Origin of the sequence: Deinococcus aerius (assembly GCF_002897375.1) — a bacterium.
GTDB lineage: Bacteria > Deinococcota > Deinococci > Deinococcales > Deinococcaceae > Deinococcus > Deinococcus aerius.
On record NZ_BFAG01000008.1, the window covers coordinates 1 to 57,671 of the forward strand.

Sequence of the window (57,671 nt, forward strand, 5' to 3'; positions counted from 1 at the left end):
CCCCGGCCAACCCCCGGCCTCCTCCGGCCAGGGCTTCCTCTCCAACCTCCCCTGGCTGAACCCGGCGAACGCCTGGGGGCCGATTGAAAAGGACCGCAGCGTGGGCGGCAAGGTGCTGGGGGACGGCCGGGTCCTGACCATCGGCGGCCAGACCTTCGCCAAGGGGCTGGGCATGCACGCGGGCGCCAGCGTGGGTTACAGCCTGGCGGGGCGCTGCTCGACCTTCTCGGCGAGCGTCGGCGTGGACGACGAGGTGGGAAGCGGGGGCAGCGTGGTCTTCCAGGTGTTCGGGGACGGCAGGCTGCTGGCCGAAAGCCCGGTACGGCGCGGCACAGACGGGCCGATGCCGCTGACGGCAAGTCTGTCGGGGGTGAACGAGCTGAGGCTGGTGGCGACGGACGCGGGGGACGGAATCGAGTCCGACCACGCGGACTGGGGCGGCCTTTCGCTCACCTGCACCGCCGGACCCACCCCGCCCGCTGTGCCCGCGGGCTTCACGGCGAGCGGCCAGGGCACAGGCGTCACGCTGAACTGGGACGACATGTTGGGCGCAGGGCTGGGCGGCTACCGCCTGGAGCGCGCCCCCACGCCCGACGGTCCCTTCCTGCCCGTGACCCCGGACGTGATCGGGGCCTCGGACTTCGAGGACACCTTTGCCCCGGCGGGCGAGACCTCGTACTACCGGGTGTTCACCCTCGATCCGGGCGGCGACGTCTCGGGGTTCGCTTCAGCCAGCGCCACCCGCCCCGCCGCGCCCACCGCGAGCAGCCTGGTGTACTCCCCCATGGCCGACCAGCCGTATGGCGTGTCCGAGGCGCAGGGCCGGGCCGTGAACGGCAAACTCTATTCCTTCGGCGGGTTCGACAGCCTCAAGGGCTGCTGCACCCCGACGGACCGCGCCTACGTCTACGAACCCGCCGTCAACCTTTGGAGGCGCCTGCCCAACATGCCGGGCCGGGGCGTGACCCACGCGGGGATGACCACCGACGGGAAGAGCATCTACTACGCGGGTGGATATATCGCCAACTCCAGTTGGACAGCGCAGGTCTACGGCACGAAAGCCGTCTGGCGCTTCGACCTCGCCAGCGAGCAGTACACCCGCCTGCCCGACCTGCCAGTCGAGCGCGCCGCCGGGCAGCTCGAGTACCTGAACGGCAGGCTGCATTATTTCGGCGGCACCAACCTCGCGCGCACCCAGAACGTTGGGGACCACTACATTCTGGACCTGGCGAACGGGGCCAGCGCCTGGATCACCGCCGCGCCGCTGCCCAACCCCCGGCATCACATGGGCTCAGCCGTGCTGGGCGGCAAGATCTACGCCATCGGCGGCCAGCACGGGCACGACGAGCGGCTGGTGACCCAGGCGACGGTGAACGCCTACGACCCGGCAACCGACACCTGGGCCACCCTGCGGGACTTGCCGTCGGCCCGCAGCCACATCTCCAGCTCGACCTTCGTGCTGGGCGGGCGCATTGTGGTGGCGGGGGGCGAACGCTCGCACCTGCAAAACATCTCGGCCGTCAACGCCTACGACCCGGCGACCGACACCTGGTCGGCGCTGACCTCGCTGCCGGGCGCGCGGGCCTCGGGCGTCGCCGCGCCCCTCGGCAACGGCTTCGTGTACTCCGCGGGCAACTGGGCCCGCTCTGGCTGGCGGGTCGTCCCCGCCACACCCTAGAGGACCACCGCAGGGCGGAGCCCCGGGGAGCGAGCGCCACACTCCCCGGAATTCTGCTGGCTCAGGAGGCGTGTTACCGGCTCGGCGCCCGCGCTCGGGTGTGCCCCGAGCAAGGGTGGAGCCGGGCGACGAGGTTCTGGGTCATGCTGCCGCTCGCAGGTCTGGGGACAGCCAACAAAGGGCCAAGTACCCCACAAACCCAGCCCTGCCGTGCCTGATACGGATTCCGGCCCAGCAGTAATGCAAGAACGGTGAAACCCGACCGAAGGGAGGAGGAACAATTCCGGACTCCCAAATGAAGTGAGCCCTCGGCGCTTTTCCGAAGGCTCACGGCGGGGGCCGGAACTGGTAGGACCTCTGCCGGTAGACGGCGACAGGAACGTGCGACTCTTCTAACCCGCCTCGACCCGCGCGCTTGCGGTCGGGGCGGCCTTCCCAAGCGCCAGCCGGATGGTCCGGTCGTAGCTCTCGGCGATCTGCGGCCAGGAGAAGCGCGCCCGCGCCGCCGCCTCACCCGCGCTCGCCAATCGGGCACGCAGGGCCGGGTCCCACACCACGCGGCCCAGCGCGGCGGTCAGCGCCTCGACATCGCCGGGCTCGACCAGCAGCCCTGTCACCTCGTCTTCGACGATCTCGGGAATGCCGCCCGTCCGTGACGCCACCAGGCAATTGCCATGCGCCATGCCCTCCACGATGACCATGCCGAAGGGCTCCGCCCACACCGAGGGGCAGACCAGCACATCCGAGGCGTGCAGGTGCGCCTCTACCACCGCCGAGGGCTGATAGCCGTGCCAGACGATGTCCTCCCGCCCAGCACTCCGCGCCCGCAACTCCTCCCAGTACGGGGAGGGCTCGTTGGAGAAGGTCGCTCCGCCGATCAGGTGGAGTTCGGCAGGGGCGCCCTCGGCGGTCAGCCGCTCGAACGCCTCCAGCAGGACATGCACGCCCTTTTCCGGGACCATCCGTCCGACGTAGGTGAGGACGACCCGGGGCCCGGACGAGCGGCGGGGCTCAGTTCGGCTGGGCAACACGGTGCCGTTGTAGACCACCTCGACGTCACCTGTCACCTGCGTGCGCACGGTGTCGCGCAGGTGGGCGCTGCAGGTGATAATCAGGTCCGCGCAGGCGGCGACGCGGCGGAGGACCGCCGCGGACCACCCGGCCAGATGGTCGTTTTGCAGGTGCAGCACCAGCAGGGGTCGGCGGCGTTTCAGCCGGGAAAGAATGCGCAGCCCGAGGAGGTAGGTGGGCCGGTTGTGGACCTGAATGACGTCGACGTCACGCCAGGGGAGGCGGGCCAGATTGAACGCGACCACCAGCGGCCCGGCCACCAGCAGGCCCAGCCTGCTTTTGCGCCCCCCCGCCCGCCAGACGCGGGTGAGCAGCCTGTGCCCCACGAAGTAGCGAGCCCCCTCGCCGGGCTGAAACCCCCGCCCCTGCAACACCACGTGCCGGGTGCCCGAGAGGGGGACGACTTCCGCGACCCAGCGCCCGATGGCGCCGCGACCGTCGGGCTGAAGAGTTTCGCCCTCGGGGAGGACATGGAGTGTCAGCATAAACTCACCCGCTTCATCGGAGTCAGGAACGTGGGAGGGGTGACTGGGGAGCCCCGGACCATTCGGGAGCGGATAGCGCCGCCCTCAAGGTGGGCACCCATCAGAGCGAGCAGCCACAGCCCCACAGGACCGGTCAGGAGCAGGTGGGCCGGCTCCGGCACCACGACGAGGATTCGGGTGAGGCTCGGCGCGCTCCGGCCCCTCAACGGTTCTGCTTCAGGCCAACCACGATGTCCGCGTCCCGCAACTTGTCCTGCCAGCGTTCGTATTCCTGCCGCTCCATCTGAAGGGTGATCGGGCCGGGCAGGACCCGGTTGCCGGTGCAGCGGCTCTGCCCACTCGTGGTGGTCGCGCAGTCGGGAAGCCAGAGAGGATTTTGCGCCGTGGGGGACTTGAGGGGCCGCGCCCACCCTACCAGGTTGTCGCGCATCAGGTTGTTGTAGAACGTCCCGTGCTGCTTGTTGCCGGCGGTGTCCCACACGTACATTCCCACGTTCTGGGCGGCGATGGGGGTGCCGTTCGGCAGGTAACCGCTGGAGATGACCCGGTTCTCGAACACCTCGATGTTGTTGCCCGAGGCGATGGCAATGCCCTGGTTGGAGGTACTCACGATCTGGTTGCGGTAGGCGATGATATAGCCCCCCGCGCCCTCCTTGGTCTTCGAGCCGCCGTCGCCCATCATCAGGCCGCCCCCCGCGTACTTGTCTGTGCCCGGATGCACCGGGTACGCCCCCTGAATGTAGTTGTCGTGGATGGAGATGCGGCTCGACGCGGTGCCGCGGGAGCCATACATGTTGATGACCTCCTCGACGCGGCTCTTGCCCGGCTCGTTGATCACCTCGTTCCAGGCCACTTCGGCTCCCTGGATGTCCTTGATATCGTTGAACTGCACGAACTGTACAAGCTTGTACCCGGTACTCGAGAACTGGTCCTCGCCGTCACTGTACCGGCCGTCGATGTTCAGCGCCCGATTTCGCAGGACCTTGATCGTCTGCCCCCGTTCGGGGTCGCCCACGTACTTGCGGAAGTACATGCCGGACGTGCCGATCAGCTCGTTGTTCTCCACGACGGCGCTCTCGAACTCCTCCATGTTCAGGAAGCGCCCGGGGGCGCGTTTGGCGCTGGCCGGAAGGTTCGGATTCAGGGCGACGCCGCGGGTGTTGCGGATCGTGACGTTGGCCCGGTCGAACGCGCTGTGAATCAGGGTCCCCCGACCCTCGACGTTGGAGTACTCGATGATCACCGGTTCGCGGGTGGCGATATCGATGGCGGGCTTGTTGGGGTCGAGGCTGCGCCAGTTGCCGCGGTAGGTTCCGCCCTTGCGGATCGTGATTGGGCCGTCGTAGGTCAGGTCCGTGGGGGACTGCTGCGCGCTCGTTCCCAGCACCAGGGCCGCCACCAGTACCAGGCCGAGGCGCGAACTTGGGAAGGAGGTCGGGGTCATCTTCATGGGCTACAGTCTCCGTGGCTGGCCGTCTCAGAAGAGTAAATAAGACGTCTCGGCCTACTTACCAAAGTCCTTGACATAGGCGCGGCCCAGCAGGGCGTCGCGCAGCGCCTCGGCCGTCAGGGCCGCGGAGCGCCAGGTCAGGTTGCCGTTTTTCGCCAGAGCCCCGTAGCCGAAGAGCGCGAAGGTGCAGAACCGGACCATGAACCAGGGCAGGGATTTGCCGTAGCGCCGCCGGATCAGCAGCCCGTTGCGGATGTGGTAGTAGTGTTTTCTGGGGTTGTACTTCTCATGGGGAGCCTTGGCGAAGCTGCCATGGTGCCACATCCGGCTGGCCGGAACGAGACAGATCCGCAAGCCGTGAGCCCCCAGCCGCAGGGCATACTCAGAGTCGTCCCCCATGAAGAAGAAGTTGTCCACCGGGAGGCCCACCCGGCGCACCGCGTCCATGCGGATCAACGTCCCCACGAAGGAGAAGAGGTCGATGGGCGCGCATGGCCGGGCATAGGTCTCGGAACTTACCGGCGTCTCGCGCAGCCGGACCGGGTCGAAGTTGCGCCGCTGGTGGAGGTCAAAGCTGCCATCCCGCGCGAGTACGGCGCCGCACAGCGCCTCGGCGGCCCCATCCCACCGCAGCAGTTGCTCCAGTGCGTCGTCCTCGGCAAAGCAGTCGTCGTCCATCACCCACACGTAGCGGTAGTTGCCCTCCAGGGCCCGGCGCACCCCGTAGGCGAACCCGTACGCGCCGCCCAGGTTCTGCTCCAGCCGCAAGTAGGTCACGCGCTCGTGTGCCGGGATCACCTCGGATGTCCCGTCAGTGGAGGCGTTGTCGATCACGTAGATGCGCGCGAGCGGCTCCGTCTGCCGCAGCAGGCTGTCTAGGCACTTGACCAGCAACTCCTTGCGGTTGTAGGTCACGACGACGGCGGCGACGCCACTCGCGGGCTCACTTCCCTGGGCGGGTAGCGCGCTGGGGGCCAGCTCGGCCTGGGCCCGCCGCGAGGGCAAACTGGAGGAATCACTCATCATGAATATCCTTTCGCACCGGCTGCCTCCAATTCAGGCAGGCCAGCCGTTCAATTTTCGAGGGAAGTCGAGGCGGAGTCTTCCGGGCCGGGGGCCGAGCGAACCGTAACGCACAGCACGCTCCTGACCCCGGTTTCACCGGCCCGGGGGTAGATGCGCAGGCCGTAGCGGTAACCGGGCGCCTCCGCGCCCTGAAACTCCTGGCCCTGGAGAGCCGGGCCGGGCTTCCCGTCCCCGGCCACCCGCTCCTGCGGCCACAGGTCGGTCCCCGAGAACCCCAGTTCCCGGGCGAGGGCGCCGACGTTCGCCCGCAGCTCGGCGGGGCTCTGCTCGCTCACGAAGCTGTAGGTCTCCAGCAACCTCAGGGGAGTTGTCGTCTCCGCCGCAGCCGTCCCGGCCTCCCAGGCCGCCCGCTCCGTCTCGCATTCAGGCGTGGCCTGGAGCGTCACCGGCAGCGCCGTGGCGAGCCGGAACACGAAGTAGACGGTCCAGGCCTGAGCCGACGCGCCGCCGGGCAGTGCCAGGAGGAGCCACAGGGCCAACCACTTGCATCTCACCTTCACGTCTTCCTCCAGACTGGGGGTATGGCCCCCACTTTGCTGATCCCGCGCATCAGCGAACCGCCAGCCGGGTGGTGATGGGCCGCAGGAACTTGAGCGCGTAACGCCGCAGCTCGGTCTCCGGCCCGAGCAGCACCACCAGGCCCAGGAGAACCGCGCCCAGCAGCAGCTCCACGCCGAAGAGCGCGAACACCGAAACGCCTGCGGTCCGCAGCAGTTGGGCGACCAGGAAGAGGGGCGCCCCGACCATCACGCCGCAACCCGCTCCCACCGCGTAGGCCTTGAGGGTCTCGCGGTGGCCACCCCCCAGGATGCGCGAGGCGACGACCGCGTAGGCCGCGCTGTACAGCACTCCGGCCACCACGAGGACCCAGGCGAAGCCCTGCACGCCCCACCCCAGCCGGTACACCGTCCAGAAGGCGGCGGCCAGAAATACGAGCTGCACACTCTGCACGGCGATCTTGATGTTCAGCCGGGCCGTGGCCTCCGCCACGATGGCCGCGATGTTGCCGAGGACCGGAAAGGGCACGTACACCGCGAAAGCCTGGACCAGGGGGACGGCCGCCATGTAGCGGTCGCCCAGCAGCACCCGCACGATCTCCGGCGCGCACACGAAGAGGCCCGCCGCCAGGCTGAACATCACCGTGGACATCGCCAGCAGACCGGAGCTGTAGGCCCGCCGCAACTTCACGGGGTCATCCTGAAGGGCGGCGAAAGAGGCCCCCAGGACGCGCGTAAGCCCCCCAGCCAGCCGTGCGACCGGCATTCCGGCGATCACATAGGCGCGGTTGTACAGGCCCACGGCCGTCACGTCGAACAGCCGCGCCATTAAGAAGGTGGCGACGTTCCCGCTGAAGAACTCCAGCAGCCGCAGCGCCGACATGCGGGCGCCGTAGCTGTACAGGTCGCGGTAGGGGGCCCAGCGGAACGTGAGGGCAAAGGGATGGCGGGCATAGGCATACGACACCCCGAGCTGGATGACCCAGGTGGCCGCCGCGCTGATGACGAGGCTCATCGCCCCGAAGCCCAGCCGAGCCGCCCCGATGCCCAGGAGGCCGTGGCCGATCACGTAGGCCGCGACCTCGCCGACGATCAGTGGCTTGAAGCGCAACTCGCGGCGCAGCAGACTCGTCGACACGGCTGACAGGGCGGCGACCACGTACGTCAGGGCGAACCCCCGGAACACCGGGACGACCTCGGGCTTCTGGGTGTACGCGCCCGCCAGCGGCGCGGCGAACCAGACCACCACCGTCACCACCACGCTCAGCACCAGGGACGCGGTGAAGCCCGCCCGGATATGCTCCTGGGTGAGGTCGCGCCGCTGGACGATGGCCTGCCCCACCCCCAGCTCGGTGAGCAGCGCCCCGAAGGTGGAGAGCGTGGAGGCGATGGCCGCCACCCCGAACTCCTGGGGAGTGAGCAGCCGCGCCAGCACCGCCATGAACAGCGGTTGCAGCAGCATGTTCGTGAACAGGCCCAGGTAGCTCCACTTCAGGGCGTTCATCGTCTTCTGACGCAGGTTGTTCATGCGTGGCCCGGGCCTTTCACGGCTGGAACGTCCCCCCTGCTGGTGCCTGACGGCGCCTGCTCGGCGACCCGGTCGTACAGCGTCTCCAGGGCGCGGGCCTGCACTGCCGCGTCGAAACGCTCGACCACAACGCGGCGTCCGGCACGCGCGAGGCGTTCCCGCAGCGGCGCGTCCCGCAGCAGCCGGATCAGGGCCGCGGCGAGCGCCCCCTCGTCCCGCTCGGGCACCAGCAGCCCCGTCTCGCCGTCCGTCACCGCCTCCGGGGTCCCGGCGCTGAGGGTGGACACCGTCGGCACCCCGGCCGCGAGCGCCTCCAGGACGACGGTGGGCAGCCCCTCGGTGTCACCGTTGCTCGCGGTCAGGCTGGGCAGGCAGAAGACCTGCGCCGCCCGCATATGGTCGAGGACAGCCCCCGCCGACAGCTTGCCCAGGAAGGCGCAGCGCACTCCCAGCGCCCGGGCCTGTTCCTCCAGCGTGGCCCTGAGTGGCCCGTCGCCGATCAGCACGAGCCGCGCGCCCGGCACCGCGCGCTGCACCTCGGCCATCGCGCGCAGCAGCCCTGCCGCTCCCTTCTTCTCCACCAGGCGGCCGACGAACAGCACGGCGGGCTCAGCGGAAGGCGGACCCTCGCGCGGGGTAAAGAATGTGGTGTCTATCCCGTTGTAGTGGGTGACCACCTTCTCAGGCGGAAAGCCCCTGTCCAGCAGTTGACGGCGGATGTGTTCGGAGACGGCGATGAACAGCGCCCCCTGCCTGATCAACTCGGGGCGGCGCGTCACGAGACGGCGCTCGCGCAGCGTGCCCGCCCGCAAGTGGTCGTCATGCACCGTCGCGTCGCGGCCGTGAAACGTCACCACCAGGGGCACCCGCAGCCGCCGGGCAAGCGGCAACGCCATCGCGCCGTTCGTGCCGAAGTGCGCGTGCATCAGTACCGGGCGCAGCGCCCGCAACCGCGAGACCAGGCGCGGCGCTAGGCCCGTCGCCTTGTATAGCAGTTCCCCCGCGCGCCCCCGGGGCGTTCCGTCACTCACCACGATCGTGCGCCCCGGAGGAGTCTCCAGTTCGCCAACGCGGCGCAGCCCCGCGTAATAGGGCGTGAAGCGCCGCAGGGATTCGGCCTGGCCCAGGATGAACGTCTCAGAATAGGTCAGCAGGTCCTCGTGGTAGATGATCAAGTTACGCTTCATTCCCTGGCCGCCCTGTTCCGGCCGCCCCGCGTGGGAACATTCCTGCACGGGCGGCCAAACGGCCTTCCGCTATGGCCGCGCCCCCAGCAAGCTCCCTGTCTGCACCCTGAACCCTTCATATGGCTTCCATAGTAGGCGCAGGGCCGTTACACGAAAGTAAACCCAAAGTGCGCCGCGTACGCCGGAAACGCCCTCTGGACGGGGTTCCCCAGCATCAGCACTGCGGCCCGCGTTCGCTCCTCTCCGCGCCGCGGCTGGAGGAGGAACACGGGCCACAGGGGAGACCCCGGGCGGTCACTTCACCACAGGCAGGATCCGTTTGCCGGTCCTGTTCAACAAGCCGTCTTTGACGCCGATCGCCGTGTACTTCCACTTTTCCAGAAAGTTCTCCTCATAGACGAGTTCCGCCAGCGAAGCCCGCCCGAACTTCTTGAGAATGTAGAGGTAGACCCCCGCCTTCTGACCCGCCGGCACGTCTAGGTCTCTCGCCATCAGCAGTTCGTTGCGGACGTTGTAGTAGTTCTTCCAGGCGGGCTGGGTGCTGCGGGTGCTGATCCGGCCCAGCCGCTTGACTTTGATCGTCCTGCCGCCGTAATCGTGGTAGAAGACGGCGTCCAGGACGCAGAGCGTCTTTAGGCCCGCCGCCTTGATCCGCAGGGCGTATTCAATGTCGTCCGCACTGATGAAAAAATCCGTGCGGGGCAAGCCGATCTTCCGCACCACGCCGCGTTTGATGAGTGGACCGACGAAGGCAAAGATATCGACCTGGACGGTGGCGTGGCTCTCCTTGTCCACCTCCACAAAGCCGTTGTTCCAGCGGTAGATGCCGTATTTCCGGCCCGCTTGGTCCACCTGGATGGGAACCAGGACATCCGCCTCGTCCGCTCTCGCCAGCAGGCGCCGCAGGCAGTCCTTCTCGACGTAGGCGTCGTCGTCGAACAGCCATAGGTACTCGTACCCGCTCGCGTAGGCTCGGCGCATGCCCGCCTCGAACCCCCCCGAGCCGCCGAGATTCTGCTCCAGCACGAGCAGATCGACCTCGGGAAACAGCTCTGCGACCAGAGCGGGAGTTCCGTCGGTCGAGGCGTTGTCGACGACGAGTACCTTCTCGGGTCGCTCGCTCGACGCCCACAGGCTGGTTAGGCACTCGCGGAGCTTGTCCTTCCTGTTGTAGGTCACGATGACCGCGCAGACACCATTGTTCATCTGTTTGTTCCCTTTCCTTGGCCGCCCTCTACCGTGAAGCACGCGCGGGCGAACACCGTCCCGGCATTGCCTCTGAACGAGACTCGTGGGACTGGCGTTTATTCCTTTTCGCTCTCCCAGCACGGACGACGTTTTCCCCAGCTCCCCGGTGGCAAGTCAGTCGTCCCCTTGATGAAAAGCTGGATGCATCGGCTGCTCGCGCCGGGGCTCCTCACGCCTGAGAGAACCAAGCAGCTCTTCCCACTGGGCGATGATCTCCTGCGGTTTGAAGCGGGCAGCCGCCTCGTAGCTCCGTCCACTCATGCGGGCGCGCAACTCCGGGCTCGACATGGCGGTCCGGAGCCCCTCGGCCAGCGCGGCAGTGTCCCCGGATGCCACAAGCAGGCCGTTCACCCCGTGCTCGACAAGTTCCCGCGGCCCGACCTCACAGTCAAAGGCGACGGCGGGCAGACCATACGCCTGGCTCTCGATCAGCACCATACCGAAGCCCTCGGACCGGGAACTCAGGCAGTACAGACCTGCCGCCGCGTAGTGCGCGGGCATATCCCCCGACCGCCCCGCAAACTCGACCCGTTGCAGCCCCGCGTGCAGCGCCTGGGCCTTGAGGCGGCTGGCCTCCTCACCGTCCCCCACGATCCGCAACGCCCACTCTGGAAAGTCCTGTTCCACCCGCCCCCACGCCTCGAGCAGCAGGTCAAAGCCCTTCTCCCCACTGAGGCGTCCGGCCGACAGCACGACTTTTCGGTCTGGACGGTAGGGGTTGACCGCTGGCCGCGGGAAGGGCAGGAAGTTGGGGATGACCTCAAGGCGGGCGTGGATGCCGGGAATCCCCATGCGCCACAGTTCGGCGTCCCGCCGGGTCAGGACCACCACCGCCTGAGCGAAACGGGCCGTCAGGGTTCGCGCCAGGCGCCAGCGGTTGAGCCGACCCTTCGGCCGGTTGAAGATCGTGTTGAAATTGAAGTGTTCCCACCCCACCCGCACCACACCGAGGCCAGCCGTGGCGGGCAGGACGAGCAGCATGACGCTCGTTTCCGACCCCACCACTACGTCAGGCGTGTGTCCCCTGAAGTAGGCCCGCAGGCCCAGGACGTCGGCGAGGTACCGCCTCTTGAAGGAGCCTGCCGTCGGTTGAAGCGCATGCAGGTGAACGCCCGGGTGAAGCGGAAACCTGCTCTCACGGCCCCACAGGGTCACGATCGTGACCCTGTGGCCCCGCCCGGCCAGGGCATTGGCGACGAGCGTGGTCGCGCGTTCCGCACCACCAAAGGTCTCCAACGTGTATATGACGAAAGAGATGTGCAGCGGTCGGGTGGTCATGCTGTTGGACATGCGGGCTTCCTTGATCATCCGGGGCTGGCTCTTCCCTCGCAGGGGCAGACGGGCGACACACGAGGCGGGCCTGGTCCCGTGCCCGTTCCTCACGGGAGAGCGCCCTCTCTGTGGTCCAGGCGAACATAGCTTGAAAAGCCCTGGGGTTTCCAGGGTCTGTCTCGACTGCCCTGGCGCCAGCCTCGTCCTCGGAAGGCGAACTGCCGAATCCCCGGGGCCACCCCAAGCGAGGACCCCGGCACCTCTTCGGAAACTGCTCCCCTTTGCCCGGGTTCCCGATTGGAGCCGCGTCGGCAGAACGTGGGGCGCCGCCCGGCGGTCAGGGGCACGGGTAGCATCCCAGCGCGCCCCTGACCGCCGGGCGCCCAATCTCCCGGAGCGCGGGGCCAGACGAAAAGACTTCCCGCAAAGGATTCTCGGCCCGGACTGGAAAACCGTGTTGACTTAAGGCGTGCCCGCGGTCACGCGTCCACCCCCACCCGCTCCGGCCGCCCCTCCCCCACCTCCCGGAAGGAGGCGACCGTGCGCTCCAGGCCCTCACGCAGGGGCACGCGCGGCTCCCACCCCAGCAGCTCGCGGGCCAGGGTGATGTCGGGGCGTCGCTGCCGGGGGTCGTCGGCGGGCATGGGCTCGTACACGATCCCCAGCCGCGGGTCGATCAGGTCCCGGATAATTTCGGCGAAATCCAGGATGGTGTACTCGTCCGGGTTCCCCAGGTTGACCGGCCCGTGGTAGGACACCCCCAGCAGCCGGATGATGCCCTCGACGAGGTCGTCCACATACTGGAAGGAGCGCGTCTGCAACCCCTCGCCGTAAACGGTGAGCGGCTCGCCGCGCAGCGCCTGGTTGACGAAGTTCGTCACCACCCGGCCGTCGTCGGCGCGCATTCGGGGGCCGTAGGTGTTGAAGATGCGGATAATCCGGGTGTCCACCCCGTGGTGGCGGTGGTAGGCCATCGTCAGGGCCTCGGCGTAGCGCTTGGCCTCGTCGTAACAGCTTCGCAGCCCGGCCGGGTTCACGTGCCCCCAGTAGTCCTCGGGCTGGGGATGCACCAGGGGGTCGCCGTACACCTCCGAGGTGCTGGCGAGCATGAAGGTCGCGCCGTCGCGCCGGGCCAGCTCCAGCGCGTGCTGGGTGCCCTGGGCGCCCACCAGCAGCGTCTCCACCGGGTGCTGCTGGTAGTGCGGCGGGCTGGCGGGCGAGGCGAAGTGCAGCACCGCGTCGAAGGTCCCCTCCACCGGGAGCCCCGCGCTCACGTCGGCCTCGACGAAGCGGAAGCGGGGGTGCCTCAGGAAGAGTTCGGTGTTGCGCCGCTGGCCGCTGAGGTAGTTGTCCACGCCGACCACCTCGTGGCCCTCTCCCAGGAAGCGCTCGACGAGGTGGCTGCCCACGAAGCCCGCGCTGCCGGTCAGGAGAATTCTCACGCGGTCACCTCGGCCACACGGCTGGCGGGGCGCTTGCCGATCTGCTCGACGATGCCCGCGCCGCCGAAGTGGCCGATCACCCGGCGGGTGTCGATCACCAGGGGGTGGCGCATGCCCCGCAGCGCGCTCTCCCAGTCGATCCGGCGGTAGTCGTCCCACTCGGTCATCAGGATTGCGGCGTCCGCCCCCCGGAGGGCCGCCTCGGCACTTTCCGCCTCCTGGTAGCGCAGGTGCCGCCACTCGTGGCGGGCGCGCGGCATGGCGATGGGGTCGTGCGCGACGACCTGGGCGCCCAGCTCGATCAATCGGGCGATGCAGTCGTGGGCGGGCGCGTCGCGCAGGTCGTCGGTGTTGGGCTTGAAGGCCATGCCCAGCACCGCCACCCGCTTGCCCTTGAGGCGGTGCAGGTGCTGCTGGAGCTTGGCGATCACGAGCTGGCGCTGGCGCTGGTTGATCTCGATGGCGGCCGCCAGGATGGGCATCTCGTAGCCGTACTCGTGGCCGATGCTGATCAGCGCGGCAGTGTCCTTGCCAAAGCAGCTCCCGCCCCAGCCCGCGCCCGCGCCCAGGAAGTGCGGCCCGATGCGCTGGTCGTAGCCGATTCCGCGCGTGACCTCCTGGATGTCGGCGTCCACCCGCTCGCACAGCCCGGCGATCTCGTTGGCGAAGCTGATCTTGAGCGCCAGGAAGGCGTTCGCCGCGTACTTGATCATCTCCGCGCTGCTCAGGCTGGTCTTCACCAGGGCGGGCTGGGTGTAGCAGTCGGGGCGCGGCACCGACACGGGCGCGGCGAAATCCTGGCTCAGCAGCGGCTCGTACAGCTCTGCCATCCGCTCGATGGCCTCGGGGCTGTCACTGCCCAGCACAATGCGGTCGGGGTAGAGGCTGTCGTGCAGCGCCGTGCCCTCGCGCAGGAACTCGGGGTTGCTGACCACGAGGTAGCGGTTGGCGTGGTAGTCCACCGCGTTCTCCTCCAGGATGCGCGCCACCCAGTCCCCGGTGCCGATGGGCACGGTGCTTTTGTTCACCACGACCTGCACCTTGCCGTTGAGGTGCCGGGCGATGCTCTGGGCCGCCTCGGCGACGTAGGCCAGGTTGGGCTGGCCGCTGGGCAGCGGGGGGGTGCCCACGCAGATGAAAATCACGTCGGCATTGGGAATCGCGCTGGCGTAGTCCGTCGTCCAGCGCAGCCGCGGCGCGCTCTCGCGCAGCAGCTCGTCGAGGTACGGCTCGTAGATGGGCAGCTCCCCGCGCGTGAGCATGTCGATCTTGGCCTGGTCCACGTCCACGCCGGTGACGTGGTGGCCCAGGTAGGCCAGCATGACCGCCGTTCCCAGCCCGACGTACCCGGTTCCGACCACCGCTACCTGCAACGCCTTGGCATCCTGCATCTCATTCTCCTTTGGGGTGCTGCGCTTTTATAAGCGGCTCGACCTACGCTGGGGTCAACTTAAGAAGGTGGGCGCTAAAGAAAAATAAACGCCCGGCCCTGCCCTTTCAGCCGAAGGACGCGAAGGGCCGGTGCTGGAGATACCAGTGGTAGGTCTGGTTGATCCCGGCGTGCAGCGAGGTGCCCGGCGTCCAGCCCCGCGCCCGCAGCATGTCCCGCGAGAACGCGCCGCGCGCCGGAAGCAGGGGGGCGCGCGGATCGACCTCGAAGGCGCCGTCATACCCCACCACGGCCTTGACCGCCGCCGCGAGGTCCGTCAGGGTGCAGGGCCGGCCATAGCCCACATGGACCGCACCGGGCTCCGACACGTGGTTGGCGAGAAACAGGCAGGCGTCCGCCATGTCGTCCACGTGGAGCAGGTCGCGCTGCCACACCCCCCCGCCCGGCCAGCGGACCGAGGGGCGGCCGAGTTCCTTGGCATGCAGCATCTCGCGCAGCAGCGCCAGCACGACGCTGCTGCGGTGCAGGTCGCCGCTCGAACTCGGGCCGTACAGGCTGCTAAATACCGCGCTGACAAAATCGCAGCCGTACTGGCGGCGGTAGCTGTCGCACAGCTCCGTCGTCGTCTGGCTCACGACCTGGCAGACCCGCTGGGTCTCCTCGATCAGCTCCGCCTGGAGGTAGCTCACGTTCAGCGGCAGGGCGCCCACATCCGCGTAGGTCGAGCTGCAATCGATGCACACCAGCTTTTCCACATCATACAGGTACGCCGCGTGGATGGTATTTGTCATCACCATCAGGTTGTCGCGCAGCCACTGGGCCGGGTAGATCGAGTCGGTGATGGACCCGGTCACCTTGACGGAGGACAGGAAGACGTAGTCGGGCAGCTCCTTCTCGAAAAAGGCGTTGACATCGTCTTTCTCGCGCAGGTCCAGCTCGTAGTCCGCGCGGGTGGTGACATTGTGGTACCCCAGTTGCTGGAGCTTGCGGACCAGGGCCTGCCCCACGAACCCCGTGTGTTCGGCCACAAAAATCTTGGCGTCGGTGGGAAGGCTCATGGCTGGACCAACGGGATGGGCAATGGCAGGGCCGGGGCAGGCCGCGACTCGGGACGGGAGCGGCTCTTGACCGCACGAAGGGTCCGGCCAACGGGCGGGTGAGACGCCGCCCACGGGGCAATCAGCCGCCACTCCGGTGACCCCCTGAACTGGCCGCGCCTGTCGCAAGGCCCACCGCCGACCTCCGCGGGGCCGTCAAGGGCGGGCGGGACAGCCCCGCCCACAGGTCTTCTTGTCACTGCCACATCCATCCCCATCCCCTGTTTCCCACCTTCCACCTGACCCCGGAACCGCTGCCCGACCGAGCCCGGGCAGCCGCGCACCTCAGCCCGCACTCATCCTGTCCTTCCGCTCCAGGGAGCTGGAGAGGTGACCCCATGGTGCGGGTCGGGGCGTTAACTGCGCGCTAATGCCCGCCGGTGCGGGGAAGGGGCCGGACCTTGAGCTTGCTTTTATGAAGCTCGGGTCAGCCTTCTCATCAACCTGATTGCTTCCTGATGAACTTGTCTTTATAAGTCTTTCTTTACCCTGGGTTTATTCAGTGGGGGATCAGTGGCAGGGAAGCGCCTCTGGAAAGGCTTCTTTTGGACTCACTGTCCTCACATCGCCCTGCGCCAGTGGGCACAGGCTCGGCCTACAGTCGTAAGTTTTCGCCCGCTTCGCATGGTAAGCTCATGGAGGCTCACCGGGGCCTAAGAAAGCTGCCGGTCGGGGCTGACTAAAGACGACCTTCTGGGGCGCAGGGACGCCCCGCTCGAAAGCAGTAAGCAGGACACGGTAATAGGCGCTGAGGGATGCTGACCTCTCCCGGGAGGAAGGGGCTTTTGGCGCAGGGAACGGACGGAGGCCACAGGTGTTGACCATCCACCTTCTGGGACACGCGCACCTCAGCCGCGACGGGCAGCCTGTACCGGTTTCGGCCAAGGCAGTCGCCCTGATCACCTATCTCTCTATAGAAAAACTGCCCCAGCACCGGGAGCGGCTCGCGGACCTGCTGTGGACGACGGCCGAGGCCCGCAAGAACCTGCGGGTGGAACTGGCGCGCATCCGCACGGCGGGACTCAACCTGTTCCCCGCCAGCCGCCAACTCCTGTACCTGGAAAATGTGACGACCGACTTCGACCTGTGGCAGGCGCGGGCTGAGCAGGACATGAACCAGGCGCAGCTCTCGGACTGGCTGGCGATGCTGCGGGGCTTTCCGCTCAGCGGGCTGGAGGACCTGGGCAGCTCCACCTTCAAAGAGTGGGTGGACCAGCAGCGCTGGATTCTCAGCCAGCAGATTGAGGAGGGGCTGAGCCGGGTGTACTGGCGCTACGCGCGGGCGGAGCAGGCCTGGGCGCTGCGGCTGATCGCGGCGCGGGCCGACACCCTGGGCTTCGAGCTGACCACCGAGGCCCCGGAGGACCCGCATCCGGCCGACCTTCCGGCACCCCGCGGAACGGGCGTGCCGGCCCCGGAACCTGATCAGGCCCCCGAGCTGCACTTCGGACGCCCCCAAGAGGAGCAGATGCTGGAGCGGGTCCTCCGGGACGCGGAGCGGGAACCGCAGGTCATCGTGCTGCACGGCCCCCCCGGGATCGGCAAGAGTTACCACGTCGAGCGGGCGGCGGCGAGCGGCGGCTGGCAGACGGTGCGCGTGACCGACACGCGGTCGAGCCGCCTGGTGCTGGCCTCGCTCGCGCAGGCGGCCCTGCGGGAGAGCGAGGCGGGGGGAGCCGAGGCCGAGGCGCTGCGCCGCCTCCTGCTCGCCCCAACCAGCCTGGAGGAGGACGCGGTGAAGGTGGCGGTCGCCCTGGCCCGGTTGCGCCGCCCGCTGCTGCTGGTGTTCGACCATGTCCATGACGCCCCGGGCGAGCTGGCCCCGCTGCTCACCTTCCTGACGCAGGTGCCCAGCGAGGGGCCGCGCGCCCTGGTGCTGCTCAGCCGCCAGCGGGCGGCGCAGGCCCCGCTCACCCGGGCCCTGCGTGCGCGGGTGGGCAGCGCGTGCCGCGAGCTGGAGCTGCCGCCGCTCACCCGGTCGAGCGTGCAGCAGGCCCTGGAGGGCCGCCTCGCCGCGCGGCCCGCCCGGACGCTGCACGGCGAGGCGGCCCGGCTGGTGCAGCGCAGCGAGGGCAACCCGCTGCACCTGCTCAGCCTGCTGGGCCCGGCGGGCGAGCCCGGTGACCAGGACATGCACTTCCCCCAGGCGGTGCGCGACAGCTACGGCACGGATATCGACGGGTGGCCGCCCACGCTGGTGGAGGCGATGACCCGCCTCAGCGCGATCTACGGCCACTTCGACCGCCGGGTGGCCCAGGCGGCGCTGGGCGAGGGGCTCGCCGCCTCGACCGACGCGCTGCTGTACGAGGCGCTGGAGCGCCATATCCTGCGCGAGGTGGAGGCCGGGGGCACCCTGGAATGGCCCGGTCTTACCCTGCGGCCCGCGCCCCAGGGGGCCGAGACGCTCTACACCTTTGTCAGCGAGGGCCTGCGCATCGCGCTCGCCAGCCGCTCGCCCCAGTTGATTCGCCAGGACGTGCGGCGGCGTCTGGTCCCCGCGCTGGCCGAGGACTCGCCGGGGCTCGCCGCCTACTACGCGCGGCGGGGCGGGCTGACCGAGGAGGCCGAGCGTCTCCAGCGGGTGTACCGCGCCGGGCTCCAGGACCGCCAGTTGCCGGGGGCCGGGCGCCGGTCCGTCTCCGGGTCCGGCTCCCCCGTGCCCGAGCCCCGGCGGACTCCCGCCGCGCCGCATGGCCCGGTCGCTGCCCAGGGGTACCAGATCTCGCGGGACAACAATGGCTGGCTCAACATCTGGAGCGTGGGGCGTTACGGGCATCCCCAGACCCTGCGGCTGCACCTGCCCCTGCCCCCGGCTTCGGGCGAGGCCGGGCTGCGCCTGGTCTGGCGCTTGGACGTGTTCAGCGGCGGCGAGGAACTCGGCCCGCAGCAGCTTCCCTTTCCCCTGCGGGTGGGGCTGCGCGGCTCTGGAATGGCCCACGTCCTAACCCGCACGGAAACCCCCGACTACCTGGAAGAGGAAGTGCGTCACGCCGTTCACGCGGGCGTGGTCACGGAGCAGTGGATGGAACACCACCTGACCTTCCCGGCCCCCGCCGAGGGCGGGGCGATCCTGGAACTCAGCGTGCGCGCCCTCGACCTGGCCCTCACCGTGGGTGCCCTGACCTGGCAGGGGCAGGACCTGCTGGCCGCCGTGCCCGTCCCCGCCCTGCGCCCTGCGCCCCTTCCCGGCGCGCCGCTCTCCTCCCAGCCCGGCGCGCCACTCCTCAAACAGGTGCGCTGAGGGGGCGGGCAAAGTGGCCCCGAATCCGCACCCCCGACGGGGCGACCACCCCACATCCTAAAACTGAGCGGCGAATGGATTTCAGCTCCATTCGCCGCCTCACAAGTTGGGGCGGGTTCACGGTTCTCCGTGCGCCCGCCCTCCTGCCGCCCCGTGCTTTAGCGGGGTCCGACCTTGATGCCCGCCGAGGCCAGCTTGTCCTGCCAGCGGGTCCACTCGGCCCTCTCCATGTCGAGAGTGACCGTGCCGAGGCTCTGGTTGTTGCTGCACACGGTGCCGTTCAGACCGCAGTTCGGGAACCAGGTGGGGTTGTTGGTGGTGGTGCCGTTCGAATTCACCTTGGTCCAGCCGATCACGTTGTCACGCATCACGTTGTTGGCGAAGGTGGGCACGGACAGGGAACCGGCTCCGTACATGTCCCAGACGTAAACGCCGACGTTGACGGAGGGCAGGCGCGTCCCGTCGGGCATACGGCCGCTCGACACAGCGCGGTTGTTGAAGATCTGGTTGCCGACGCCGCCCACGATGGCGAGGCCGTGGTTGGTGGTCCCCACGATCTGGTTGTTGTAGGCCCAGGCATAGCCGTTGTCGAGCGGATTGCTGACCTTGCCGTCGCCGAGCAGGATGCCGCCGCCCGGGTAGCTCGTGGTGGTGGCGGGGTCGACCGGGTAGGCGCCCTGGATGTAGTTGTCGTGGATCTTCATGGGCGAGGCGGGCGTGCCGCTGCTGCCGTTGAGGTTGATGGTCTCCTCGGTGCGGCTCTTCCCGGGCTCGTTGATAATCTCGTTCCAGGCGACCTCGACGCCGGGAGCGCGGCGTACGGCGTTGAACAGCACGGCCTGCACGACGGCGGCCTCCTTGGTGTACCCACCCGCACCGTCACTCTTGAGGCCATTGATGTTGCGGAACTGGTTGCGTAGGATCCTGATGCCGTCGCCCCTGGCCGGGTCGCCGTAGAACGAGCGGATGTAGATGCCGGTGGTGTTCTCGAAGTAGCTGTTCTCGACGGTCAGGCTCCTGACCTCCTCCGCGTTCACTGCCTTGCCGGTCGTCTTGCCCGCGACGTTGGGGTTCAGGGCGTAGCCGCGGACGTTGCGGATGGTGACGCGGTTGCCGAACCCGCTGATCAGGTTGCCGCGGCTGCGGATGTTGGAATTCTCGATGATGACGGGCTCATCCGTCTGGATTATGACCGCCGCCCGGTTCTCGGTACTCTCCCAGTTGCCCGAATAGGTTCCGCCCTTGGTGATGATCAGGCGGCCACTGTACTGGATGTTGTCGCTGGGGGCCGGGGCGGGGGCGGGGGCCGGTGAAGAGGAAGTGCCGCTGGTGCAGCCCCGCAGCGTAGTGTTTACCCAGTCGGCGTGGTCGTAGCTGATGCCGTCACCCGCGTCCGTCACGACCAGCCGCAGCTCGTTCTTGCCGCTGACACTCACGCTCAGTGCCTTGGCCCCGTCGGTGCCGCGCATCACGCCGCTGTCATACAGCTTGGTGCCGTCCCCGTACACCTGAAACACCACGCTGCCCTTATTTCCCGACTCGTCGTCCACACCCACGCTCGCCGTGAAGGTGCTGCACTGCCCGTTCAACTTAAAGCTCATGCTTGAGTTGGAGTGGGCCCCAAACCCCTTGTCGAATGTCACGCCGCCGATGGTGAGGGTGCGGCCGTCCCCAGCATTCTTCTCGCCGTTGCTGCGGTCGCGCTCAATCGGCCCCCAGCCGTTGGTCGCGGTGATCCAGCTCTCGTAGCTCAGGCCGTTGTCGCCCGCCGTGATCGTCAGGGGCTGGAGGCTCGGCCCACCACTACTGCTCCAACTGTGGTCCGTGCCGTCGTACGTGTAGGTGGGGGTGGAGTCCTGGGAGGCCTGAGTCTGGGCGGGCGGGGTCGATCCACAGGCGGCCAGCGCCAACGTCAGGCCAAGCACACCCAGCGAGAAAAGAGCGGTGCGGGAGGTGGGAAGTTGCATCTTGTTGTTGCTCATAGGTCTCCTAACGAGAAAAGGAATAAATGGCGGTAGACCGGGACGGGCAAATCAAGAGGTGGCGGTGGCTCGAACCCGGATGCGGGTCTGAACGGCGTTCAACCACCCAAAGAACTTCAACTGTATGAACTTCCCCTCATCCGCTCCTCAACTATCGCGTCGACTTTCTGCACGGGCTGAGGTTACACAAAGTAAATTATAAGATTCTGTTAAAAACCCTTAATTTGCCGGTCAGTTCCTGAAAATGTGGAGTTTCTGACAGGCTGGTAAGTTTCGCCCAAGTGTGGCTTTTTTCGCGTTGGGGTGGAGGTGGCGGCTGGAAAAGCAATTGGCGAAGTTGTAACGCTTCCATTCACATACTCGTCTCAAACAGGAGCGGGGCAGGACCAGAGGCGGCCCCGACATGTCTGGAGAGAAGTGAAAGGTGGGAGCATATGTTCAACCCTGATCCGAAGGTGCCTGTGGCCTGCTCGCGCAGTGTCGCCGGTCCTCCCCCGCGGGAGACCGGTCGATGAAAGCCCTCATCCCGGCGGCGGGCTTTGGCACGCGCCTGCGCCCCCTGACCTATGCCCGGCCCAAGCCGGTGCTGCCCGTCGCCAACCTGCCTATCATCTGTCACGCCGTCCAGAGCCTCACGGCGGCGGGCATCCGCGAGATCGGCGTCGTCGTCTCGGGCGTCACGCGGGAGGCGATTCAGGGGGCGCTGCGGGACGTCGAGGGCGCCCACATCGAGTACATCGAGCAGCCGCAGATGCTGGGGCTGGGGCATGCGGTCCGGGTCGCCCGGAGCTGGATCGGGTCGAGTGATTTCTGCGTGTACCTCGGGGACAACCTCTTTGAGAACGGCGTGGGGAGCTTCCTGACCACCTTTCATGAGACGGGGGCGGACGCCGTGATCGCCCTGGTGGAGGTCCCGGATCCCCGGGCCTTCGGGGTGGCGGTGCTGGATGAGCGCGGCCACATCACCCGCCTGCTGGAAAAGCCCCAGGCGCCGCCCTCCAACCTGGCGGTGGCAGGCGTGTACTGCTTCCGGGCGGGCATCCTCGACCTCCTGGAGACCCTGCCGCCGGGCCCACGCGGGGAGTACGAACTCACCGACGCCGTCGCGCGGCTGATCGAGGAGGGTGGCCGGGTGGTGGGCCAGCGGGTAGCGGGCTGGTGGAAGGACACCGGGCGGCCCCATGACCTGCTCGAGGCCAACCGGCTGCTGCTCGAGCGGCTTGAGCCCTGCGTCCTCGGCGAGGTGACGGACTCGCGGGTCTGCGGGCGGGTCGTGGTGGGTCCTGGCGCCCGGGTGCGGGGAAGCGTCATCATGGGGCCGGTCACCATCGCGGCCGGGGCCGAGATCGAAAACGCGTACATCGGGCCCTTCACGAGCGTGGGGCGCAGCAGCGTGATCCGGAACGCCGAGGTCGAGTACAGCGTGATTGATGAGGAGGCCGAAATCCGCGACATGAGCGTGCGGCTCCAGGAGTGCCTGATCGGGCTGGGCGCGCGCGTGATCGGCCACGGCGAGGTGCCGCGGGTCCACCGCCTGGTCTTGTCGGACACCAGCCTGCTCGAGTTCGGCTGCTGAGGTTCGCCGCCCACCCCTCCCCCTCCCCGCCCGCTTTCCCGACCGTCCTCCCTGAACTTCCAGAAAGGTGCCTGCTCCATGCCCTACCGCCCACCCACCCAGCTCCAGAACGACGACGTTGATGTGCCCCGCCTCGCGCTGCCCCTGCGGCGCCACGCCCTGCCGCTGCTGTCGGCGGCCCTGCTCGCGGGCGCCTTGACCTACGCCGTGACCGCGCGCCAGGCCCGGCAGTACGAGACCATGAGCAGCGTGGTCTCCGTGGGCGGCAACGCGGACGGCGCGCTCGGCGAGGGGCTGGTCGCCGCCCCGCCCCTGCCACCGGGCACCCTCCAACAGGCCCTGCGGGACGGGGAGGTCGTCGACGACATCGCCCGGCGGGTACTTGCCAGCGACCTGCCGCCCAACCGGGCGCGCGCGCTGGCCCAGGCGGTCGAGGGGCAGCGCCGCAGCAACACCTTCTCGCTTGTGCGCGTCACCACGCCCGAGGGCACCCGCTCGGACCTGTATGAGGTCTGGGGCCAGGCCGGGGACCCCGCCTCGGCCCGGGTCCTCGTGAACGCCTCAGTGGACGCCCTGCTCGCCTGGGACCAGGAGCGCGCCCGCGAGCGGGTGGTGCTGGCCCGCGCCAGCCTGCAAAAGCAGCTCGCGGAACTCAACCGCAACGAGCCGCCCCCCACCGCCAGCGACCTGCGCTGGGACACCTACCAGTCCACCCAGGCCCGGCTTTACCAGGCGCTGACCCGGGTGTCGCTGCTGGAGAACGCGGCGGTGGGCACCCTCCAGGTCGTCGCGCGGGCCCCCGAGCCCGCCGCCCCGGTGGCGACCAGTCCCCTGGGCCGCGCGGGGCTGGCCGCCCTGCTGACCCTGTTCGGGGCCTCGGCCGTGATCCTGCTGCTGGAGGCGTGGCGGCGCCGGGTGTACGACGCCCACAGCCTGCGCGACCTGGGGCTCCCGCTGCTGGGCCAGCTTCCCCGTCCGGCGGGCCGGGGCGGGCCGGGCGCGCTGCAAGACGGCGCCCTTCAGGACAGCCTGGGGTTCCTGCGGGTGAACGTCCTCTCCCAGCTTTCGGCGGAGGGTCCGCGCCGCCTGGTCTTCGCCAGCCCGCAGGACGGGGCGGGCAGCGGCAGCGTCGTGACGGCGCTGGCGACCAGCCTCGCGGCGGCGGGTCAGCGGGTGCTGGTTGTGGACACCCAGCCTCACCCGGGCGCCGGGGCGGCGTTGGAGGGCGGGGTGCAGCCTCTGGCCGACCATGTCGACCGGCTTTCCCTGCCCGGCACCGACCCCCTTCAGGCCCGGACGCTGGTGGGGAGCCGGGCGCCCGCCTACGACCTGACGCTGATCGCCGCCCCCCCGCTGCTGCGGCGCTCGGACGCCCTGCTGTGGGCGCAGGGCGCGGCGGGCATCGTCCTGGTGCTTGGCCCGGGCGCCAACCGCGTGAACGAGGTCGAGCAGGTGCTTCAGAGCGCCGAACTCGCCAAGGTCCGCGTGCTGGGCGTGGTCCTGAACGAGTTGCAGCTGGAGGACGAGGCCCAGCAGGCGGCCGGCAGCCCGCGCCCCCTGCCCGACCGCAACCTGCGCGCCGGGGAGGCCGACCGCACACTCACCTGAAGGTGCCCCGCCCTGAGGGAGCCGCGTCAAGGGATCGCTAATCGAAAGAGCACCGGAAGAGATCAACGGACGGGTTGATGCGGCCGGGAGGCGCGCGACAGAATGCCTCCCGGCCTTCCTCCTGCTGGGCGCGCCGGAGGAAGGCGTCAGACGGAGAAGGTCAGGGTGAGCCAGCGGCGGCCCAACCGGTCGACGGCCTCGACCAGTTGGTCGAAGCGGCCCGGCTTGAGGACGTAGTCGTCGGCGCCCGCCGCGGTGCAGGCGTCCCGGTCGGAGACCTCGTTGGACGTGGTGAAGACCACCACCGGGACGTGGCGCAGCGTCGCGTCCCCCTTCACGGCCCGCAGCACCTCGTGCCCGCTGACGCGCGGCATGTTGAGGTCGAGCAGCACCAGGTCCGGCTGGCGGCTCCCCCCCCCGCGCAACAGGTCCAGCGCCTCCTGCCCGTCGCGGGCCACGGTCACCTCGCAGCGCACCTCGCTCTCGTCCAGCGCCGCGCGTGCCAGCTCCACGTCGTGTTCGTTGTCCTCGACCAGCAGGAGGTGTTTGGGGAAGGCGGGGGGCGTCAAGGAGGTCCTTTCCGAACACCAGTGACGAGAGGGCAGGGCCGCCGGCCAGCCGTGGTGTGCTGTCCCCAGCATAGCTAAGCTCTGTGTGAGGGAACATAGACTTTTGGCTTAACGCCCTCCCCTTGCATCCATCCCGGTGGCGGTCATCATGCCCCGCCTGGGGCCGTTGGATTCCCCCGGGCCGCGCGGGTCAGTGGGGCAGCTCGCTCCCCGCCCAGAACTGCACGAAGCCCCGAATATCGGCGCAGAACTCGCCGAAATCCCCCGATTTCAGCAGGTAGGCGTTGGCGCGGCGGGCATACGCCTCGCGGACATCCTCCCGGCTGCCCGAGGTCGTGAGCATCACCACGGGGATGGGGCGCAGCCGCGCGTCGCTTTTGAGCGTGCTCAGCACCTCGAACCCGTTGAGCCCCGGCATGTTCACGTCGAGCAGCACCACGTCGGGGAGTGCCGCGTTCGCCTGACCCAGCGCCTGGAGTGCCGCCCCGCCACTCCGGTACGAGGTGAGGCCGACCTGCTCGCCCAGCGCGGCGAAGGCCTCCCGGGCGAGCAGCAGGTCCGCGAGATTGTCATCGATCAGCAGAACCTGGAGTGGGCGGCGCGCGGTGCCGGAGAGCGTGGGTGGAGGCGGGAGCATCGGGCGTAGGGTACGCCCCACACCCTGGCAAAAAGATCACGCCCGGGGTATTTGACGCTTCCTGCTCGGGACCCGCGAGCGGGATGACCTCCCGGTCCCGGTGGGGCGAACGACAGGGCACCCACGCGCCTCCCATGGAGTGCCCGGCCCGGGTGGCTCGTGCCCCAGGCTGTCCGGCACCCCTGCACTCTGGCACCAGCTTCCCGCGTTCGTGATGAGGGGAGCAGGAAGTGGGTCGTCTCTTTAAGCTTTCCTTTATGTGAAGTCAAGCCGACCTTTACCCGCGCCCAGCTCTTTAAGATGCGGGTGGAAGCCCACCTCCCACCCCATGACGATCCCCGGACTCACCCTCAATCCCGATCTCCTCCACCTGCTCGATGGTCTGGCCGACCCCTTCTTCGTGGTGGACGGCGAGTGGCGCTACACGTACGTCAACGCCCACGCGGCGGGCATCATGGGCGTGACGCCGCAGGACCTGCTGGGCAAGGTCCTGTGGGACTGCTTTCCCGAGGCGCGGGGCACCCGCCTGGACGAGGAATACCGCCGGGTGATGGCGACCCGCGAGGCGCGGCACTTCGACCTGTACTACCCCGCCCCGCCCATGTGGCTTGAGGTCAGGGCCTCTCCCCACGGTGAGGGGATCGCGGTGCATTTCCGGGACATCAGCGGGCGCAGGTTGGCCGACGAGCGCCGCGAGGCGCTGCTGGCGGCGACGCTCGACCTCGCCAAGGCCTCCACCGAGGGCGAGGTGGCGGAGGCGGCCCTCCTCGCGGGCCTCCCGGTCCTCGGCGCCTACGGCGGGACAATCCTGCGGCTCACCGAGGGGGGGAGCGCCCTGGAGGTCGTGCATACCCGCGGCTACGATGACGAGCGCAGCCGCACCTGGCACCGCTTCCCGATGAACACCCCGCTGCCCGCCATCGACGCGGTTCACACCCTGCAGGCGGTGTTCGTGCGCGAGGGGGAGCTGCTCGCCCGCTACCCGGCTCTGGAGCAGCACAGGTCCGCCCGGACCCGCGCCCTCGCCGCCCTGCCCCTCGTCGTGGAGGGCCGGGCGCTGGGCGCCCTCACGCTGAGCTTCGACACCGACCGCACCTTCGGGGGGGCGGAACGCGGCTTCGCCATGTCCCTCGCCGGGCAGCTCGCGCAGGCGCTGGGCCGGGCGCGCCTGCAGGAGACTCAGGCGCGCTCCGCCCGGCAACTCCGGGACCTCGCGGGGGCCGCGCTGAGCATCAACGCGGCCCGCACACTGGAGGGGGCGCTGCGCGTGATCACCGAGCAGGCCCGCACCCTGGTCGGCGCCCACCAGGCGGTCGTGAGCCTGAGTGTGGGGGACAACTGGGCGCAGGCCATCAACGCGGTGTCCCTGAGTGACAAGTACGCGGCGTGGCGCGAGTACGAGGGCACTCCTGACGGCAGCGGAATCTACGCCCTGGTGTGCCGTCTGAACGCCCCGCTGCGGCTGACCCAGGCCGAGCTGGAGGCGCATCCCGACTACAAGGGGTTCGGCGCCCACGCGGGCAAGCACCCGCCCATGCGCGGCTGGCTGGCGGTGCCCCTGGTGGGCCGGGGCGGCCAGAACATCGGCCTGATCCAGCTCAGCGACAAATTCGAGGGCGACTTCACGGCCGAGGACGAGAGCGTGCTGGTGCAGCTCGCGCAGCTCGCGGCGGGCAGCGTGGAAAACGCCCGCGCGGCGCAGACCGTCCGGGACAGCGAGGCCCGCTACCGCTCGCTGGTCGAGGCCACCAGCCAGATGGTGTGGAGTACGCCCCCCAGCGGCGAGTTCGAGGGCGACCAGCCCGCGTGGCGGGCCTTTACCGGGCAGACCATCGCGGAGTTGCAGGGCCGGGGCTGGCTGGGGGCGGTGCACCCCGAGGACCGTGACCGGGTCCTGCGCGAGTGGACGCGGGCCTACGCCGCCAAGACCCTGTATCAGGTCGAGTACCGCCTGCGCCGCGCGGACGGCGAGTACCGGCACGTGCTCGTGCGGGTCGTGCCGGTCAAGGGGGAAGGCGGCGAGGTGCGGGAGTGGGTGGGCACCCACACCGACATCACCGAGCGCAAGGCGGCGCAGGCGGCCCTGGAGGGGCGCGACGCGGAGCTGCGGACCATGATCGACGCCATCCCGCAACTCGCCTGGATGGCCGACCCGGGGGGCTGGATCTACTGGTATAACCAGCGCTGGTACGACTACACCGGCACGACCTTCGAGCAGATGCAGGGCTGGGGCTGGCGGGACGTGCATCACCCCGAACACATCGACCGGGTGATCGAGTACGTCTCCGAGAAGTGGGCGGCGGGCCAGCCCTGGGAGGGCACCTTCCTGCTGCGGAGCCGGGACGGGGAGTACCGCTGGTTCCTGACCCGCGCCATTCCCCTGCGGGACGAGCGCGGCGAACTCGTGCGGTGGTTCGGCACGAACACCGACATCACCGAGGAGCGTCACCTGAACGAGACGCTGGAGGCGCGGGTGGCCGAGCGCACCGAGCAGCTCGTGCGGAGTAACCGCGAGCTGGAGCAGTTCGCCTATGTCGCCTCGCACGACCTCAAGGCCCCCCTGCGGACCGTGGCGAGCTACGTGCAACTGCTCCAGCGCAAGTACCGCGGACAGCTCGACGACCAGGCCGACCGGTACATCGCCTTTACGGTGGACGCCGTCGAGCGCATGAACGTCCTGATCGACGATGTCCTCGCCTACTCGCGGGTGGGGCGCGAGACGCGGGTGGCGAATGTGGACACCGGGCGGGTGCTGCGCGAGGTGCTGGAGAACCTGGAGGACGCCCTGCGGGGTGCGCGCGTGACGTGCGGCGACCTCCCCGATGTCCATGCTGACGAGACCCAACTGCGCCAGGTGCTGCAAAACCTGATCGGGAACGCGGTCAAGTTTCAGCCCGCGGGCCGCACGCCGGAGGTGGACCTGAGTGCCGAGGTGCAGGGTAACGCGGTCCACTTCACGCTGCGGGACAACGGCATCGGGATCGCGCCGCAGCACTTCGAGCGCATCTTCGGGGTGTTTCAACGCCTGCACAGACGCGAGGAATTCAACGGGACCGGCGTTGGCCTCGCCATCGTGAAAAAGATCGTGGAGGAGCATGGCGGGCGCATCTGGGTGGAGTCGCGGGAGGGGGTCGGCACGACCTTCCACTTCACCTTCCCCGCCGCGGGAACGGAGCAGGCATGACGCGGGCGTTTTCACGGGGGCTGGACGTTCTGCTGGTGGAGGACAACCCCGCCGACATCGTGCTGACCGAGGAGGCGTTCGCGCTGGGGGCCTCACCGTCGACCCTGCGCTCGGCCTCCGACGGCGAGGAAGCCCTCACGGTGCTGCGTGGCCCGGCGGGGGAACTGCCCGACCTGATCCTGATGGATGTCAACATGCCCCGCCTGGGGGGACTGGAGACGCTCGCGCAGCTCAAGGCCGACCCGGACCTGCGGCACATCCCGGTCGTGATGCTCACCACGTCGAGCGACCCGCGCGACATCGACCAGGCCTACGCCCTGGGCGCGAACGCCTTCGTCACCAAACCGGTGAACCTGCCGGACTTCTTGCAGGTCGTGGAGCAGCTCCTGTCGTTCTGGTCGTCGCTCGCCACGCTGCCCAGCCGGAGGATGCGGTGACGGCGCCCAGGGGCGGACGTGACAGGGTGGAGTGAGGTCCCGGGGACCGGCCTGCTGGTATGGAGAGAAACAAGCCGCGCGAGGACGGTTCCAGAACTGACCCCAACAAAAGGCACCCGCCCGACCCCTCGGGGAGCCGGGCGGGTGGCAGAGGGGCCGACTTAGCCGGCGGTCGCCGCCTCGGGCTGGGTCTTCTGCCCGGTGAGCTTGCGGTACGTGGCGAGCGCCTGCGCGACGACCTGGTCCATGTTGTAGTAGCGGTAGGTGGCGAGGCGGCCCACGAAGGTCACGTCGGGGCGGGCGTCGGCCAGGGCCGCGTACTTCTTGTACAGCTCCTGGTTCTCGGGCCGGGGCACCGGGTAGTAGGGATCACCCTCGGCGCGGGGGTACTCGTACACGACGGAGGTGTGCGGGTGCTGCTGCCCGGTGATGTACTTGAACTCGCTGATGCGGGTGTAGCCGTAGTCGTTGGGGTAGTTCACGGTGCCGGTCGGCTGGAAATACTCCCGCGCATGCGTCTCGTGGACGAATTCCAGGCTGCGGTAGGGCAGCTTGCCGTAGCAGTAGTCGAAGAAGGCGTCCACCGGACCGGTGTAGATCATGTGGCCGTAGGGGATAAAGCCCTCGATCTCGCGGTAGTCGGTGTTCAGCATCACCTTGATGTTCGGGTGGTTGAGCATGTTCTCGAACATCCGGGTGTAGCCGTGCAGCGGCATCGCCTGGTAGGTGTCGGCGAAGTAACGGTCGTCGCGGTTGGTGCGGGTGGGCACCCGCGCGGTCACGCTCGCATCGAGTTCGCTGGGGTCCAACCCCCACTGCTTGCGGGTGTAGCCCCGGAAGAACTTGTTGTACAGGTCGCGCCCGACCTTGCTCACGACCACGTCCTCGGAGGTGCGGACCTGGTCAACCTTTTCCGCCACCGACGCGAAGAACTCCTCGACCTGGAAGGAGGTCAGGTTCAGGCCGTACAGCCGGTTCACCGTGTCGAGGTTGATGGGGATGGGCAGGAGCTGGCCGTCCACACTCGCCAGCACCCGGTGTTCGTAGGGCCGCCACTGGGTGAAGCGCGAGAGGTAGTCGAAGACTTCCTTGGAGTTGGTGTGGAAGATGTGCGGGCCGTAGGGGTGAATCAGGATGCCCGCGTCGTCGTAGCGGTCGTAGGCGTTGCCCGCGATGTGGGGGCGGCGGTCCACGATGAGGACCCGTTTGCCGTCGTTCGCCAGCCGCTCGGCGAGGACACTGCCCGCGAAGCCCGCGCCGACGATCAGGTAGTCGAAGCCGTTGGAGGTAGGTTCGGTCATCGGGTCCATCATAGGGCCCGTCGGTCGCGGTTCAGTCATCGGCCACTCCGGCCAGCACCACGGCGGTGCGCTCCGCCGCCGCCCGCTCGATCAGGGCGCTCATATCCGCCCAGGTACGGTCCCAGGACAGGGTGGACAGGTAGCGGTCGGCCCGTTCCCGCCGGGCCTCGCCTGCTGGCGTGCCGCGCTCGGCCAGCGCGGCGGCACAGGCAGCCTCGAAGGCGTCCACCCCGTCCGCGATCCGGGCGAGGTCCCGCTCCCCGTAGGGCCGGATCACGTCCCGGATGCCGGTGGACACCACGGGAACACCCGCCGCGAGGTACTCGGGGGTCTTGGTGGGACTGATGAACTCGGTGGCGGAATTGCGGGCGAAGGGCAGCAGGGCGACATCCCAGTGAGCCAGGTACGACGGCAACTCCGCGTAGCTCTTCATGCCCAGGTAGTGCAGATTCTCCCCCCGCGGCAACTCCGCCGGGTCGATCTTCACCACCGGCCCCAGCAGCACGAACTGCCACTCCGGGCGCCGCCGGGCCAGCTCTCCCACCAGCTCGATATCGAAGCGCTCGTCGATCACCCCGTAGAAACCCAATCGGGGGTGGGGCAGGTGCTGCTGGTCGGCGGGGTCGGGGAGGCCGTTTCTCGCCCGGGCGAAGTGGCCCACATCGACGCTGGAGGGGAAGGGATGGACGTTGTGGTGCTGGCGGCACTTGGCCTCGTACAGCCGGTGGCCCCCCGTGAACACCACGTCCGCCTGCCGGAACAGCGCGTCCTCGCAGCGGCGCAGTTCGGGCGGCGCCCCCTTGAAGTTCGCCAGCTCGTCCATGCAGTCGTAGATCGTCACGCGCGGCGTCAGGCCCGCCGTGACGGGCAGCTCCATCGGGGAGTAGACCCACAGGTCGTACTCCTCCAGGCCCTCGGCCGCCACGAAGTCCTCCAGCAGGCGGGCGATGGCGGCCTGCCGCTCCTCCAGCGTGCGGCTCTCGGCGGGCGCGGTGAGCATGGACGTGACGACGGTGACCCCGCACGGCTCCCGGCGCACGGCTAGGCTGTCCGGCCCCTCGGAGAAGATGGGCTCCTCGATGTAGTACACCCGCCGGGTACGGGCCGCGCGGGTCATCAGGTGCTGGGGGCGCTGGAACACGAAATCCCAGCGCAGGTGGGAAATGACCAGCAGCGCGGGGGTGGAGGCCGGGCGGTTCAGAGGCAGACGGCCTTCGAAAGAATTGAGCATGTCGTCCCTCCCTGGGGGATCAGGGGCGCGGCCGGTGTCGGGAAAAAGCCCACCGCCGCAGCCATAAGCGGAAGTCAAAAACACTCAAGTGAGAACGCCGCGCCAGCAGCTCGCCGGTTCCCCCTCTGGCGGCACTTGCACGGTTCCGGGAACGCCCGGAGTCTAGCGTCCCTCCCCCCGGGCCGTTCTGAACGGAGCAGAGCGATCTTGGAGGAAACCTTTATTTATATGTCTAGACCGAAGGTGGGGTGCGGCGAGGAGGAAATTGGCCTAGACAAGGCCCGGGGGAGGGGGAAAGCCCCCCTCCCCCGTCCGGGAACCCGGGCCCACGCTCTCTAGAATGCCTCCCGATGTCGGCAGCCCTGTCCCCCCCGTTGCCCGGCCCGCTCGGCGCGCCCCCCGGCACCACCACCATCGCCGCCTTCATCCTGCGGGCCTTCCTGTTTCCGCTGCTGCTGCTGGGGGCGGTGGCGGTCGCCGTCGCCGCCGGGGTGGAGCAGAGCGCCCGCAGCGCCGCGCAGGTCACGGCAGCCCAGGCGCGGCTCACGCTGATCCAGGCCGCGGCGCGCGACGTGTCCGACCTGGAAAACGGGCAGCGGGGCTTTGTCATCACGGGCAACCCGGCCTTCTTGCAGCCCTACCGGCAGGGCGGGGTGAACCTGGAGCGCCACCTGCGGGAACTGGAGGCCCGGGTGGGGACGGACCCGGGGCGCGGGGACCTGGCCCGGGTGCGGACCCTGACGCAGAGCTGGTACGCGCAGGCGGCCCGGCCCGAGATCGCGGCGCGCCGGATTTCGCTGGAGAGTGCGGCGGCCCTGGTGAGCGGCGGCGTCGGCAAGCGCACCCTGGAGGAGGTCCGCGAGGTCCTGGCCCACATGCAGGCGGGCGAAAACCTCCGGCTGAGGGCCGCCCTGGAGAACAGCACCGCCGTCCTGCACCGCGTGCGCCTCTTCACGGTCGCCGGGCTGCTCGCCTCGGGGGGGCTGCTCGTGTTCGCCGCGCTGCGCGTGGCCCGCACCCTGTCGCGGACCACCCGCCAGCTCACCGAGGAGGCCCGGCACATCGCCGCCGGGGACTACTCGGCCCGGTTGCCGCGGACGCCCCTGCGGGAGCTGGGCGAGCTGAGTCTCCAGTTCCACCGCATGGCCGAGGCCGTGCAGCAGCGCGAGGAGGCGCTGCGGGGGGCGACCCGGGCGCTCACGGCGAGCAACGCCGACCTGGCCCGCAGCAACCGGGAACTGGAGCAGTTCGCGTATGTCGCCAGCCATGACCTGCAAGAGCCCCTGCGGACTATCGCCAGCTACACCGAACTCCTGGCCCGGCGGTACGGGGGCCAGCTCGACGAGCGCGCCGACCAGTACATCCACTTCACCATCTCGGCCGCCCAGCGCCTGAAGGCCCTGATTCAGGACCTACTCGCCTACTCGCGGGTGCGCCAGGCACAGCACACCTCCCGCGAGGTGAACACGGCCGAACTCGTGGGAACCCTGGTGCAGGACCTGGCGGCCAAGATCGGGAACGCGGGCGCGCGGGTGGAGATCGGCGACCTGCCCACCCTGCGCGCGAGCCCCGAGCTGCTGCACCACGTCTTTCTCAACCTGCTCACGAACGCCGTCAAGTTCCGCGCGCCGGACCGACCGCCCCACGTGCGCGTCTGGGCCGAGCGCGGCCCGGGCGAGTGGCGCTTCCACATCCGGGACAACGGCATCGGCATCGAGGAGCAGTATTTTGAGCGCATCTTCGGCGTGTTCCAGCGTCTGCACCCCATGGACGAGTACCCCGGCAGCGGCATCGGGCTCGCGCTCGCCCGCACCGCCGCCGAGCGTCAGGGCGGCACCATCACCGTCCAGAGTACCCCGGGCGAGGGGAGCACCTTCACCCTCACCCTGCCCGACACTCCCCCACCCGGTGCCCAGGAGGCGCCCCAGTCATGAAACCCATTCACATCCTGCTCGTCGAGGACAACCCCGCCGACATCCTGCTGACCCGGGAGGCCTTTGAGGAGGCTCACTTCCCGCACCACCTGCATCTCGCCAAGGACGGCGTGGAGGCCTTGAGCTTCCTGCGGCGGGAGGGGCCGCACGCCGGGGCACCCACCCCCGACGTGGTCCTGCTCGACCTGAACATGCCGCGTATGGGTGGCCTGGAAGTCCTCGACGTCCTCAAGGCCGACGAGGTGCTGCGCAACATCCCGGTCGTGGTCCTCACCACCTCGCGCGCCGAGGGTGACATCTGGCGCTCCTACAACCTCCACGCCAACGCCTACATCCCCAAGCCGGTGACGGTGAGCGAATTCGTGGACGTGATCAAATCGTTCGGCAGCTTCTGGTTTGCGACGGCGGCGTTGTCACCGAAGGAGCGGCCTTGAGGGGTTAGGGGACGAAGCGAACGTTGACGTTGGAGAGCGATGTGAAATTGCCTCCTGCCAGCCTATAGTCATATATCCGAAGACGTGCGTAACGCTCTCTAGGTTCGTTGGGCTCTGGTGCCCGAGTCGCCGTGAATTTTACTTGAATGGCTCCCCCCTCCTTCGGCACTTCCCCTCCTCCAATCTCCTGAACATCTAACCAGGCGGGTGAGTCACTATCCGGGTAGATAGAAAACGCTGGTCCAGTGGTTTCTCCCCCAGGATCGGCCTCTACAGGAACAATCACTATCGTGGGCTCACCCAACCGGACCTCAATAGTTGTACTTGGGAAAAGTGGGCTGGTTGACTGTCTAATGGGATAGACTCGAAGCGGCACGCGCGTCACTTCTTCGCCCCTGTAAAACACAACAAGGGTATCCGGGTAGGGAAGTTCCGGCTCTTCCTCACCGAGTTCCAGAAACGCCAGCGGCGGCATGTAAACGCTCAAATTTCTTTGAAACGTCCCAGCACCAACGATTTTTGTTCCCCATGTGTCTAGACGGAAGCGAGTTCCTTTATAATCATTGACCGATACATCTGAGGTGAGCCGAAAGCTCAAGTCCCCCGCGAATTTTCCGCTACTATTCGTGAATGTTACAGGGACGTTCCTATGCGTGTCCTGATAAATGCCTGTGCCTCTTGACACGCTCCCCGTGATGTCCGGCACGCAAGTAATCGTCGGCGCAATCCAGTCCGCATGATCAGCGGTCTTGCCATTCCCGGCATCCGTCACGACCATACGGATGGTCTTTTTGCCGCGCAGGTCCACGCTCACGCTCTTCGTCGCGCTGGCCCCGGTCATCACCCCGCTGTCGTAGAGCTTCTCGCCGTCACCCCAGACCTGGAAGACCACGCTGCCGCGGCTTCCCACCTCGTCGTCCACGCCGATCTGGGACCTAAACCGCACGCACCTGGCGTTGTCCGACCCCGCCAGGCTGTATTTCAGTTCGCTGGGCGCGTGAACACCGTAGCCCTTGGGGTAGATCGTCCCGTTCAGGGTCAGCGTCTGGCCGTCCCCGATGCCCCGCTCCCCGTTGCTCCGGTCCACCTCGATGGGTCCCCAGGCATTGGTGGCGACCAACGCGGTCTCGTAGTAGAGCGTGTTCACGTCAGCCGTGAGGGACTGCGCGCTCAGGTGCGGGGGCGTGGTCCACGCCCCGTCGACGCTGTCGTAATTCCCGACGGGCTCGGGGGGAAGAGTCCCGCCGGAGTCCGGCGGCTGCGCGCAGGCAGCGAGTACGAGTGTGAGCAGGGCAAACGGCAGCCGTCGCTTCATGGTGTCCCCCCGAACAGCGAGTTGTGACTTGCCGCCCATCGTATCCGCCGGGACGGGGGGCCGGGCGAAGATTTGTGGCGGCGGGCAGGGGTGGCGTCTATACGGCCCATCGTGCCCGCTCAGCCGCCCGCAGCAGGACCTCCAGTCGGGTCACCGCCTCGTCGCGGGGGGAGGCGAGGCCCACCCGGGTGGCATGAGGAACCCCCGCAGAACTTCAGGAGTCCTTGGGGCGAATGCGGGTCCCTCGCCCCTGCCCGCCGGAGCCTCCCGGCTTCCGCGGGGCGGCCCACTCAGCGCCGCCCACCCGCGTACTCGGGCGCCCGGGTGTCCGCCGGGCGGGGCCGCCGCACCGCGGGGACGGGCGACCAGCGGCGCACGGCGTCCTCCAGGCCCGGCATGAGCCACCCCCGCTCGCTGGCGAGGGCGGGCCAGGGGGCCGGGGAGCGCACCTGGGCCGGGGAGACCGCCCGCACCCGGCGCGGATCGAGCCGGGCCGCCCGCGCGAGCATCCCCGCGAATTCGAACCACGACACCGCCCCCGCGTTGGCGAGGTGCCACACCCCCACCTCGCCGTCGAGCAGCAGGTCAAGGGCGTGGTGCAGCAGGTCGGGCAGGAAGGTGGGCGACACGGCCACGCCCGCGAGGGCCGGAAAGGGCCGCCCCGCCCGCAGGGCCCGCAGCAGGCCCGCCGCGAAGCCCTCCGTCTCCCCTACGTCGAAGAGGGGACCCGTGCGGATTACCAGCGCGCCCGGATGCGCGGCGAGGACGGCCTCCTCCTCCAGCCGCTGGCGCACGCCCCGGGCACAGGTGGGGCGCGGGGCGTCGGATTCCAGGAAGGGCCGGGTGGCGTCCCCCCCGAAGACCTGGGCCGAGGACAGCAGCAGCAGGGGGAGCCCCCGGCCAGCACAGGCGGCCGCCAGCGCGCGGAGATCGGCGGGGTCGGGAAAGGCACCCGCCGCGACCACGACTGCCCAGGGCCGCTCGGCCTCCAGGGCGGGCCGGGCCTCGCCGGGAGCCAGGCGCCGGGCGGGCAGGCCGCGCCCGCCGCAGGCTTCCAGCAGCCGCCCGCCCAGCCGACCCGGGACGGCGACGAGCAGCGGGGGGCCGTCGGGGGCCTCGGCGTGGAGGGGGCCCTCCGGGGGAAAGCGCAGGCGGTCGGCGCGGCGCCACCAGCCGGGGCCCTCCAGCACGGCCCGCGCGGGGCCCAGCTCGGCGCCGGTTGCCAGGTGGCGGGCGAGGTGGGCCAGGGCCGTGGGGCGGGGCTGGGGCGCCCGCACGTCCCACAGGCCGCTCTCGTAGTGGCCGACCTGCCGGGTGAGCAGCGAATTCCAGTCGAAGGCGCCCAGCGCCGACCAGGCGGTGACGGCGCGCACATCCACCCCGTCGGCCCGGGCCGACTGCGCCTGCTGCCAGGTCTCGTGCAGCCAGCGCAGTTGCTCCTCGCGGGTGCAGGCCAGGTGCACCTCGGTCAGCGCCAGGGGCAGGCCGTAGCGCGCGCCGGCCTCGTACAGCCGCCCGCAGGGGCCGCCGATGGGGTGCCCCTGCACCCGCACAGCCTCGATATCCACGTAGGCGCGCCGCCCATTGCCGCCGTGAAAGCCCCCGTGGTGCCCGCCCCGGTAGTGTTCGACGCGGTCATCCAGAAACCGCTCACTGGTGACGTAAGCGTTCAGGCCGAGTACGTCGGGCGGGCAGGGGTTCTCGGCGAACCACAGGATTTCCCGCTCGGTGGCCCCCGCCCAGCGCAGGTAGGACCACATGGGGTGCTGCTGGTCCACCCGCCCCAGCAGCAGGTCGAAGGACAGCCAGCGCCGCTCGTTCTCGAAGTCCGCCTGCTCCCGCAGGGAGGGCCGGGCGCTGACCAGGCCCATGTCCTCGGTCTGGAGCAACTCGGCCTCCGGATTCACCTCGCGGATCGCCCGCATCGCGAGGACGGTGGCCTGAAGCTGGTGCATCAGCGCCCGCCAGAAGGAGTGGTCGTCGCGCGCGTGGGGATACCAGTGGCCGTACAGGGCGGAGAAGCGCGCGGTCGTGAGGGGCTCGTTCACGGGCGTATAGGTGCGGACGTGGGGATACCGCTCCGCTACCGCCCGGGCGTAGGCCGTCAGCCCCGTCACGAATGCGGGGTCGAGCAGGTGGGTGTGGAGTGGCCCGCCCCCGTGATGGACGAGCCCGACGATGGGATCGAGCCCGCACTCGGCGAGGCGCGCGAGCCGGGTGTCCGGCCACGTCCAGTCGGCCTGCTCCAGCCCGTTCGGGGCGGTGCGCTCCCACAGCACCGGAAAGCGCACCCGGGTCGCGCCCAGGGACGCCAGGCGGTCAATGTCCTCCAGCCGCTCGTGAAAGCCACTCAGCACGAGCTGGTCCTGCACGCTGTCGCCGATGCGGCTGACCGTGGGCTCCACCCCCACCCACAGCTCCAGGCGGTCTAGCGGACGCATCCGCACCTCCCGGAGCCGGGGCGGGGGTAGCCGGAGGAGGTGAAGTCGCCCTCCCCCACCCGGAATCGGTCGATGGATACAGCCAGGCCGACGTGCCAATGGAGATCGGATAAACAGGACATTTTCTTTCCTCGTCTGCGAAGAGTGGCGAGGGGCAATAACTCTTGGCGGGCGTGGAGCCCAGCAGTTCTCCCCGCCACCTTCCTGCCGCCTCGTTCGGCCTGCCATCGCCCGGAGCGGCGAGGGGCAAAGGTTAACACGGGGTATCCGGGTCAAAAAAAATGATTTCTATAGGGAAGTTGAGACTTTCTCGGCGGGGGATGAAAGCAAACTTCAGAAACGTCTCTTGCGTCCCGGGGGAAGCGGAACTTGGTGGTGCCCAGCCGGAGGAAAAGAAACGTCGCTGTTTCTTTTTGATAGGCCGAGCCGTCACCGGACCCCCTGAGAATGTGGGCGCTCGGGGGTAGAGAAGGGCAGAAGGCCATGCAAGAACCTTTGCCTCCTCCGGCGTCCGCACGAGGTTGACTCCGCGTCGCCGGAGATCGTCCACGTCCACCCTCAAAGCGGGGGCAGGAACTCGAAGACGTGCCCCTCGGGGTCGCGCACGGCCAGCCGCCCGTCCTCCATCACGTGGGGTAAGCCCTCCGCCCGCACGCGGGGCAGCACCTCGTCCACGTGCGCGTAGAACTGCACGAGGGCGTGGTCGCCGCCGAACATGTCGGCCAGGCCCACCTGGGGGTCCCAGGCGTAGAGCCAGCGGCGGGGAGTGCCGTTGCCGTCAGGCTCGGGTTCCGGGCCCAGGGTGAACTGGGCGAAGTCGCGGTCCTCCTGCTCCTTGGCGTAGGCGAGTCCGTAGGCGCGGGGGAGCCGCTCTTTCATGGCCGCGTAGTCGCCGAACGCCAGGGCGACCTCGCGCAGCCCCATGACGGGGAGGGCGTGGGAGGGGCGCTCCACCGGGGCAGGTGGGTAGGTCGGCCGCCGCTCGTCGCTCAGGTCGGTGCCGCGCAACTCCAGCCCGTGACCGAAGGGGTCGAAGAAGTACACGGTGGGGTCAGGCCGCCCGGGGGTGCCCAGGTCGATCTCGGTCCAGGGCAGGCCGTGTTCGTCGAGGATCGCCTTGCAGCGGCCCAGGTCTTCCGGCTGAATCTGCCAGGCGTAGTGGAGGTGCGAGGCGCCCCGGGCGCGCAGGGGGGCGAGGCGCGGGTCGTTCGCCTGCCGGGTGATCGGCTTCCAGAGGGTGAGGGTCTGGGCATCGTTGACCCGGAAGTGGGCAGTGCCGCGTTCCTCGTCCGAGTGAATCAGGTCCAGCCCGAGCACCTGGGTGTAGAAGCGGACGCCCCGGGGCAGGTGGTTGACCTCCAGCGTGAGCCCGGCGAGGTCGAGGATGGGGGAAGGCATGGGTCCAGGGTAAGGGGCGGCGTTCGGGCGGGCCTTTAGCGGGGGTTGTAGTCTGCGGGCATGAGCCAGGCGGAACATGGGACAGATCGGGACGCGCCGGAACGGGCCCACACCGACTTCGGGCGGCGGCTGAGTTACGGGGATTACCTCCGGCTGGACACGCTGCTCAGCGCCCACCAGCCCATCACCGGGGCGCACGACGAACACCTCTTCATCACCGTGCACCACGTTTCGGAAGTGTGGCTGAGCCTGATCATCCGCGAGCTTCAGGCGGCGATGACGCTCCTCGCGGCGGGCGTGACCGACGAGCCGCTGAAGATGCTGACGCGGGTGGTGCGCGCCCAGGAGCAACTGACGGCGGCCTGGGGCGTGCTGAAGACGATGACGCCCGCCGACTACCTCCAATTCCGGGGCGCGTTCGGCGAGGCGTCGGGCTTCCAGTCGGCGGGCTACCGCATGGTCGAGATCCTGCTCGGGAACCGCAACCCAGTGTTGCTGCGGCCCTTCGAGCACCGCCCCGACCAGCACGGCCCGCTGCACGCCGCCCTGCACGCGCCCAGCGTGTACGACCTGACCCTGCGCCTGCTTGCCGCGCGGGGTCTGCCCATCCCCGCCGAGGTGCTGGAACGGGACTACACCCAGCCGCCCGTGGAGAACCCCGGGGTGCTGGACGCCTGGCTCACCGTCTACCGCGACCCCGAACGGTACTGGGACCTGTACGAACTCGCCGAGAAGCTGCTCGACGTGGAGGACAACTTCCGCGCCTGGCGCTTCAACCACCTCACGACGGTGGAGCGCACCATCGGCTTCAAGACGGGGAGCGGCGGCACGAGCGGGGCCGGGTATCTGAGGCGGGCGCTGAACGTGGTCCTGTTTCCCGAGCTGTGGCAGGTGAGGACGAGCCTGTAAGCGGGGCTTGCTGAAGGAGGGGGCCCTGGTCCTCCTGCTGACCTGGGGACGCCCGGCCTGTTCACCCCCACCCAGCCTCCCCCCTCAAGGGGGAGGAGCAAAAAGCATGTCGCCGAGCAGCTTGCGGGGTGTTAGGCTGGAAAGCTCTTCACCCTCCCCGGTCAAAGACGCAGACGTTCCGGGAAGCTGTACACGTTGAAGCGGCCCTCCCGCACAAAGCCCAGCAGCGTGAGGCCGAAGCTCTCCGCGACCTTGATGGCAAGGCTGGTGGGGGCGGAGACGGCGCAGACGACGGGAATCCCCGCCAGCGCGGCCTTCTGCACGATCTCGAAGCCCGCCCGGCTGCTCACGACGAGAAGGTGGTCGGAGAGGGGGAGCCGGTGCTGTCCCAGCGCCCAGCCGATCAGCTTGTCCACCGCGTTGTGGCGCCCCACGTCCTCGCGCACGGCCAGACATTCGCCGCCAGGCGTGAAGAGCCCCGCCGCGTGCAGGCCCCCCGTCGCCTCGAACAGCGGCTGGGCGGCCCGCAGCCGGGCGGGAAGGTCGCCCACCACCGCAGGGTCGAGTGGTGGCCGGGTCCAGACGGCGGGAGAGGCGCGCAGGGCCAGCCGCTCGATGCTGCCCGTGCCGCATATGCCGCAGGCGCTGCTCGTGAAGGTGTGGCGAGAGAGCCCGTCCAGCGCCGCGAAGCCCGAGCGCAACTCTACCCGCAGCACGTTCGGGGCCACGAGGTCGCCCTCTCGCCACTCCCAGAGGCCCAGCACGTCCTGCGCGTCCCGAATAGCCCCCTCCGCGTACAGGAAGCCGCGCGCGAGGTCGTGATCCGCCCCCGGCGTCCGCATGGTCACGCCCAGGGGCCGCTCCTCGCCGCCCCGCACCAACCGGAGTTCGAGCGGTTCCTCGACGGCCACCTGATCGGTTAGCGGCGTCACGGCGCCGTCCGCATACCGCAGGACAGGGCGGGAGGCGGGCTCGGCCGTCGTCATGGCGGCTCAGGTGCGGGGCACGTCCGGGAGATTCCCATGCGCCTCCCTCTCCCGCAGACCGCGCCCGAAGCCGCGCAGCACGCCGACGAGGGCGCCCAACGCCAGCCCCACGTCCGGGTCGCGCACGAGCGCGAGGAGTTCGCCCAGGCCCGCCCGCTCGCCCTCCCGCACCCGGCGGGCGCCTTCCCGCAACCCGTCCGAGAGGGCGCCCGTCACCGTCTCCAGCGTCCCGGGCTCCACGTTGCCGAGCAGTTTGACGGCATCCAGCGCGTTGCGGAGGGCGCGCACACTGCCCGGCCCGTTAAGCGCCTCCAGCGCGTGAAAGGCCAGCCCCTCGCCGCCCCGCACCACCCGGACGAGGGTGTGCAGCACCCGGTGTTCGTGCAGCACCCGCAGCAGTTCGAGGGCCTCCAGCAGCGCGTCGGCACTCTCGGCGGTGCCCGCTGCCACCCGTTCCCCCGGGGTGGGGAGCAAGGTCCCGGGGTCGAAGTCAATCGCTTTCGCCATCAGTCATCGCCTCCGAGGGTGTCAGGCTGCCGCACCACCAGCCGGTTATAGGGCGCCCCCGGGAAGCGGTAGTCCGCCCGGCGCCACTTGCGCTCGACCTCCACGCCCCGCTGCGGGGTGGGGTGGCCGTAACGGTGATTCACGCGCGGCAGCGGGTTCTCGCCCATCTCGGGCAGCACCTCCAGCCGCACCGCCGTGTCCTTGTACGCGGGAGTGTGGGTGCAGGGGTCGGTGTGGCTGCCCGTCAGGCGGTTCAGCGCGTTCCTCGCCTCGGGGTTGTTCATGGGCATGTAAATCTGCTTGCCCTTCACCCGGTCGGTGACGTGGACGCGCACCCGCACCGCCCCGTGCCGCGACACGAGCCGCACGTAGCGCCCGCTCTCCAGGCCGCGCTCGCGGGCGAGGTCGGGCGACACCTCGACGAGGGAGCCCGGCACCTTCTCGGTAATCCCCGCCGATTTGAAGGTCATGTTCCCCTCGTGGAAGTGCTCCAGCATCCGCCCGTTGTTGAGGTGCAGGTCGTACTCGGCGTCGGGCGTCTCCTGCGGCGCCACGAACTCGGCGGGGTAGAGCCGCGCCTTGCGGTCGGGGAAGGGGAAGCCTTCCGTGAACAGCAGCGGCGTGTCGCTCCCATCGGGCAGCACCGGCCACTGGAGCGAGCGGAAGCCCTCCAGCCGGTCGTAGGTCACGCCGGAGTACAGCGGGACGAGCGAGGCGATCTCGGCCATGATGTCGGAGGGGTGGGTGTAGGTCCAGTTCGCGCCCATCGCGTTGGCGACGCCCTGGATAATCTCCCAGTCGGGGCGGCTCTGACCCAGCGGTTCCAGCGCACGATACAGCCGTTGAATGCGCCGCTCGGTGTTCGTGAAGGTGCCTTCCTTCTCCAGGGAGGGGCTGGCAGGGAGCACCACGTCCGCGAAGCTCGCCGTGTGGCTGAAGAACACGTCCTGCACCACGAAGAAGTCGAGCTTTTCGAAGGCGGCGTCCACGTAGTTCGCGTTCGCGTCCACCAGGCCCATTTCCTCACCCTTGAGGTACATGCAGCGGAGGGTACCCTCGTGGACGGCGTGGACCATCTCGTGATTGTCCAGGCCCTTGTTGTGGGGGAGGGGCACGCCCCACCGCGCCGCGAACTTCTCCTGCACCGCCGGGTCGTCGATCTTCTGGTAGCCGCCCACGAAGTTGGGCATGGCCCCCATGTCGGACGCGCCCTGCACGTTGTTGTGCCCGCGCAGGGGGTAGGACCCGGCGCCGGGGCGCATGTAGTTCCCGGTGATCAGGAGCAGGTTGGAGATTGCCGTGGAGGTCTCCGACCCGCTGCACTGCTGGGTCACGCCCATCGCCCACATGATGCAGGTACCGTCCGCCTCGACGATCTCGTGGGCGATTTGTTTCAGCGTGTCCTGAGCGATGCCGGTAACTTCCTCGGCGTGGGCGAGCGTGTAGCCCTCGATGCTCTTGCGGTACTCGTCCAACCCGTTCACCCACTGATCGATGAAGTCCTTCTTCTCCAGCCCGTTGTCGAGGATGTACTTCGCCACGGCGGTGAGCCACACGAAGTCGGTGCCGGGGGTGGGACGGATGAAGAGGTCGGCCCGCCGCGCCATCTCGTGCTCGCGCAGGTCGGCCACGATCAGGCGCTGGCCGTGCAATTTATGCGCCCGCTTGATCCGGGTGGCGAGGACCGGGTGCGACTCGGCGGTGTTCGTCCCGATGCCGATGACGAGTCCCGCTTTTTCTAGGTCGTGGATGGAGCCCGAGTCGCCGCCGTAGCCCACCGTGCGCCACAGGCCCATCGTGGCGGGGCTCTGGCAGTAGCGCGAGCAGTTGTCTATGTTGTTCGTGCCGACCACCGCGCGGGCGAGCTTCTGCATCAGGAACGCTTCCTCGTTCGTGCACTTCGAGGAGGCGATGAACGCGAGGGCGTCGGGGCCGTGCTGCGCGCGAATCTCCGTGAAGCGCCGGGCGATGAGGGTGAACGCCTCGTCCCAGCTCGCCTCGCGGAAGGCCCCATTTTCACGAATCAGCGGCACCGTCAGCCGCTTGTCGCTGTTCACGTAATCCCAGCCGAACTTGCCCTTGATGCAGGTGGAGACGCCGTTCGCCGGGCCGTGCGTCGGCTCGACCTTGAGGATGTGCCGTTCCTTGGTCCACACCTCGAAGGAGCAGCCCACCCCGCAGTAGGTGCAGACGGTCTTGGTCCGCTTGACCGACCCCTCGCGCATGGCCGACTCCGTGTCGGAGAGTTGCAGGATGGGGCCATAGCCAATGGAGGGCTCCGCCGCCTTCACCAGATCGACCGCCGAGTGGAAGACCGGCAGCGGCAGATCGGTCATGAGCCCCGCCTCGCCCAACATCGTCTTCTCCATCAGGGCGTTGCAGGGGCAGACGGTGACGCAGTGGCCGCAACTGACGCAGCTCGACTCGCCCACGGGCGAGCCGCCGTCCCACAGGACGCGGGGGTGAGGGTCCTCCCAGTTGATGCTCAGGGTCTCGTTGACCTGGAGGTTCTGGCAGGCCTCCACGCAGCGCCCGCACAGGATGCACTGGTCGGGGTCGTAGCGGTAGAAGGGGTTGGACTCGTCCTTCGCGTAGGGCTTGGGCTTGTACGGCGTGTCCTGGTGCTCGACCTTCAGCAGCGCCGTGGTGTTGTGGACCACGCAGTTGCCGTTGTTGTTGTCGCAGACCGTGCAGTACAGCAGATGGTTACCCAGCAGGCGGTCGAAGGCAGCCTTGCGCGAATGGCGGGCGGCGGTCGTCTCGGTTCGCACGTTCTGCCCCGCCGCCACGCGGGTGCCGCAGGAACGCACGAGTTCGCCGTTCACCTCCACCAGGCAGGTGTCGCAGGTCTGGATGGGGCCGAGCTGGGGGTGGTAACACACCTGCGGAATCTCGACGGCGGCGCGGTTGATGACCTCCACGAGGGGCTCGCCGAGGGTGGCGGGCTGCGGCACTCCGTTGACGGTCACGTGGGTATCGAAGGATGGCAAGGCGGCCTCCAGAAGCGCGAAGGAGCGGGCCGGGGCGAGGAGCAGCGCCTCAGCCTGGCGGCGCGGCCCGTGTTCACCCTGTCCCGGCGCGGGTTTGTACGGGTGCAATCTGCGCCCCCGGACCCGCCCTCCGCAACCGCTCTGTCGCCCCCCAACTTGAGCGATTCCTCATGGCCGCCGCCCCCGGGGAGCCGATGCTGTGGCTTCCACCGGAGGTGCCTATGCCCGACGACCCAAACACGCCCTACAAGAAGCCCGAATCCCCCTCCCAGGACGCCGTGAACGAACACGGGGACGAGGGTGAAGGCCCCTTTGGCAGCGACATGACCAAAAGGCCGCCTGGCGCGAGGAGTTGCGCGAACAGCTCGCGGCGCGGCGGGTGCCCACCCTGATAGTCTGGGGCGACCACGACCTCATCCTGCCCGCGCGGCATCTGGAGGAAGCCCGGCGGCACCACCCCCACGCCCGCTTCCACCTCTTTCAGGACACCGGGCACATGCCGCAACTGGAGCGCGCCCTGGCGTTCAACCGCCTCGCCCTCGACTTCTTGCAGGAGGTTTCCCCTTGACGACCCACCACCAGATCGCCATCATCGGCAGCGGCTTCGCGGGGCTGGGGATGGCGGCCCAGCTCCGGCGGCACGGAATGGAGGGCTTCGTGATCTTCGAGCGGGCCGGGGAGGTCGGCGGCACCTGGCGCGACAACACCTACCCCGGCTGCGCCTGCGACGTGAAGAGTGACCTCTACTCCTTCTCCTTCGCGCCCAACCCCGAGTGGGGGCACCGCTACGCCCGCCAGCCCGAGATCCTGGAGTACCTGCGCCGCACCGCCGACGAGTTCGGCCTCCGCCCCCACATCCGTTTTCACCACGAGGTCGAGCGGGCCGAGTGGGACGACGCGGAGGGGCTCTGGCGGATTCGCACGAGCGGCGGCCCCGACGGAGACAACACCTTCACCACCCGCGTCCTGATCTCCGGGCACGGTCCCCTGGTCGAGCCGAAGTGGCCCGTGATTCCCGGCCTGGAGAGCTTCAGCGGCCCCCGCTTCCACTCGGCCCGCTGGGACCACTCGGTGGACCTGCGCGGAAAGCGCGTGGCGGTGATCGGCACCGGGGCCTCCGCCGTCCAGTTCGTCCCGGAGGTGCAGAAACAGGCGGCGCGGCTCACGGTGTTCCAGCGGTCGGCCCCCTGGATCATGCCCCGGATGGACGAGCCCACCACGGAGCGCCGCCGCGCCCTCTTCCGCCGCTACCCGGCCCTGCAACGCCTCTCGCGGCAGTGGATCTTCGGGCGGGCCGAGTTCAACTTCCTGTCCTTTTCCAACCCCCGCATGGGGCGGATGGCGGAGGAGGTCGCGCGCAAGCACCTGGAGGCGCAGGTCCCCGACCTCGCGCTGCGGGCCAAGCTGACGCCCGACTACCGGCTGGGGTGCAAGCGCGTCCTGGTCTCGGACGACTACTACCCGGCCCTGACGCAGCCCAACGCGGAGGTCGTCACTGAGCCCATCTGCGAGGTGCGCGGCTCCCGCCTCGTGACGGCGGACGGCGCCGAGCGGGAGTTCGACGTGCTCATCGGGGGAACGGGCTTCAACGCGGCGCGGCCCGCCATCGCGCGGGTGATCCACGGGCGGGACGGGCACCCCCTCGCCGGGGTCTGGCAGCCGCACTCGGAGGCGCTCCACGGGACGACCGTGGCGGGCTTTCCCAACCTCTTCCTGATCGTGGGGCCGAATACGGGACTCGGCCACAACAGCATGGTGTACATCATGGAGGCGCAGATCGGGTACATCCTGCGCGCGCTGGAGCATCTGGAGGCGGGGCACCTGCTCTCGCTCGAACCCCGCCCCGAGGCGCAGGCCGCCTACAACGGGGCGATTCAGGCCAAGCTGCGGGAGAGCGTCTGGATGCGGGGCGGCTGCACGAGCTGGTACATCGACGAGGGGGGGCGCAACACCTCGCTCTGGCCCGAGCGGGCGGCGAGCTTCCGGCGCACCCTGGCCCACTTCGACCCCTCGCTCTACCGCGCCCGGCTGAGCCCCCGGCCCCTCGCGCCCTTCCGGGCCGCGTCCCCCCGGAGCGCCTGAGCGGTGCGGCCCTACACCTTCGCGGGCGGCACGGCGGTCGTCACGGGAGCGGCGAGCGGGATCGGGCGGGCCCTCGCCTCCGGCCTGGCCTCGCGCGGCAGCCACCTCGCGCTGATCGACCGCGACGAGGAGGGGCTGCGGACGCTGGTGGCCCGGCTGCGACCACAGCACCCGGAGTTGAGGGTCAGCGTCCACCCCTTCGACCTGTCCCGGACGGCGGAGATTCCCGATCTGGCCGGCGCCGTGCTGCGGGAACATCCCCGGGTCACGCTCCTCATCAACAACGCGGGCGTGGCGCTGGGCGGCGCCTTTACCCAGGTCAGCGCCGAGGACTTCGACTGGGTGATGGACGTGAACTTTCGGGCGGTCGTCGCCCTGACCCGGGCGTTTCTGCCCGCGCTGCGCTCGGAACTGGACTCGCACCTGGTCAATGTCTCCAGCCTGTTCGGGCTCGTCGGCCCGCCGGGGCAGAGCGCGTACTCGTCGAGCAAGTTCGCCGTGCGCGGCTTCACCGAGGTGCTGCGCCACGAGCTTGGGCCGCTGGGGGTGGGCGTGACCGCCGTGCATCCGGGCGGGGTGAGGACGAACATCGCCCGCAACGCCCGGGTGGGGAGCGGGGTCAGCGCCAGCGAGGCGCAGGCGGGCCAGCGGCAGTTCGAGCGCCTCCTGCGGCTGGAGCCCGCCCGGGCCGCCGAGATCATCCTGGGGGGCGTCGAGCGCCGCCAGCCCCGCGTCCTCGTGGGCGACGACGCCCGGGTACTCGACCTGCTCGCGCGGCTGCTGCCGGGCTCATACGGGCGGGTGATGGGGGCGCTGCTGCACTTGGCCGGGGAGGGCCGGTAGGAAGCTGGGGGTCGCCACCTGTGAGGTTGCCGCCGGGCGGCATGCCAACTTTGCAAGAGTCCACCATTCCTGGAGCCGCCAGTGAGCCGACGCGCGGTCGGGAAGTATCCACTCGGCAAACAGGCCCTGCCCCTTCTTCCCCTTGACTGTTACCTACCCGTAGGTAGAGAATCCGCCCATGCCGGGGCAGGGGGACACCCTTCAGCAGATTCTGGACGTGGCGCAGGAACTCGTTCAGGAGCGGGGGTTCAACGCGGTGAGCTACGCGGACATCAGCCGCCGCCTCGGCATTCGCAACGCCAGCATCCACTACCACTTTCCCGGCAAGGCCGACCTCGGCGTGGCCCTGGTGCGGCGCTACCGGCAGCGGCTGGAACGCGACCTGGAGGCCATCAGCCAGGCCACCGACTCGGCACCCGAACGGCTGGACCGCTACCTGACGGCCTACCGAACGGTGGTCCACGAGGATGGCCGCATCTGCCTATGTACGGTCCTCGCCGGGGACTACAACACGCTGCCGGAGGCGATGCGACAGGAAGTCCGCGCCTTCTTCGACCTCAACGAGGGCTGGCTCACGGAGGTGTTCGCCCGGGGACGTTCTCAGGGTGAACTGACGTTCGCGGGCACTCCCCGCGAGGCGGCCTCCGCCTTCCTGGCCGCGCTGGAGGGCGCGATGCTCCTCGCCCGCTCGTATCAGGATGTCCGGCGCTTCGAGGCCATCGGCCGCCGCGCCGTCGAGGGGGTGCGCGCCGACTGATCTGGGCTCTTCTGATCTGGGCTCTTCCTCCCTTCTGCGGGTAGAAACAGGAGCGCGGGACAGGCCCCTCTCCCCCACCGGAGGAATCCATGTCCTCCATCACCGCCGGCGAGGAAAACGGCCAGCCCATCCAGCTCTATTTCGAGGACCACGGCAGTGGCCAGCCCGCCATGAGCCAGACCCGTCGTGTTCCGCGAGGGACAGGGTGCATGACAACCGGGAGGGGAGGCGCAACACGGGGACCAGCGAAAGCACCCGGAGTTGCAGTCCGGGTACGGAGCGGAAGGACCCTTTCCAACTCCCCGACGCCCAAAAAAAGTCCTGGCACGGGGACCAGGACCTGAACAGGGAGAAAACCCGTTACTCCATCAGCCACAGATACCGGGCAAGAAGCAGCGCGGCCACCCCGTACAGGATGGGGCTGACCTGCCGCCCGCGCCCGCTGAGCAGCTTGATCGCGGCGTAGCTGATGACGCCCAGGCTTACGCCGTTGGCGATGGAAAAGGTGAGCGGCATGGCGATGATCGTCAGGAAGGCGGGCAGGCCGTCGCTGATGTCGTCCCAGTCCACGTGGCGCACGCCTTCCATCATCAGGGCGCCCACCACGATGAGGGCGGGGGCGGTGGCGGCGCCCGGAATCGCGGCGGCCAGCGGCCACAGGAACATGGCGAGCAGGAACAGCACGCCGACCGTGACGGCGGTGAGGCCGGTGCGCCCCCCCTCCCCGATGCCGGAGGCGGACTCGACGTAGGCGGTGGTCGTCGAGGTGCCCATGAAGGCGCCGAACATGGCCGCCAGCCCGTCCATGGCGAAGAGGCGCCGGGCGCGGGGCATGTTGCCGCTCGCGTCGAGGAAGCCCGCCCGCTGCGCGAGGCCTGTCAGGGTGCCCGTCGCGTCGAAGAAGTCCACGAAGAAGAAGGTGAAGACCACGCTCAGCAGGCCCAGGCCCAGCGCCCCGGCGATGTCGAGCTGCCCCACGAGCCCGGAGGGCCAGACCGGCGCGCCGAAGATACCCAGAAACGACCCCTCGAAGCCGGGGAAGGGGCGCAGGCCCCCGTTCGCCCCGCCCGCATACACGGGCGCGCGGGTGAGCATGGCGAGGATGCTGGTGGCGAGGATGCTCCACAGAATGGCCCCGGTTACCCGGCGGCTCATCAGGACGGCGGCGAGGATCAGGCCGACCAGCGCGATCCACACGGGCGCGGCGGTCAGCGAGCCCAGACCCACCAGCGTGGCCGGGTTGCTGACCACGATCCCGGCGTTCTTCAGCCCCAGGAAGGCCAGGAAGGCCCCGATGCCGCCCGTGATGGCAAACTTCAGCGAGTTCGGAATGGCCTGCACGATGGCCTGCCGGGCGCCGAGGACGCTGAGCAGCACGAACAGGACGCCGCTGATGAACACTGCCCCCAGCGCCGTCTGCCAGGGAATGCCCAGCCCCTGCACGACCGTGAAGGCGAAAAAGGCGTTCAGGCCCATGCCGGGCGCCTGCGCGAAGGGGTACCGGGCGACCAGGCCCATCACCAGCGAGCCGAAGGCGGCGGCGATGGCGGTCGTCATCAGCAGTTGCACGAAGGCGTTGGGCACCTTGATCGCCGTACCCAGCACCTGCGGGTTCACGAAGAGGATGTAACTCATCGTGAGAAAGGTCGTGAGGCCCGCCCGCACCTCGCGGGAGACGGTCGAGCCCTGCGCGCTCACGCCGAAGTAGCGGTCGAGACCGGAACGGGGAACAGCGGGGGCGACGGGGGTGGAGGCATCGGACATGGAGGACTCCTGGGGGGCAGAGAATGGGGCGGACGGACACGGGCGGCTGGGGCCTATGGACCGGGAACAACCCTCCAAAATGTTAGATTTGCACCTTGCTCCCCGCTCGAACGAGGCTGTCTAGAACACCTCCTTTTTGGGGGCTGCCCCGCGGGTCTTGGATGGGCCGGAGGCGGGCGTATTGTCTGGCCGTGCCCACCCCGAACGACCTGGGTATGTTCACACGCTCACCTCCAGGGAAGCGGCTGCCCTCTGGTACACCACGTCGCCGCCCACCCAGACCTGCGCCACGTCGGCCTGGGTGCCCAGTGTGAAGAGGTCGGCGAGGACACGCCCCGGGTCCTCCGCGTGGCGCAGCACAGTGTCGAGGGTGGTGCCGGGGGGCGGGCGCAGGTACACGGCGTCGAAGGCCTTGCCCCCCCCGAAGTCGCCGGTCAGGTCGGCGAGCCCGAGGGCCTCCGCCCCCGCGCGGGTCGCCAGGTAGAGGAGGTGGGCGGGGCCGAGCGGCTCCCCCTCCGCGCCCAGGAGCTGCTGCATGAAGTACGCCTGGAGGCCCTCCTTCAGCATGGAAAAGCCGGTGCCGCCGCCGACATCCGTGCCCAGCGAGACGTGGACGCCCGCCTGAAGGTGGCGGCGCAGCGGGAAGAGGCCGCTCCCCAGCGACGAGTTGCTGCACGGGCAGTGGGCGGCGGTGCAGCGGTGCTCGGCCATCACGCCGAGTTCGCGGTTCGACGGGTGGACGTTGTGGGCGAACACGCTATGCCGTGTGACCAGCCCCGCCCGCTCGTAGGTGTCGAGGTAGTCGCGGGCTTCGGGGAAGAGGCGGCGCACCGTCTCGATCTCGCGCGGGCTCTCGTTGATGTGGGAGGTGAAGCGCACGTCGGGGAACTCGCGGAGAAGCGAGGCGCAGGCGTCGAGGATGCCCTCGCTGGCGGAGAGTGAGAAGCGCGGGGTGACGGCGTAGAGGCTGCGTCCGACGCCGTGCCACCGCTCGATCAGCGCCCTCCCCTCGGTGTAGGTCCTCTCCGGCGTCGTGTGCAGTTCGGGGCGCAGCATCCGGTCGGAGACGACCTGCCCGGCGACCACCCGCAGGCCACTCGCCCCCGCCTCGCCGAAGAACACGTCCATCGCCGAGGCGTAGTGACTGCCGAAGACGAGCGCGGTCGTGGTGCCGTTCGAGGCGAGGGCGGCCAGGAACTCGCGGGCCACGGCGCGGGCGTAAGTATCGTCCGCCAGCCGGGCCTCCTCGGGGAGCGTGTTCTTGTCCAGCCATTCCAGCAGGCCCATCCCCAGCCCGCCCAGCACCCGCACCTGGGGGTAATGCACGTGGGTATCGATAAAGCCGGGAAGCAGGACCCCGCCGCGCAGGTCCACGACCTCGGCCCCGGGCCAGGCGGCGCGGAGGTCCGGGTAGCTGCCGCAGGCCAGGATGCGGCCCTCCTCCACCAGCAGGCCGCCGTCGTCGTGCGTCTGGAGGGCGTCGGGAACGGCAAAGGGGCTGCCAGGGGTGTGCATCAGGGCGGCGCGGTAGAGCTTCATGGGGTCCTCTGGGGGGCGACAACGAAGGGGGCGGGTTCGGCGGCTTCCAGCACGGTCTGAAGCTGCGCGGCCACCCCCAGGGCGATCACCGCCGGGGTCTTGCCGCGAAGGGCAGGCAGGCCGACCGGCGTGGTGATGCGGGCGAGGTCGGTTTCAGTGTGGCCCAGTGAAAGAAGTTGCTCGCGGAAACGGGCCCACTTGACCCTGGACCCGATCAGTCCGATGAAGCCGAGGTCCGGTCGGCGCAGGGCCGCGTCGCACAGGGCCGCGTCCTCGGCGTGGTCGTGGGTCAGGATGACGAAGTGGGCGCCGGGGGGCAGGTCGGCCAGGACCATCTCGGGAATCGGGGCGTGGTGGATGTGGAGGCGGGCGGGGCTGTCCTGCAAGGGGGCCAGCCGTTCGGGGGCCAGTTGGGCTGCCCGCGAGTCGATCAGGTGCAACTCCACCTCCAGCCGGGAGAGGATGCGCGCGAGTTCCAGGCCCACGTGCCCCACTCCGAAGATGGCGAGCGCGGGCCGCACCGTCTTCAGCGGTTCGAGGAGAAGCGTGACCTCGCCGCCGCAGCACTGCCGCCCGTACTCGTTCGGCGCCCGGTCGGTCAGGCGCAGGGTGAGGAGTTCGGGCGTGGTCGCCCCGCAGGCGAGCAGGGCGCGGGCCCGTTCCACGGCGGTCGCCTCCAGGTTGCCGCCGCCCACGGTGTCCCAGGTCGCCCTCAGGCCGACGACCATCTTCGCGCCCGCCTCGCGGGGGGCATGGCCCCGCACCGCCGCGACAGTGACGAGGACGCCCGGCTCGCCCCGTTCGGAGAGGGTTTGCACCGCCTTAAGCCAGGACATGCTAATCCGCCGCGACTTCAGTTCGGGCGCTCGCCTGCCGGGCCGCGTCGAGTGCCCAGAACACCGCTTCCGGTGTGGCCGGGCTGGCGAGGAGGGTGGAGCTCCCCTCGGGGCCAAACGCCGCCGCTGCCTGCCGCAACGCCTCGCGCACACTGATCGCCAGCATCAGGGGGGGCTCGCCGACCGCCTTGGAGCCGTACACGACACCGCTCTCGGTGGCCCGTTCCAGCAGCGCCACGTTGAACACGTCCGGCACCTCGGAGAGGCTGGGGAGCTTGTAGGTGCTCGCGGCCTGGGTGGCGAGGCGGCCCCGGTACGGCCCGCCTCCGGTGTCCCAGCGCAGGTCCTCCAGGGTGAGCCACCCGGCCCCCTGCACAAAGCCCCCCTCCACCTGCCCGATGTCAATCAGGGGCGAGAGGCTGTCCCCCACGTCATGCAGGATGTCCACCCGGCGCAGGCGGTAAGCCCCGGTGAAGCCGTCCACCTCGACCTCGCTGACGGCGGCGCCGTAGGAGAAGTACTTGAAGGGCTCGCCCCGCATCGCCACGCGGTCCCAGTGGAGGCCGGGGGTGCGGTAGTACCCCGCCGCCCACAGTTGGGTCCGCAGGTGATAGGCGTCGTGGACGACCTGGCGGAAGTCCATCCCCAGCTCCGGGTGCCCGACCGGGAAGACGCGCCCGTTCTCGAAGCGCACGTCGCCCGGGTTGACCCCCAGCGCGCTCACCTTCGCCGCCTGCGCCGCGAGCGATCCCGCCGCCACTGACGCCAGCCGCGCCTTGATCTGCTCGCAGGCGTCCTTGATCGCCCCGCCGTTCAGGTCCGCGCCGCTGGAGGCCGCCGTCGCGGAGGTGTTCGGCACCTTGTCCGTGCGGGTGGGGGCGAGGCGGACGCAGGAGAGGGGGACGCCGAGGGCCGTCGCCGCGACTTGCAGCATCTTGGTATGGAGCCCCTGCCCCATCTCGGTCCCGCCGTGGTTGATGAGCACCGAGCCGTCCTTGTACACGTGGACGAGGGCGCCCGCCTGGTTGTACGCCGTGAAGTTGAAGGAGATGCCGAACTTGACGGGGGTGATCGCCAGACCGCGTTTGACGTGCGGGTGCGAGGCGTTGAAGGCGCGCACCTCCGCCTGGCGCGCCGTGAAGTCGGACCGCCCGAGGAGCGTTCCCCACACCTCATGCAGCCGCTCGGCGTGGCGGACGGGCTGGCCGTAGGGGGTACTCTCGCCGGGCTGATAGAAGTTGCGCGCCCGCAACTCATGCGGCTCCAGGCCGAGCAGCGGCGCGCAGCGGCCCAGGATGTCCTCGATGACGAGCATTCCCTGCGGGCCGCCGAAGCCCCGGAAGGCCGTCTGGGAGGTCTTGTTCGTCTTGGCAATCCGCCCGTGGACCTCGACGTGCGGAATGAAGTAGGCGTTGTCAATGTGGCACAGCGCCCGCGCCATCACCGGCTCGGAGAGGTCGAGGCTCCAGCCGCCGTCCGAGGTCAGGGTGGCCTGGAGGGCGAGCAGGTGCCCGTCCGCGTCGAAGCCGACTTTCCAACTCGCGTGGAAGGGATGGCGCTTGCCCGTCAGGGTGAGGTCCTGCTGACGGTTCAGCCGCAGCCGGACGGGGCGGCCCGTGAGCACGGCGCCGAGGGCCGCAATCGCCGCGTACCCGTGGGGCTGCATCTCCTTGCCGCCGAAGCCGCCACCCATCCGCAGACACTGGACGGTGACTTCGTTGCTGGCAAGCCCGAGGACGTGCGCCACGATCTCCTGCGTCTCGGTGGGATGCTGGGTGCTCGACTGGACGAAGACCTGCCCCCACTCGTCCACCTGCGCGAGCGCGGCGTTCGTCTCCAGGTAAAAGTGCTCCTGGCCGCCGAACTCGAACTCTCCCCCGAAGACGTGGGCAGCCTGCGCGAAGCCGTGCTCCACGTCGCCCCGGTGGACGGTGGACTGCGCCCCCTGGAAGGACTCAGCCTCGATGGCTTCCTGAAGGGTCAGGAGGGCGGGCAGCGGCTCGTACTCGACCTCGATCATCTGGGCGCCCAGCCGCGCCGCCTCGATGCTGTCCGCGAGGACCCAGCAGACCGCGTGCCCGTAGTACATCACCTCGGTCGGGAACAGCGGCTCGTCGTGCTTCACGCCCGCGTCGTTCAGGCCGGGCACGTCGGCGGCGGTGAGGACCCGCACCACGCCGGGCACCTCCAGCGCGGGCGTGATATGCAGCCGGGTCACGCGGGCGTGCGCGTGCGGCGCCTGGAGCGGCCAGGCGTGGAGGAGGTTCTGGAGCCGCACTCCCAGGTCGTCGGTGTACAGCGCGTGCCCCGTGACGTGCGCCTCGGCGCTCTCGTGGGGAATGGCCTCGCCCACCGCGCCGCCCGGGGGCCTCTCGTACAGGCTGGTCATACGGTCACCTCCTGGCCGGTCTTCTCGAAGTAGAACTTCAGCAGGGCCTGTTCCAGCATCGCCGCGCGGTAGGCCGCCGAGGCCCGGTGATCGTCCAGCGGCGTCCCCTCCCCGCGCAGCACCCGGGCCGCCTCGCGGACGGTGCGCTCGGTCCAGGGCTGGCCGGTGAGAGCTTCCTCGGTGGCATAGGCCCGGATCGGTGTGGCCGCGACGCCCCCCAACCCGATGCGGACCGAGCGCACCACCTCCCCATCCAGTTCCAGCGCGATCCCGACCGCCACACTGGAGATGTCGTCGAAGCGGCGCTTGGCGATCTTGTAGAAGCCGGTGATAGGGGCGAGGGGCAGCGGGATTCGTACCGCGCGGATGAGTTCGTCCCCCCGGCGCACCGTCCGGCGGTAGCCGGTGAAGTAGTCCGAGAGCGGCACCTCGCGCTCGCCCGCGTTGGAGGCCAGCACCACCCGCGCGTCCAGCGCGAGCAGCACGGGCGGGCTGTCCCCGATGGGGCTGGCCGTGCCCAGGTTGCCCCCCAGCGTGGCGCTGTTGCGGATCAGCCGCGAGGCGAAGAGGGGCAGCCACTCCGCCAGCAATGGCACCCGGCCCGCCAGCCGCCGCTCGATCTCGGAGAGGGTCAGGCCCGCGCCGATCTCCAGGTGGTCGTCCGCCCAGTTCAGCGTCCGCAGTTCGGGCAGGCCGTCCAGAGCGATCGTGACGGCGGCCCGCGAGTGGCGCAGGTTCACGTCCACGCCCCAGTCGGTGCCCCCCGCGAGCAACACGGCCCCGGAGTTGGCGGCGAGCAGATCGACAGCTTCAGCGAGCGTGGTGGGCCGGTGAAATTCGCCGTCCGGGGTCTGAAGGTGCGTGGGCTGCGGGGCGGGTGCGGGCTGCTCCCGTCGCCGGGCGAAGGGGTCCTCCTGGGCCGGGCCACCCAGCGCGAGCGCCGCGTCCACGATGGGGCGATAACCCGTGCAGCGGCAGAGATTCCCGCTCAGGGCGTGGATGTCGAAGTCTGAAGCGCGCCGGTCCTCCCGGTAATACTCGGCGGCCATGCTGACCACGAAGCCGGGGGTGCAGTAGCCGCACTGGGAGCCGCCGCGCACGGCGAGTTCGCGCTGAACGGGGTGGAGGTTCCCCGGGGAACCCAGCCCCTCGGCGGTGACGACCTCTCCCCCATTCAGGGCGGCGAGCATGACCAGACAGGCGTTGACGGACTCCAGCCGGGTGCCACCGTCCTCGGCGGGGCGGGCGACGAGCACGGCGCAGGCCCCACATTCGCCCTCGGCGCAGCCCTCCTTGCTGCCGGTCAGGCCCTGGTCGCGCAGCCAGTTCAGGAGGGTGGTGTGGGGCCGCACGTCGTGCGCCTCGCACGGCACGCCGTTCACAATCAGGGTGATGCTGTTCATGCTTGCTCCTTTGCGGGAAAGGGGAAACCAAACAAGGGGCCGCCTCATGCCTGGCACACGCCGACCCCTGGGGGACGAGCGCATGGTTGACGCACGAGGCGGACCGCTGGTTATCCATGCAGAACAGTGGTCTGAATTTTGTAAAGCTTACTGCGGCGCTTGTCCCTTGACAAGAGGGGCGGAATGGGGTAACGGGACTGGTCAACTTCCCCGGTAGGTGCTGTAGGCCCAGGGGGTCATCACCAGCGGCACGTGGTAGTGCCCGGAGGTGTCGCTCACGGTGAAGCGCAGGGTCACGAGGTCGAGGAACGGAACCTTTGGGGTGGCCTCGAAGCCCTCGAAGTACGGGGCGACGTGGAAGGTGAGTTCGTAGGTGCCGGGCTGAAGGCTGCCGCGTTCGATCAGGGGGGCGTCGGTGCGCCCGTCCCCGTTCGTGACCGCCTCGGTCACCTTGCGCCGTTCCCCGCCCTCCACCTGGAAGAGTTCCACCCGGACCCCGGCGGCGGGGCGACCTCTGGCCGTGTCCAGAACGTGGGTCGTGAGGCCGGAGTGACCCGCCATCAGGCGCGCTCCACCCAGCCTTCCATCAGGCCGTAGGGCTCGGGGTCCACGTGGAAGATTTCCAGGTTGTTCTCCAGGCCGAAGCGCTGCAAGTTGTACTGGAGGTGGTGCTTGTTGGGCATGCGGAAGTAGATGCGCGAGATCTCGGGGCACATCGTCAGCACCGCCTGGCCCATCAGGAACAGCGTGTTCTGGAGGCTGGGCGAGTAGTGGTCGGTGAAGGTCTCCTGAATCTGCCGGTACACGCGTCCCCACACGGCGTCGTAGTCCACCTCACCCTCGTTGTACTCCCACTTGGCGGTCACGTAGGACGCCATCAGGCGCTCGTGCGTCTCGGGCAGGGTCGTGAACCGCTCGTTCAGGAGGTAGTTCGCCCAGCCGCTCTCGGTGGTCTTCAGCACGTAGAGGTTCTCGATGCCGGACGTGACCTTGAAGGTCTGGCCGTCCTCGCTCTCCACACGGCCCGTTCGCTGGGGCATCTGGCGCACGAAGGAGTGGTCATGGCCCTGGCCACCCACCTGAATGCGTTCCCACAGGTACTCGGTGAACTCCATGAAGCCGCCCGTGACCCTGGGCCCGGTCTTCACGAAGTGGGCGACCAGTTCCTTGCCGAACTCCTCGGGGCTGCCGTTAAACCCTTCCTTCGCCAGCCCGTAGATCGTGTTCCGCACCGTGTCGGTGGCGATCAGGTCGGTGTTGTCCCCCTGCTCGTGGGCCGCCGCGAAGTCGCCCGTCATCGCCACGCGCACCTGGAGTTCGCGGATCTCGTGGCGCTCGGTGTCGCGCTTCACCTTCATCAGGTTGACCTCGGCCTTGCCATAGTTGTTGTAGCCGAGACGGGCGTTCACCCTGGCCGGGGCGTTCTGGGTCTGGGTCATGCTTCCACTCCTTCGCGGTCCTGGGCCACCAGGTCGAGCACTCTGAGCCGGGCGATCTTGCCGATTTCCCGCAGGGCGGTCTCCCGCTCCTGCTCGGGGGTGTTCTCCAGGCGCACGGCGGCACCGGCCAGGATGCTCCCCTTGGTGTTCTCCCGCACGCAGACGATGTAGGGCATGTCGAACTTGGCGTGGTAGGCCTGGTTGACGCGGTGGAACTCGGCGTACTCCTCGGGGGTCAGGCGGTCGAGTCCGGCAGAGGCCTGCTCGGAGGCCGATTCGCGGGTGACCTCTCCGGCGAGGGCCGCCTTTCCGGCGAGGTCGGGGTGGGCGCGGATCAGGGCGAGCTGCTGATCGGGCGTGTCGGCGAGCACGGCGGCGGTGAAGGCGGCGGCCAGTTCCTCGACGCTGGCGAAGGGGCGTTCCGATCCCACCCGCTCCGCGTAGCGGGGGCTGTGTTCCAGCACGCCGCCGAAGACGCGCACGAACTCGGCCTGGGGAAGGGCGTTCA

At 69.2% G+C, this 57,671-nt stretch carries 43 protein-coding genes (1 of these 43 running past the window's edge); 13 read left to right on the top strand and 30 right to left on the bottom strand.

The features are described 5' to 3' along the window. Window positions 1–1,678, top strand: a 1,678-nt coding sequence (locus tag DAERI_RS11655) for an NPCBM/NEW2 domain-containing protein (RefSeq protein WP_201262749.1), incomplete at its 5' end; no start/stop codon positions are given. Window positions 1,679–2,070: 392 nt separating this feature from the next. Here the strand turns inward: DAERI_RS11655 and DAERI_RS11660 are convergent. The 11 genes from DAERI_RS11660 to DAERI_RS11715 all read right to left on the bottom strand — a co-directional run bounded on the left by DAERI_RS11660 (window position 2,071) and on the right by DAERI_RS11715 (window position 15,392). After that, on the bottom strand, window positions 2,071–3,234 hold the full coding sequence (locus tag DAERI_RS11660; RefSeq protein WP_103129606.1) for a glycosyltransferase family 4 protein: 1,164 nt from the start codon (window positions 3,232–3,234) through the stop codon (window positions 2,071–2,073). Window positions 3,235–3,436: 202 nt separating this feature from the next. Continuing rightward, complete coding sequence (locus tag DAERI_RS11670; RefSeq protein WP_235610355.1) at window positions 3,437–4,684, bottom strand: hypothetical protein; 1,248 nt, start codon at window positions 4,682–4,684, stop codon at window positions 3,437–3,439. 54 nt (window positions 4,685–4,738) lie between these two features. After that, window positions 4,739–5,707 carry a glycosyltransferase family 2 protein gene (locus tag DAERI_RS11675; RefSeq protein WP_103129778.1) on the bottom strand — a complete coding sequence of 323 codons (969 nt, stop codon included), beginning with the start codon at window positions 5,705–5,707 and terminating at the stop codon, window positions 4,739–4,741. A 50-nt stretch (window positions 5,708–5,757) separates the two neighbouring features. After that, window positions 5,758–6,270 carry a hypothetical protein gene (locus DAERI_RS11680; protein WP_133162024.1) on the bottom strand — a complete coding sequence of 171 codons (513 nt, stop codon included), beginning with the start codon at window positions 6,268–6,270 and terminating at the stop codon, window positions 5,758–5,760. A 49-nt stretch (window positions 6,271–6,319) separates the two neighbouring features. Then, on the bottom strand, window positions 6,320–7,795 hold the full coding sequence (locus DAERI_RS11685) for a lipopolysaccharide biosynthesis protein (protein ID WP_103129609.1): 1,476 nt from the start codon (window positions 7,793–7,795) through the stop codon (window positions 6,320–6,322). Beyond that, window positions 7,792–8,982 carry a glycosyltransferase gene (locus DAERI_RS11690; RefSeq protein ID WP_103129610.1) on the bottom strand — a complete coding sequence of 397 codons (1,191 nt, stop codon included), beginning with the start codon at window positions 8,980–8,982 and terminating at the stop codon, window positions 7,792–7,794. Before DAERI_RS11690 ends, DAERI_RS11685 begins: the two co-directional genes overlap by 4 nt. Before the next feature lie 294 nt (window positions 8,983–9,276). After that, a complete protein-coding gene (locus DAERI_RS11695; protein WP_103129611.1) occupies window positions 9,277–10,188 on the bottom strand; it encodes a glycosyltransferase family 2 protein in 912 nt (303 codons plus the stop codon). Window positions 10,189–10,344: 156 nt separating this feature from the next. Further along, window positions 10,345–11,520, bottom strand: a complete 1,176-nt coding sequence (locus tag DAERI_RS11700; protein WP_103129779.1) for a glycosyltransferase family 4 protein — start codon at window positions 11,518–11,520, stop codon at window positions 10,345–10,347. A 461-nt stretch (window positions 11,521–11,981) separates the two neighbouring features. After that, the gene (locus DAERI_RS11705; RefSeq protein WP_103129612.1) at window positions 11,982–12,944 is read right to left on the bottom strand and encodes a UDP-glucuronic acid decarboxylase family protein; all 963 of its coding nucleotides are present in this window, start codon (window positions 12,942–12,944) and stop codon (window positions 11,982–11,984) included. Beyond that, window positions 12,941–14,335, bottom strand: a complete 1,395-nt coding sequence (locus tag DAERI_RS11710) for a UDP-glucose dehydrogenase family protein (protein ID WP_103129613.1) — start codon at window positions 14,333–14,335, stop codon at window positions 12,941–12,943. The genes DAERI_RS11705 and DAERI_RS11710 overlap by 4 nt, the downstream gene beginning before the upstream one ends. A 106-nt stretch (window positions 14,336–14,441) precedes the next feature. Beyond that, window positions 14,442–15,392 (bottom strand): GDP-L-fucose synthase family protein, encoded by a 951-nt coding sequence (locus tag DAERI_RS11715; RefSeq protein ID WP_103129614.1) that lies wholly within the window; start codon window positions 15,390–15,392, stop codon window positions 14,442–14,444. 853 nt (window positions 15,393–16,245) lie between these two features. Here DAERI_RS11715 and DAERI_RS11720 point away from each other — a divergent pair. Next, on the top strand, window positions 16,246–18,672 hold the full coding sequence (locus tag DAERI_RS11720; RefSeq protein ID WP_103129615.1) for an AAA family ATPase: 2,427 nt from the start codon (window positions 16,246–16,248) through the stop codon (window positions 18,670–18,672). Between the two features lie 158 nt (window positions 18,673–18,830). Here DAERI_RS11720 and DAERI_RS11725 read toward each other — a convergent pair whose 3' ends face one another. Continuing rightward, window positions 18,831–20,654 (bottom strand): NPCBM/NEW2 domain-containing protein, encoded by a 1,824-nt coding sequence (locus tag DAERI_RS11725; protein WP_103129616.1) that lies wholly within the window; start codon window positions 20,652–20,654, stop codon window positions 18,831–18,833. A gap of 511 nt (window positions 20,655–21,165) precedes the next feature. On the opposite strand from DAERI_RS11725, the gene DAERI_RS11730 reads away from it, so the two are divergent. Further along, a complete protein-coding gene (locus DAERI_RS11730; RefSeq protein WP_103129617.1) occupies window positions 21,166–22,230 on the top strand; it encodes a glucose-1-phosphate thymidylyltransferase in 1,065 nt (354 codons plus the stop codon). A gap of 78 nt (window positions 22,231–22,308) precedes the next feature. Beyond that, window positions 22,309–23,838 carry a tyrosine-protein kinase family protein gene (locus DAERI_RS11735; protein ID WP_103129618.1) on the top strand — a complete coding sequence of 510 codons (1,530 nt, stop codon included), beginning with the start codon at window positions 22,309–22,311 and terminating at the stop codon, window positions 23,836–23,838. Between the two features lie 146 nt (window positions 23,839–23,984). Here the strand turns inward: DAERI_RS11735 and DAERI_RS11740 are convergent, their stop codons facing one another. Continuing rightward, complete coding sequence (locus DAERI_RS11740) at window positions 23,985–24,407, bottom strand: response regulator (RefSeq protein ID WP_103129619.1); 423 nt, start codon at window positions 24,405–24,407, stop codon at window positions 23,985–23,987. Window positions 24,408–24,597: 190 nt separating this feature from the next. Further along, the gene (locus tag DAERI_RS11745; RefSeq protein WP_103129620.1) at window positions 24,598–25,044 is read right to left on the bottom strand and encodes a response regulator; all 447 of its coding nucleotides are present in this window, start codon (window positions 25,042–25,044) and stop codon (window positions 24,598–24,600) included. A 328-nt stretch (window positions 25,045–25,372) separates the two neighbouring features. Here DAERI_RS11745 and DAERI_RS11750 point away from each other — a divergent pair, with 328 nt between their 5' ends. Beyond that, a complete protein-coding gene (locus DAERI_RS11750) occupies window positions 25,373–28,228 on the top strand; it encodes a PAS domain-containing protein (protein ID WP_103129621.1) in 2,856 nt (951 codons plus the stop codon). Continuing rightward, the gene (locus DAERI_RS11755; RefSeq protein WP_103129622.1) at window positions 28,225–28,665 is read left to right on the top strand and encodes a response regulator; all 441 of its coding nucleotides are present in this window, start codon (window positions 28,225–28,227) and stop codon (window positions 28,663–28,665) included. Before DAERI_RS11750 ends, DAERI_RS11755 begins: the two co-directional genes overlap by 4 nt. A 161-nt stretch (window positions 28,666–28,826) precedes the next feature. On the opposite strand, the gene glf is transcribed toward DAERI_RS11755, so the two are convergent. Both glf and DAERI_RS11765 read right to left on the bottom strand, forming a co-directional pair. Continuing rightward, window positions 28,827–29,966, bottom strand: a complete 1,140-nt coding sequence (gene glf / locus DAERI_RS11760) for a UDP-galactopyranose mutase (RefSeq protein WP_103129623.1) — start codon at window positions 29,964–29,966, stop codon at window positions 28,827–28,829. A gap of 31 nt (window positions 29,967–29,997) precedes the next feature. Further along, window positions 29,998–31,197, bottom strand: a complete 1,200-nt coding sequence (locus tag DAERI_RS11765; protein WP_103129624.1) for a glycosyltransferase family 1 protein — start codon at window positions 31,195–31,197, stop codon at window positions 29,998–30,000. 350 nt (window positions 31,198–31,547) lie between these two features. Between DAERI_RS11765 and DAERI_RS11770 the strand changes: the two genes are divergently transcribed. Together DAERI_RS11770 and DAERI_RS11775 are read left to right on the top strand one after the other, a co-directional pair. Further along, window positions 31,548–33,131, top strand: coding sequence for a sensor histidine kinase (locus DAERI_RS11770; RefSeq protein WP_103129625.1), 1,584 nt, complete (start codon window positions 31,548–31,550; stop codon window positions 33,129–33,131). Beyond that, on the top strand, window positions 33,128–33,565 hold the full coding sequence (locus tag DAERI_RS11775; RefSeq protein ID WP_103129626.1) for a response regulator: 438 nt from the start codon (window positions 33,128–33,130) through the stop codon (window positions 33,563–33,565). The genes DAERI_RS11770 and DAERI_RS11775 overlap by 4 nt, the downstream gene beginning before the upstream one ends. Window positions 33,566–33,569: 4 nt before the next feature. Here DAERI_RS11775 and DAERI_RS11780 read toward each other — a convergent pair whose 3' ends face one another. From DAERI_RS11780 to DAERI_RS11790, 3 genes are all read right to left on the bottom strand, one after another. Further along, window positions 33,570–34,880, bottom strand: a complete 1,311-nt coding sequence (locus tag DAERI_RS11780; protein ID WP_103129780.1) for an NPCBM/NEW2 domain-containing protein — start codon at window positions 34,878–34,880, stop codon at window positions 33,570–33,572. 290 nt (window positions 34,881–35,170) lie between these two features. After that, complete coding sequence (locus DAERI_RS11785; RefSeq protein ID WP_103129627.1) at window positions 35,171–37,321, bottom strand: family 1 glycosylhydrolase; 2,151 nt, start codon at window positions 37,319–37,321, stop codon at window positions 35,171–35,173. Between the two features lie 558 nt (window positions 37,322–37,879). Beyond that, window positions 37,880–38,719, bottom strand: coding sequence for a VOC family protein (locus DAERI_RS11790; protein WP_103129628.1), 840 nt, complete (start codon window positions 38,717–38,719; stop codon window positions 37,880–37,882). Between the two features lie 60 nt (window positions 38,720–38,779). On the opposite strand from DAERI_RS11790, the gene DAERI_RS11795 reads away from it, so the two are divergent. Beyond that, window positions 38,780–39,628: a tryptophan 2,3-dioxygenase gene (locus tag DAERI_RS11795; RefSeq protein ID WP_103129629.1), complete on the top strand. Its 849-nt coding sequence runs from the start codon at window positions 38,780–38,782 to the stop codon at window positions 39,626–39,628. A 161-nt stretch (window positions 39,629–39,789) separates the two neighbouring features. On the opposite strand, the gene fdhD is transcribed toward DAERI_RS11795, so the two are convergent. From fdhD to fdhF, 3 genes are read right to left on the bottom strand one after another with little or no spacing between them, the layout of a single operon-like run. Next, window positions 39,790–40,614: a formate dehydrogenase accessory sulfurtransferase FdhD gene (fdhD, locus tag DAERI_RS11800; protein WP_103129630.1), complete on the bottom strand. Its 825-nt coding sequence runs from the start codon at window positions 40,612–40,614 to the stop codon at window positions 39,790–39,792. Between the two features lie 6 nt (window positions 40,615–40,620). Beyond that, a complete protein-coding gene (locus DAERI_RS11805; RefSeq protein WP_103129631.1) occupies window positions 40,621–41,121 on the bottom strand; it encodes a helical membrane plugin domain-containing protein in 501 nt (166 codons plus the stop codon). Further along, window positions 41,121–44,111 carry a formate dehydrogenase subunit alpha gene (fdhF, locus tag DAERI_RS11810; protein WP_103129781.1) on the bottom strand — a complete coding sequence of 997 codons (2,991 nt, stop codon included), beginning with the start codon at window positions 44,109–44,111 and terminating at the stop codon, window positions 41,121–41,123. Before fdhF ends, DAERI_RS11805 begins: the two co-directional genes overlap by 1 nt. Before the next feature lie 352 nt (window positions 44,112–44,463). Between fdhF and DAERI_RS11815 the strand changes: the two genes are divergently transcribed. The 4 genes from DAERI_RS11815 to DAERI_RS11830 all read left to right on the top strand — a co-directional run bounded on the left by DAERI_RS11815 (window position 44,464) and on the right by DAERI_RS11830 (window position 47,793). Continuing rightward, on the top strand, window positions 44,464–44,679 hold the full coding sequence (locus DAERI_RS11815) for an alpha/beta fold hydrolase (RefSeq protein ID WP_235610356.1): 216 nt from the start codon (window positions 44,464–44,466) through the stop codon (window positions 44,677–44,679). Beyond that, entirely contained in the window at window positions 44,676–46,193 is a 1,518-nt protein-coding gene (locus DAERI_RS11820; protein ID WP_103129632.1) for a flavin-containing monooxygenase, read from the top strand. The genes DAERI_RS11815 and DAERI_RS11820 overlap by 4 nt, the downstream gene beginning before the upstream one ends. 3 nt (window positions 46,194–46,196) lie before the next feature. Beyond that, window positions 46,197–47,036: an SDR family NAD(P)-dependent oxidoreductase gene (locus tag DAERI_RS11825; RefSeq protein ID WP_103129633.1), complete on the top strand. Its 840-nt coding sequence runs from the start codon at window positions 46,197–46,199 to the stop codon at window positions 47,034–47,036. A gap of 178 nt (window positions 47,037–47,214) precedes the next feature. Then, complete coding sequence (locus DAERI_RS11830) at window positions 47,215–47,793, top strand: TetR/AcrR family transcriptional regulator (protein ID WP_103129634.1); 579 nt, start codon at window positions 47,215–47,217, stop codon at window positions 47,791–47,793. 360 nt (window positions 47,794–48,153) lie between these two features. Here DAERI_RS11830 and DAERI_RS11840 read toward each other — a convergent pair whose 3' ends face one another. From DAERI_RS11840 to uraD, 8 genes are all read right to left on the bottom strand, one after another. After that, window positions 48,154–49,557: an NCS2 family permease gene (locus DAERI_RS11840; protein WP_103129635.1), complete on the bottom strand. Its 1,404-nt coding sequence runs from the start codon at window positions 49,555–49,557 to the stop codon at window positions 48,154–48,156. A gap of 219 nt (window positions 49,558–49,776) precedes the next feature. Further along, on the bottom strand, window positions 49,777–51,096 hold the full coding sequence (guaD, locus tag DAERI_RS11845) for a guanine deaminase (protein WP_103129636.1): 1,320 nt from the start codon (window positions 51,094–51,096) through the stop codon (window positions 49,777–49,779). Next, complete coding sequence (xdhC, locus tag DAERI_RS11850) at window positions 51,093–51,932, bottom strand: xanthine dehydrogenase accessory protein XdhC (RefSeq protein WP_103129637.1); 840 nt, start codon at window positions 51,930–51,932, stop codon at window positions 51,093–51,095. Before xdhC ends, guaD begins: the two co-directional genes overlap by 4 nt. A gap of 1 nt (window position 51,933) precedes the next feature. Continuing rightward, window positions 51,934–54,321: a xanthine dehydrogenase molybdopterin binding subunit gene (xdhB, locus tag DAERI_RS11855; RefSeq protein WP_103129638.1), complete on the bottom strand. Its 2,388-nt coding sequence runs from the start codon at window positions 54,319–54,321 to the stop codon at window positions 51,934–51,936. Then, entirely contained in the window at window positions 54,318–55,724 is a 1,407-nt protein-coding gene (locus DAERI_RS11860; RefSeq protein WP_103129639.1) for a xanthine dehydrogenase small subunit, read from the bottom strand. The genes xdhB and DAERI_RS11860 overlap by 4 nt, the downstream gene beginning before the upstream one ends. 201 nt (window positions 55,725–55,925) lie before the next feature. Further along, entirely contained in the window at window positions 55,926–56,285 is a 360-nt protein-coding gene (gene uraH / locus DAERI_RS11865; protein ID WP_103129640.1) for a hydroxyisourate hydrolase, read from the bottom strand. Continuing rightward, window positions 56,285–57,163: a factor-independent urate hydroxylase gene (gene pucL / locus DAERI_RS11870; protein WP_103129641.1), complete on the bottom strand. Its 879-nt coding sequence runs from the start codon at window positions 57,161–57,163 to the stop codon at window positions 56,285–56,287. Before pucL ends, uraH begins: the two co-directional genes overlap by 1 nt. Then, on the bottom strand, window positions 57,160–57,671 hold the 3' portion of the coding sequence (gene uraD / locus DAERI_RS11875) for a 2-oxo-4-hydroxy-4-carboxy-5-ureidoimidazoline decarboxylase (RefSeq protein WP_103129642.1). The gene runs 28 nt beyond the window's last position; only the last 512 of its 540 coding nucleotides appear in the window; its start codon lies off the right edge, out of view; it ends in the stop codon at window positions 57,160–57,162. Before uraD ends, pucL begins: the two co-directional genes overlap by 4 nt.

Bases quoted from the DNA above. Each gene is read 5' to 3' on its own strand.
- DAERI_RS11795 (WP_103129629.1), top strand. From the start codon at position 38,780: ATGAGCCAGGCGGAACATGGGACAGATCGGGACGCGCCGGAACGGGCC.
- DAERI_RS11860 (WP_103129639.1), bottom strand. From the start codon at position 55,724: ATGAACAGCATCACCCTGATTGTGAACGGCGTGCCGTGCGAGGCGCAC.
- DAERI_RS11695 (WP_103129611.1), bottom strand. From the start codon at position 10,188: ATGAACAATGGTGTCTGCGCGGTCATCGTGACCTACAACAGGAAGGAC.
- DAERI_RS11780 (WP_103129780.1), bottom strand. From the start codon at position 34,880: ATGAAGCGACGGCTGCCGTTTGCCCTGCTCACACTCGTACTCGCTGCC.
- DAERI_RS11755 (WP_103129622.1), top strand. From the start codon at position 28,225: ATGACGCGGGCGTTTTCACGGGGGCTGGACGTTCTGCTGGTGGAGGAC.
- DAERI_RS11750 (WP_103129621.1), top strand. From the start codon at position 25,373: ATGACGATCCCCGGACTCACCCTCAATCCCGATCTCCTCCACCTGCTC.
- DAERI_RS11710 (WP_103129613.1), bottom strand. From the start codon at position 14,335: ATGCAGGATGCCAAGGCGTTGCAGGTAGCGGTGGTCGGAACCGGGTAC.
- DAERI_RS11770 (WP_103129625.1), top strand. From the start codon at position 31,548: ATGTCGGCAGCCCTGTCCCCCCCGTTGCCCGGCCCGCTCGGCGCGCCC.
- DAERI_RS11765 (WP_103129624.1), bottom strand. From the start codon at position 31,197: ATGCTCAATTCTTTCGAAGGCCGTCTGCCTCTGAACCGCCCGGCCTCC.
- DAERI_RS11700 (WP_103129779.1), bottom strand. From the start codon at position 11,520: ATGTCCAACAGCATGACCACCCGACCGCTGCACATCTCTTTCGTCATA.
- glf (WP_103129623.1), bottom strand. From the start codon at position 29,966: ATGACCGAACCTACCTCCAACGGCTTCGACTACCTGATCGTCGGCGCG.
- DAERI_RS11775 (WP_103129626.1), top strand. From the start codon at position 33,128: ATGAAACCCATTCACATCCTGCTCGTCGAGGACAACCCCGCCGACATC.
- DAERI_RS11725 (WP_103129616.1), bottom strand. From the start codon at position 20,654: ATGAGCAACAACAAGATGCAACTTCCCACCTCCCGCACCGCTCTTTTC.
- pucL (WP_103129641.1), bottom strand. From the start codon at position 57,163: ATGACCCAGACCCAGAACGCCCCGGCCAGGGTGAACGCCCGTCTCGGC.
- DAERI_RS11840 (WP_103129635.1), bottom strand. From the start codon at position 49,557: ATGTCCGATGCCTCCACCCCCGTCGCCCCCGCTGTTCCCCGTTCCGGT.
- DAERI_RS11675 (WP_103129778.1), bottom strand. From the start codon at position 5,707: ATGAGTGATTCCTCCAGTTTGCCCTCGCGGCGGGCCCAGGCCGAGCTG.
- xdhC (WP_103129637.1), bottom strand. From the start codon at position 51,932: ATGTCCTGGCTTAAGGCGGTGCAAACCCTCTCCGAACGGGGCGAGCCG.
- DAERI_RS11685 (WP_103129609.1), bottom strand. From the start codon at position 7,795: ATGAACAACCTGCGTCAGAAGACGATGAACGCCCTGAAGTGGAGCTAC.
- DAERI_RS11670 (WP_235610355.1), bottom strand. From the start codon at position 4,684: ATGAAGATGACCCCGACCTCCTTCCCAAGTTCGCGCCTCGGCCTGGTA.
- fdhD (WP_103129630.1), bottom strand. From the start codon at position 40,614: ATGACGACGGCCGAGCCCGCCTCCCGCCCTGTCCTGCGGTATGCGGAC.
- DAERI_RS11715 (WP_103129614.1), bottom strand. From the start codon at position 15,392: ATGAGCCTTCCCACCGACGCCAAGATTTTTGTGGCCGAACACACGGGG.
- guaD (WP_103129636.1), bottom strand. From the start codon at position 51,096: ATGAAGCTCTACCGCGCCGCCCTGATGCACACCCCTGGCAGCCCCTTT.
- DAERI_RS11745 (WP_103129620.1), bottom strand. From the start codon at position 25,044: ATGCTCCCGCCTCCACCCACGCTCTCCGGCACCGCGCGCCGCCCACTC.
- DAERI_RS11690 (WP_103129610.1), bottom strand. From the start codon at position 8,982: ATGAAGCGTAACTTGATCATCTACCACGAGGACCTGCTGACCTATTCT.
- DAERI_RS11735 (WP_103129618.1), top strand. From the start codon at position 22,309: ATGCCCTACCGCCCACCCACCCAGCTCCAGAACGACGACGTTGATGTG.
- DAERI_RS11790 (WP_103129628.1), bottom strand. From the start codon at position 38,719: ATGCCTTCCCCCATCCTCGACCTCGCCGGGCTCACGCTGGAGGTCAAC.
- DAERI_RS11830 (WP_103129634.1), top strand. From the start codon at position 47,215: ATGCCGGGGCAGGGGGACACCCTTCAGCAGATTCTGGACGTGGCGCAG.
- xdhB (WP_103129638.1), bottom strand. From the start codon at position 54,321: ATGACCAGCCTGTACGAGAGGCCCCCGGGCGGCGCGGTGGGCGAGGCC.
- DAERI_RS11805 (WP_103129631.1), bottom strand. From the start codon at position 41,121: ATGGCGAAAGCGATTGACTTCGACCCCGGGACCTTGCTCCCCACCCCG.
- DAERI_RS11785 (WP_103129627.1), bottom strand. From the start codon at position 37,321: ATGCGTCCGCTAGACCGCCTGGAGCTGTGGGTGGGGGTGGAGCCCACG.
- DAERI_RS11730 (WP_103129617.1), top strand. From the start codon at position 21,166: ATGAAAGCCCTCATCCCGGCGGCGGGCTTTGGCACGCGCCTGCGCCCC.
- uraH (WP_103129640.1), bottom strand. From the start codon at position 56,285: ATGGCGGGTCACTCCGGCCTCACGACCCACGTTCTGGACACGGCCAGA.
- DAERI_RS11660 (WP_103129606.1), bottom strand. From the start codon at position 3,234: ATGCTGACACTCCATGTCCTCCCCGAGGGCGAAACTCTTCAGCCCGAC.